Annotated in this window: 47 protein-coding genes and 13 pseudogenes; 27 read left to right on the top strand and 33 right to left on the bottom strand. The window is 59.7% G+C overall.

Features of this window, described 5'->3' with window-relative positions; genetic code table 11:
* The 4 genes from WS49_RS36450 to WS49_RS34290 all read right to left on the bottom strand — a co-directional run.
* A partial coding sequence (locus WS49_RS36450) for a tetratricopeptide repeat protein (RefSeq protein WP_306453916.1) occupies positions 1-126 on the bottom strand: 126 nt, incomplete at its 3' end.
* A 1249-nt stretch (positions 127-1375) separates the two neighbouring features.
* Positions 1376-2956, bottom strand: a complete 1581-nt coding sequence (tnpC, locus tag WS49_RS26255) for an IS66 family transposase (RefSeq protein ID WP_059534761.1) — start codon at positions 2954-2956, stop codon at positions 1376-1378.
* A gap of 13 nt (positions 2957-2969) precedes the next feature.
* Entirely contained in the window at positions 2970-3323 is a 354-nt protein-coding gene (gene tnpB, locus WS49_RS26250) for an IS66 family insertion sequence element accessory protein TnpB (RefSeq protein ID WP_059534759.1), read from the bottom strand.
* Positions 3299-3787, bottom strand: a complete 489-nt coding sequence (locus WS49_RS34290; protein WP_179949210.1) for a transposase — start codon at positions 3785-3787, stop codon at positions 3299-3301. Before WS49_RS34290 ends, tnpB begins: the two co-directional genes overlap by 25 nt.
* A gap of 86 nt (positions 3788-3873) precedes the next feature.
* Between WS49_RS34290 and WS49_RS26240 the strand changes: the two are divergent.
* Positions 3874-4815: pseudogene (locus WS49_RS26240) on the top strand (IS110 family transposase); the annotation flags it as partial.
* Positions 4816-5356: 541 nt separating this feature from the next.
* On the opposite strand, the gene WS49_RS26235 reads toward WS49_RS26240, so the two are convergent.
* Both WS49_RS26235 and WS49_RS26230 read right to left on the bottom strand, forming a co-directional pair.
* On the bottom strand, positions 5357-6367 hold the full coding sequence (locus tag WS49_RS26235; RefSeq protein WP_059534753.1) for an IS110 family transposase: 1011 nt from the start codon (positions 6365-6367) through the stop codon (positions 5357-5359).
* Positions 6368-6533: 166 nt separating this feature from the next.
* Positions 6534-7511 (bottom strand): hypothetical protein, encoded by a 978-nt coding sequence (locus WS49_RS26230; protein ID WP_257127709.1) that lies wholly within the window; start codon positions 7509-7511, stop codon positions 6534-6536.
* Positions 7512-7970: 459 nt separating this feature from the next.
* Between WS49_RS26230 and WS49_RS35355 the strand changes: the two genes are divergently transcribed.
* Positions 7971-9053 carry a hypothetical protein gene (locus WS49_RS35355; RefSeq protein ID WP_156437007.1) on the top strand — a complete coding sequence of 361 codons (1083 nt, stop codon included), beginning with the start codon at positions 7971-7973 and terminating at the stop codon, positions 9051-9053.
* Between the two features lie 206 nt (positions 9054-9259).
* Positions 9260-9486, top strand: a pseudogene (locus WS49_RS36250) (transposase); the annotation flags it as partial.
* A 131-nt stretch (positions 9487-9617) separates the two neighbouring features.
* On the opposite strand, the gene WS49_RS36575 reads toward WS49_RS36250, so the two are convergent.
* The 4 genes from WS49_RS36575 to WS49_RS34270 all read right to left on the bottom strand — a co-directional run bounded on the left by WS49_RS36575 (position 9618) and on the right by WS49_RS34270 (position 11506).
* Positions 9618-9908, bottom strand: a complete 291-nt coding sequence (locus WS49_RS36575; RefSeq protein WP_082721813.1) for a GNAT family N-acetyltransferase — start codon at positions 9906-9908, stop codon at positions 9618-9620.
* 151 nt (positions 9909-10059) lie between these two features.
* On the bottom strand, positions 10060-10533 hold the full coding sequence (locus tag WS49_RS26220) for a GNAT family N-acetyltransferase (protein WP_059534749.1): 474 nt from the start codon (positions 10531-10533) through the stop codon (positions 10060-10062).
* 30 nt (positions 10534-10563) lie between these two features.
* Positions 10564-10761, bottom strand: coding sequence for a GNAT family N-acetyltransferase (locus WS49_RS36570; RefSeq protein ID WP_179949110.1), 198 nt, complete (start codon positions 10759-10761; stop codon positions 10564-10566).
* Positions 10762-11017: 256 nt separating this feature from the next.
* On the bottom strand, positions 11018-11506 hold the full coding sequence (locus tag WS49_RS34270; protein ID WP_059596270.1) for a fimbrial protein: 489 nt from the start codon (positions 11504-11506) through the stop codon (positions 11018-11020).
* Between the two features lie 846 nt (positions 11507-12352).
* Between WS49_RS34270 and WS49_RS26210 the strand changes: the two are divergent.
* Positions 12353-12897 (top strand): annotated as a pseudogene (locus tag WS49_RS26210) (IS5 family transposase); the annotation flags it as partial.
* A gap of 388 nt (positions 12898-13285) precedes the next feature.
* On the top strand, positions 13286-13537 hold the full coding sequence (locus tag WS49_RS35350) for a hypothetical protein (RefSeq protein ID WP_156437005.1): 252 nt from the start codon (positions 13286-13288) through the stop codon (positions 13535-13537).
* Here WS49_RS35350 and WS49_RS26200 read toward each other — a convergent pair.
* Together WS49_RS26200 and WS49_RS26195 are read right to left on the bottom strand one after the other, a co-directional pair.
* Positions 13521-13840 (bottom strand): annotated as a pseudogene (locus tag WS49_RS26200) (DDE-type integrase/transposase/recombinase); the annotation flags it as partial. The gene WS49_RS35350 and the pseudogene WS49_RS26200 sit on opposite strands and share 17 nt — an antisense overlap.
* Before the next feature lie 173 nt (positions 13841-14013).
* A pseudogene (locus WS49_RS26195) lies at positions 14014-14510 on the bottom strand (GNAT family N-acetyltransferase).
* Here WS49_RS26195 and WS49_RS36245 point away from each other — a divergent pair.
* The gene (locus tag WS49_RS36245; protein ID WP_257127708.1) at positions 14509-14727 is read left to right on the top strand and encodes a hypothetical protein; all 219 of its coding nucleotides are present in this window, start codon (positions 14509-14511) and stop codon (positions 14725-14727) included. The pseudogene WS49_RS26195 and the gene WS49_RS36245 overlap by 2 nt on opposite strands.
* On the opposite strand, the pseudogene WS49_RS36240 reads toward WS49_RS36245, so the two are convergent.
* Positions 14638-14829 (bottom strand): annotated as a pseudogene (locus tag WS49_RS36240) (hypothetical protein); the annotation flags it as partial. The gene WS49_RS36245 and the pseudogene WS49_RS36240 sit on opposite strands and share 90 nt — an antisense overlap.
* 79 nt (positions 14830-14908) lie before the next feature.
* Between WS49_RS36240 and WS49_RS26190 the strand changes: the two are divergent.
* The 8 genes from WS49_RS26190 to speB are packed head-to-tail and all read left to right on the top strand — an operon-like array spanning position 14909 to position 21602.
* Positions 14909-15766: a transporter substrate-binding domain-containing protein gene (locus WS49_RS26190; RefSeq protein ID WP_059534743.1), complete on the top strand. Its 858-nt coding sequence runs from the start codon at positions 14909-14911 to the stop codon at positions 15764-15766.
* A 36-nt stretch (positions 15767-15802) separates the two neighbouring features.
* Positions 15803-16465, top strand: coding sequence for an amino acid ABC transporter permease (locus WS49_RS26185; protein WP_059534741.1), 663 nt, complete (start codon positions 15803-15805; stop codon positions 16463-16465).
* A gap of 22 nt (positions 16466-16487) precedes the next feature.
* Positions 16488-17141, top strand: coding sequence for an amino acid ABC transporter permease (locus WS49_RS26180; protein WP_059534739.1), 654 nt, complete (start codon positions 16488-16490; stop codon positions 17139-17141).
* Entirely contained in the window at positions 17138-18004 is an 867-nt protein-coding gene (locus WS49_RS26175) for an amino acid ABC transporter ATP-binding protein (RefSeq protein WP_082721810.1), read from the top strand. Before WS49_RS26180 ends, WS49_RS26175 begins: the two co-directional genes overlap by 4 nt.
* The gene (locus WS49_RS26170) at positions 18001-19260 is read left to right on the top strand and encodes a M20 family metallo-hydrolase (RefSeq protein WP_059534737.1); all 1260 of its coding nucleotides are present in this window, start codon (positions 18001-18003) and stop codon (positions 19258-19260) included. The genes WS49_RS26175 and WS49_RS26170 overlap by 4 nt, the downstream gene beginning before the upstream one ends.
* Before the next feature lie 13 nt (positions 19261-19273).
* The gene (locus tag WS49_RS26165; RefSeq protein ID WP_059534734.1) at positions 19274-19972 is read left to right on the top strand and encodes a DUF1989 domain-containing protein; all 699 of its coding nucleotides are present in this window, start codon (positions 19274-19276) and stop codon (positions 19970-19972) included.
* A 32-nt stretch (positions 19973-20004) separates the two neighbouring features.
* A complete protein-coding gene (locus WS49_RS26160) occupies positions 20005-20640 on the top strand; it encodes a cupin domain-containing protein (RefSeq protein ID WP_257127707.1) in 636 nt (211 codons plus the stop codon).
* An 11-nt stretch (positions 20641-20651) separates the two neighbouring features.
* On the top strand, positions 20652-21602 hold the full coding sequence (gene speB / locus WS49_RS26155) for an agmatinase (protein ID WP_156437003.1): 951 nt from the start codon (positions 20652-20654) through the stop codon (positions 21600-21602).
* Positions 21603-22219: 617 nt separating this feature from the next.
* On the opposite strand, the pseudogene WS49_RS34260 reads toward speB, so the two are convergent.
* From WS49_RS34260 to WS49_RS36230, 4 genes and pseudogenes are all read right to left on the bottom strand, one after another.
* Positions 22220-22477 (bottom strand): annotated as a pseudogene (locus tag WS49_RS34260) (PDDEXK nuclease domain-containing protein); the annotation flags it as partial.
* Positions 22462-22824: pseudogene (locus tag WS49_RS26150) on the bottom strand (ATP-binding protein); the annotation flags it as partial. The pseudogenes WS49_RS26150 and WS49_RS34260, both read right to left, overlap by 16 nt.
* Positions 22825-22836: 12 nt before the next feature.
* Positions 22837-23178 carry a hypothetical protein gene (locus tag WS49_RS36235; RefSeq protein ID WP_244139237.1) on the bottom strand — a complete coding sequence of 114 codons (342 nt, stop codon included), beginning with the start codon at positions 23176-23178 and terminating at the stop codon, positions 22837-22839.
* Positions 23179-23207: 29 nt separating this feature from the next.
* Complete coding sequence (locus WS49_RS36230; RefSeq protein WP_059534726.1) at positions 23208-23534, bottom strand: hypothetical protein; 327 nt, start codon at positions 23532-23534, stop codon at positions 23208-23210.
* 202 nt (positions 23535-23736) lie between these two features.
* Here WS49_RS36230 and WS49_RS26140 point away from each other — a divergent pair, with 202 nt between their 5' ends.
* From WS49_RS26140 to WS49_RS26130, 3 genes are read left to right on the top strand one after another with little or no spacing between them, the layout of a single operon-like run.
* Positions 23737-24135, top strand: a complete 399-nt coding sequence (locus WS49_RS26140; protein WP_059534724.1) for a GIY-YIG nuclease family protein — start codon at positions 23737-23739, stop codon at positions 24133-24135.
* 12 nt (positions 24136-24147) lie between these two features.
* Positions 24148-24372, top strand: a complete 225-nt coding sequence (locus WS49_RS26135) for a hypothetical protein (RefSeq protein WP_059534722.1) — start codon at positions 24148-24150, stop codon at positions 24370-24372.
* Positions 24373-24384: 12 nt separating this feature from the next.
* On the top strand, positions 24385-24588 hold the full coding sequence (locus WS49_RS26130; RefSeq protein ID WP_059534720.1) for a hypothetical protein: 204 nt from the start codon (positions 24385-24387) through the stop codon (positions 24586-24588).
* Positions 24589-24874: 286 nt separating this feature from the next.
* On the opposite strand, the pseudogene WS49_RS34250 reads toward WS49_RS26130, so the two are convergent.
* The 14 genes and pseudogenes from WS49_RS34250 to WS49_RS26070 all read right to left on the bottom strand — a co-directional run.
* A pseudogene (locus WS49_RS34250) lies at positions 24875-25435 on the bottom strand (transposase); the annotation flags it as partial.
* A 374-nt stretch (positions 25436-25809) separates the two neighbouring features.
* A complete protein-coding gene (gene hypE, locus WS49_RS26125) occupies positions 25810-26862 on the bottom strand; it encodes a hydrogenase expression/formation protein HypE (RefSeq protein WP_059534718.1) in 1053 nt (350 codons plus the stop codon).
* Positions 26859-28004 (bottom strand): hydrogenase formation protein HypD, encoded by a 1146-nt coding sequence (hypD, locus tag WS49_RS26120; RefSeq protein WP_059534795.1) that lies wholly within the window; start codon positions 28002-28004, stop codon positions 26859-26861. The genes hypE and hypD overlap by 4 nt, the downstream gene beginning before the upstream one ends.
* Complete coding sequence (locus WS49_RS26115; protein ID WP_059534793.1) at positions 28001-28243, bottom strand: HypC/HybG/HupF family hydrogenase formation chaperone; 243 nt, start codon at positions 28241-28243, stop codon at positions 28001-28003. The genes hypD and WS49_RS26115 overlap by 4 nt, the downstream gene beginning before the upstream one ends.
* Positions 28243-30576 (bottom strand): carbamoyltransferase HypF, encoded by a 2334-nt coding sequence (gene hypF, locus WS49_RS26110; protein WP_208456496.1) that lies wholly within the window; start codon positions 30574-30576, stop codon positions 28243-28245. The genes WS49_RS26115 and hypF overlap by 1 nt, the downstream gene beginning before the upstream one ends.
* Positions 30573-30860 carry a hydrogenase/urease maturation nickel metallochaperone HypA gene (locus WS49_RS26105; RefSeq protein WP_059534717.1) on the bottom strand — a complete coding sequence of 96 codons (288 nt, stop codon included), beginning with the start codon at positions 30858-30860 and terminating at the stop codon, positions 30573-30575. Before WS49_RS26105 ends, hypF begins: the two co-directional genes overlap by 4 nt.
* Positions 30853-31380: a hydrogenase maturation protease gene (locus WS49_RS26100; RefSeq protein WP_059534714.1), complete on the bottom strand. Its 528-nt coding sequence runs from the start codon at positions 31378-31380 to the stop codon at positions 30853-30855. Before WS49_RS26100 ends, WS49_RS26105 begins: the two co-directional genes overlap by 8 nt.
* Positions 31377-32672 carry a Ni/Fe hydrogenase subunit alpha gene (locus WS49_RS26095; protein ID WP_059534712.1) on the bottom strand — a complete coding sequence of 432 codons (1296 nt, stop codon included), beginning with the start codon at positions 32670-32672 and terminating at the stop codon, positions 31377-31379. Before WS49_RS26095 ends, WS49_RS26100 begins: the two co-directional genes overlap by 4 nt.
* Positions 32662-33438 carry an oxidoreductase gene (locus tag WS49_RS26090; protein WP_059534710.1) on the bottom strand — a complete coding sequence of 259 codons (777 nt, stop codon included), beginning with the start codon at positions 33436-33438 and terminating at the stop codon, positions 32662-32664. The genes WS49_RS26095 and WS49_RS26090 overlap by 11 nt, the downstream gene beginning before the upstream one ends.
* Position 33439: 1 nt before the next feature.
* Entirely contained in the window at positions 33440-34300 is an 861-nt protein-coding gene (locus tag WS49_RS26085) for an FAD/NAD(P)-binding protein (protein ID WP_208456498.1), read from the bottom strand.
* Entirely contained in the window at positions 34281-34739 is a 459-nt protein-coding gene (locus tag WS49_RS26080; RefSeq protein ID WP_059534706.1) for a cyclic nucleotide-binding domain-containing protein, read from the bottom strand. Before WS49_RS26080 ends, WS49_RS26085 begins: the two co-directional genes overlap by 20 nt.
* A complete protein-coding gene (locus WS49_RS26075; RefSeq protein ID WP_156436999.1) occupies positions 34726-35892 on the bottom strand; it encodes a 4Fe-4S dicluster domain-containing protein in 1167 nt (388 codons plus the stop codon). The genes WS49_RS26080 and WS49_RS26075 overlap by 14 nt, the downstream gene beginning before the upstream one ends.
* Before the next feature lie 639 nt (positions 35893-36531).
* Positions 36532-37353 (bottom strand): annotated as a pseudogene (gene tnpC / locus WS49_RS34245) (IS66 family transposase); the annotation flags it as partial.
* Between the two features lie 537 nt (positions 37354-37890).
* Positions 37891-38295 (bottom strand): hypothetical protein, encoded by a 405-nt coding sequence (locus WS49_RS26070; protein ID WP_373557206.1) that lies wholly within the window; start codon positions 38293-38295, stop codon positions 37891-37893.
* Between the two features lie 559 nt (positions 38296-38854).
* On the opposite strand from WS49_RS26070, the gene WS49_RS35340 reads away from it, so the two are divergent.
* The 9 genes and pseudogenes from WS49_RS35340 (at position 38855) to WS49_RS34225 (ending at position 45722) form a co-directional block, all read left to right on the top strand.
* Positions 38855-39103, top strand: a complete 249-nt coding sequence (locus tag WS49_RS35340; protein ID WP_156441457.1) for a hypothetical protein — start codon at positions 38855-38857, stop codon at positions 39101-39103.
* 111 nt (positions 39104-39214) lie between these two features.
* A complete protein-coding gene (locus WS49_RS26065; RefSeq protein WP_059534704.1) occupies positions 39215-40372 on the top strand; it encodes an IS5/IS1182 family transposase in 1158 nt (385 codons plus the stop codon).
* 325 nt (positions 40373-40697) lie between these two features.
* Positions 40698-41177 carry a hypothetical protein gene (locus tag WS49_RS35335; protein ID WP_156436996.1) on the top strand — a complete coding sequence of 160 codons (480 nt, stop codon included), beginning with the start codon at positions 40698-40700 and terminating at the stop codon, positions 41175-41177.
* A 61-nt stretch (positions 41178-41238) separates the two neighbouring features.
* Positions 41239-41661: an NUDIX hydrolase gene (locus WS49_RS26060; RefSeq protein WP_244139241.1), complete on the top strand. Its 423-nt coding sequence runs from the start codon at positions 41239-41241 to the stop codon at positions 41659-41661.
* 123 nt (positions 41662-41784) lie between these two features.
* Complete coding sequence (locus tag WS49_RS26055) at positions 41785-42516, top strand: hypothetical protein (protein WP_257127706.1); 732 nt, start codon at positions 41785-41787, stop codon at positions 42514-42516.
* 61 nt (positions 42517-42577) lie between these two features.
* Positions 42578-42745 (top strand): annotated as a pseudogene (locus WS49_RS26050) (UDP-N-acetylglucosamine 1-carboxyvinyltransferase); the annotation flags it as partial.
* A 367-nt stretch (positions 42746-43112) separates the two neighbouring features.
* On the top strand, positions 43113-43553 hold the full coding sequence (locus WS49_RS34235) for a DUF6088 family protein (protein WP_082721808.1): 441 nt from the start codon (positions 43113-43115) through the stop codon (positions 43551-43553).
* Positions 43501-44457, top strand: coding sequence for a nucleotidyl transferase AbiEii/AbiGii toxin family protein (locus WS49_RS26045; protein ID WP_059534700.1), 957 nt, complete (start codon positions 43501-43503; stop codon positions 44455-44457). The genes WS49_RS34235 and WS49_RS26045 overlap by 53 nt, the downstream gene beginning before the upstream one ends.
* A gap of 377 nt (positions 44458-44834) precedes the next feature.
* Positions 44835-45722: an aminoglycoside phosphotransferase family protein gene (locus WS49_RS34225; RefSeq protein WP_082721806.1), complete on the top strand. Its 888-nt coding sequence runs from the start codon at positions 44835-44837 to the stop codon at positions 45720-45722.
* A 588-nt stretch (positions 45723-46310) separates the two neighbouring features.
* Here the strand turns inward: WS49_RS34225 and WS49_RS34220 are convergent.
* A pseudogene (locus tag WS49_RS34220) lies at positions 46311-46592 on the bottom strand (IS66 family transposase zinc-finger binding domain-containing protein); the annotation flags it as partial.
* 191 nt (positions 46593-46783) lie between these two features.
* On the opposite strand from WS49_RS34220, the pseudogene WS49_RS26030 reads away from it, so the two are divergent.
* Positions 46784-47890 (top strand): annotated as a pseudogene (locus WS49_RS26030) (IS256 family transposase); the annotation flags it as partial.
* Here WS49_RS26030 and WS49_RS26025 read toward each other — a convergent pair.
* The gene (locus tag WS49_RS26025; protein WP_059689158.1) at positions 47869-49104 is read right to left on the bottom strand and encodes an IS110 family transposase; all 1236 of its coding nucleotides are present in this window, start codon (positions 49102-49104) and stop codon (positions 47869-47871) included. The pseudogene WS49_RS26030 and the gene WS49_RS26025 overlap by 22 nt on opposite strands.
* Positions 49105-49324 lie beyond the last annotated feature (220 nt).

Raw genomic sequence — 49324 nt, 5'->3', positions numbered from 1 at the left:
GGCCAGTCCCGTCGCATAGTCCACGTTGTAAAAATCGTAGATATACAGAAACCGGAAGAACACCTCCGCCTCGTCCAGACGCCCCCGCTGATAGAATCGATACGCATAGGCATAGATGCCATCCATCAAGTCCTGGGAGTACCCTGCATATCCTTGATGGTCACGCCAGCCTGAATTGCCTCAAGCATTGACGGCGTCATCTCTTCCAATTCAATTACATCGGAGTCACGCGTTTTTTGGGCCAGACCACATCCTCATACCGGTCAATGGTTAGCCAATCGATGCGGCGATGCAACACGATTCACTGTACGCTCCGCCCCACGGAACAACTTTCAAAAATCATGCGAAATACAATTGTTTGATTTGTCAACCCTCTGCGGCATCCGGACGCACACGCTCGTCTGCGCTGTCGTCCGGCGCCACGTCCGGCGCCACGTCCGGCAGGTTCGCACGCTCCACCTCCCGCAGCCACTTCAATACCTCGAATACTGGGGCCGACCTGAAAAATGGAAGTCAACGTTTCGTAAAATCGAGAAACGTTGGCTTGGATGAATCGAATTCCGAGAGCGGTCTATCTATCTATCTATCTATCTATCTATCTATCTATCTATCTGTCTGTCTGTCTGTCTGTCTGTCTGTCTGTCTGTCTGCCTGCCTGCCTGTCTGTCTGTCTGTCTGTCTGTCTGTCTGTCTGTCTGTCTGTCTGTCTGTCTGTCTGTCTGTCTGTCTGTCTGTCTGTCTGCCTGTCTGCCTGTCTGTCTGTCTGTCTGTCTGTCAAAGACATTCTCAAATGTCCGCGGACATAATGAAATGGCCAGCCCGATCCCCGCGACCGTTCTGCGATAGGAAGTTCGGTCCACGGTAGAGGAGAGCGCCATGAACAAGATCACGCTGATCGGTATCGATTTGGGCAAGCATGTGTTTCATCTGCATGGGCAAGACGTGAAAGGTCACGAGGTATTTCGGTAAGCGATCCATCATTGACGCCTCTCAGGGAGGTTGATGGGGAGGCGTCGTTCCGGAACGGTGCCGATTTTTAGGTACGCTTGCGGATGGGGTGCGAGTACGGATGAACGAGTACGAGGTTCGAGGCTGAGGGTAAAATCGCAACCGATGTCGCACGAGTTTGAGCGTTGATTTCTTCTTCCGACAGGGGTTTTGAAACACGACGTCCACCCCATACTGCCAGACATGCTGGACGAGGGTCATCAGGATGCTGCGTTTCCCAGGAGACCTCTAGAGAGTCACCTGATGGGAATTCCAGAACGAGCGAGTCTGCGGTAAGGGGTACCAACTGTCCTGACGCGTCCTGGACGTACGCTTTGATTTGCTTTGGATCGGACATGTTTACCTCCGTTGAATGTGAGATGGCTGGTTAATGCGAGGCCGTAGGCATCTTCCACGGCAGCAGCGCGTCGTAATCGTCGACGGTCTTTGCCAGCGGGAGACGCTGGAACAGCCAGGTGAGATAGTGATAGGGATCGATGCCGCTCGCCTTGCAGGTCTCGACGAGCGTATATAGATTGGCGCTTGCGTTTGCGCCGTCGACGGTGTCCGAGAACAGCCACCCGCGGCGCCCGACGCAGAACGGACGAATCGCGTTTTCGCAGGGATTGTTCGAGATGGGCCAGTCGCCGTTCTCGACGTAACGGATGAGCTTTGGCCACTGCGCGCGCAGGTAAGTCAATCCCTTACCAAGCAGGCTCTTCGGTACGATGCCAGATGACTGCTCGAGCATCAACGCGTGGATGGCGTCGAGTACGCGTACGCTGTATCGTCGTCGCAATCGCTGTCGTCGCTGCGCCGGCCACATTTCACTACGTGTCTCGGCAGCGAACAACTTTCCGATCAGCTTGATGAAGCGCGTCGCGAGCAGATTGGGCGTTCGAGCAGCCTTCGGGACGCTGTCCTCCGCTTTGACGAAGTACCGTCTCACGTGAACCCAGCATCCAAGATGCACGAACTGGTGACGTTGAGCGATGTCGTTGTAGGGCTCGTAGCTATCGGTCATCATGACCGCACCCGCGCGGATCCCGGTGAACAGCTTGTCGGCCAGCTTGGCACCGCGTCCCGGGGTATAGGTGAAGCAACGAATGGGAACGCCCGAACCGGTCATCTGCGCCCAGAGGTAACTCGTCGATTGCGGTCGACGGCCTTCTTCCTTCAGCACTTGGAGCGTCGCCTCGTCGCAGTAGATGAGCTCGGAATCGAGCAGCGCATCGCGCATCAGGTTGATCACGGGCTGCGTCGAGAGGCCGACGCGGACCATGCTGGCAGCAATCGTGTTCGACGAGATGTCGCCGCCGAAGCGACGCAGTAGGCCAGCCTGGCGATACAGCGGCATGCCGAACTGGTACTTGCCGGTAGCGATCCACGCGAGTGCCGATTCGCTCAACAGTCCGCGCGGGATGATGCGCGGCGGCGCCGGCGTGACCTTGATGCCGAGATCGCAGCACGGACACGCGTATTTGACGCGCTGGTGCTGGATCACACGAAGCTGCTCGGGGATCACATCGAGCTGCTCGCTGATCTCCACGCCGAACTCGACGAGCGCGTGCCCATCGTTTGCGCAGAAGCGTTCAGCTTCGGGCAGTTCGTGTCGCACGACGTCGCGCGGCAGGGTGGGATCGAGCGGTTTGCGGTGGCCGCGTTTCTTGCGCGTATGCGCAGTGACCGTCAATTCCGGAGTGTCTTCCTGCGCCGGCGTTGCGTTCGTGCCCAACGCTTCGGCTTCATTGAACAGACCGAGCTTTCCCGAGGTTCGTGCCTCGCTTTTGGCGCCGAACAATTCGTGTCGATAGGCGCGCAGCCGCTCCTCGGCGAGATCGCGTTCCGCCGTCACGAGACGCAGCGTGCCGCGAACTTCTTCATGCTCGTGCTGAAGCAAACCATACGCTTCGCGTATCGCGAGCAGCGCGGCAAGTTCGTCGGCGGTGATGGCGACCTGGATCGGCATGCCGATCCCGAGTTCAACTGACGCGACGATATTCGCGTCTCGGATGCCGCTGGATCGTGGTAATGTCATCACCGTCGAGCAACGCGTGCAGCAGGTCCGTCGTCATCGACACGACTTCGGTTTTCTTGTCTGGCCAAGTGAAGCGATCGGCCTCGAGGCGTTTCATCAGCAGCCAGAAGCCGTTCCCATCCCAGCCGAGGATCTTGATGCGATCACGACGCCGATTGCCGAACACGTAGAGCGAGGCATCCATCGGGTTCAGTCGCATCGACTGTTCGACGAGAATCGACAGGCTGTTCATGCCGTAGCGGAAGTCGACAGGATCGCGGTGCAGATACACCTTCAGGTCTTCGTCGAACCGGAACACGGAAGCCTCCCGAGCATGTGGATGACAGTGGTCAGTTCGTCGATGCTCGCCTCACCGAGATCGAACTCGACGCCATTCGACAGACGTACGTGCAGCGAGAGTGCCATCGAAGAAGCTGGAGGTAACGGCTTCGGTGAAAGCGCCATCCGTGGAGTGGTCACCGACACGACTGGCACGAATGCCGGCGGTGAGTTTGGAATATCGATTGAAACGCCATCGGCAACAACAGGTGTCCGGGCCATCCGCTCATGCTCGACCTGGGCTTGGATCTTTTGATGTCGTGCGACCCAACTGCGCAGCAGGTTGGGATTGAGGTCATGCTCCATAGCCGTCCGCGCAATCGAAACGCCGGGCTGCAGGCACAACTGCACTAATTCGTCTCGGGCAGCATCGTCGTATTCACGGCGGCCATCCCGTTTCCGACCGACCACCAGTCGGCTACGCAAGTCTCGTTTTTCTGTCATACCCTCTGATGCCAGCTGTCCACGTGGACACGTAGCATCAGAGTGCAGCGATTTCTAGACAAGGGCGTCGGTAATGAATCGCATACGTATTTCGCAAGAGGCTGACGCGCGCCCAGCTCCTGCCGTTCTTCGGAAATCTGAAGGCCGTGACGGTTGTCATGGAAGCCTGCGCGGGATCCCATTGGCTGGCACGTCAATTGATCGCCATGGGACATGCAGCCAAGCTCATTTCGCCTCAGATTGTCCGCCCCTTTGTGAAGAGCAACAAAAACGACTACATCGACGCCGAAGCGATCTGCGAGGCTGCGGCGCGACCCTCCATGCGCTTTGTCGCACCTCGCTCAGAGGCACAGCAAACACTTGCTGCGTTGCATCGGGTTCGAGAGGGACTCGTCGTTGAGCGCACGGCCACCATCAATCGAATTCACGGCATTCTTCTGGAATTCGGCATCACTCTGCCAACATCCAAAGCTGTATTGAATCGCATATCCGATGCCTTGGGCGCCAATGAGTTGCCATCTCGACTGGCCGAGCTGCTGCACCGATTGCACGAACACTACCGATATCTGGATCAGCAGGTCCATGACATCGACAAGGATCTGAAGTTGCAGTTACGCGAGGACGAAAATGCGGCCCGGCTACTGTCGATTCCCGGGATCGGTGTCGTCACGGCAAGTCTTCTCGCGTCCGAGATCGGGAACGTTAGTCAGTATGAAGGCGGGCGCAACTTTGCCGCGTCGATCGGCCTAGTTCCCAAGCAACACAGCACCGGAGGCCGCAACGTTTTGTATGGAATCAGCAAGCGAGGTGACAAGCATCTGCGTCACCTGTTGGTCCAATGTGCGCGAGCCGTCATCCAGCGAGTGGCGCTGCGAACCGATGGGCTTGGCGAGTGGATTCGATCGATGCTCACACGACGCCATTCGAACGTGGTGGCGTGCGCGGTCGCCAACAAGCTCGCTCGAATCGCTTGGGCTGTACTGACCAAGCACGCCGCGTACGATCCATCGCTCGGGTGTCGTGCTTGAAATTTTGTCCCACCAGGTTTTGCGACTGCGGTAACTCTGATGATCCAACGGCACAGCGACCGGACGAAGAACCTGACAAGTTGTACAGCTCCCAGCAGCTGCCGACATTTTGAGGATCGACCGGTGCGGTTTTCATCGTGGAACGAGGCGTAACCTCAGATTCCGGATAGATTTGCGCAAGCCAAAAACGTCAGAACCAGGGGTTGCAAAATTCGGGCTGGCCATAGATTACAACTTTGCTCTTACACACAATGTCAAAGCCAGATTCAAATGTCCGGTCCGGACATTACTTATATGGTCGCCTCCCATTTGCAAGGCAATTTTGATCGTGGCGAGGAGGGTGGTTGCGGACTTATATCCGGACTCGATCGCAGGACGTGCCTGCCGGCCCCGATGGATTTCGCCGCAAGGTTCCTAATCTAAATAGCGGACTCGAGGTCCGAGAAATGTCTCAGGCTTGCCCTTGCGCGGTCCAACCTGTCTTGCCATCTTTCAACATCACCTGTGCAACCGTGGATGGGATAAAGGAATTGAAGCTTGACTACTGCGACGGTGCTGCCTCATACGTTCGGCCATGCGCCAGCAGCGCCCAGATTGTTCGCGCCATCTTGTTTGCGAGTGCAACAGCAACGACGTTCGTTGGTCGTCGGGACAGCATCTGACGCAAACGCTCCGGCAAGTGCTTTGAGCTCGAGATGACCGATCGCGCGCCGTGGATCAGCAGCGTCCGCAGATAAACGTCACCGCGTTTGCTGATCCCACCGAGCTTGATCTTGCCTCCCGAGCCGTTCTGCCGCGGCACGAGACCGAGATAGGCGGCAAACTCCCGCCCCGAGCGAAACGTTCTTGCCTGTCCAATGACCGAAACCGCGGCAGTTGCCGTGAGTACGCCCACGCCCGGAATCTCCGAGATGCGCAGGCATGCATCGTCATTGCGCCGCCAATTGAGAATGCGTTGCTCGATCCGAGCAATCTGCTCATCGAGCGCACGGAGTCGCGAAAGCTGATCCTGCAGGCTGTCTAGCAACATGGCCGGCAACTCGTCGGCCAGTGACGCCAGCGCGGCTTTGGCGGCGTCGATCGATGCACGACGGCCTTGAGGCAACACGACGCCGAACTCGTAGAGCAATCCGCGAAGTTGGTTGACCTGCATGACGCGAATCCGGACCAGTTGCTGGCGTATCCGGTGCATCGCCAGCATGGCTTGCTGGTCTTCGGTCTTAACGGCCACGAACCGCATGCCGGGACGCTGGGCAGCTTCCCAGATCGCCGCGGCGTCAGCCTCATCATTCTTGTTAGACTTCACGAACGGCCGCACGAACTGAGCTGCGATGAGCCGCACGTCGTGGCCAAGCCGTGCCAGGACCCGGGCCCAATGATGAGCGCTGCCACTGGCCTCCATAACGACGCGACTCGCCGGCCGGTTGGCGAAGAACGGCGCGAGCTGGGCACGTTTGAGTACCTTGCTGTGAATCGCGCCGGTTTCAGGCTCGACATAATGAATCTGGAAAACGCGCTTGGCCAGATCGATGGCAATGGTCGTGGGTTCCATTTGGTTCTCCTTGGCGGCTGGGCTGCCGAACCAGCAATGTCGCATGCTCTGGACGCGAGATTGCGGCGCCGGACGGCCCGTTAAGGCGGGAGGCGACCATTCCATCTAAATGACCGTTACACCAAAAATATTGATAGATATACTTATGTCAAGTAACCGGGAATACTTATGAACCTGAGAGCGATCCCATGGAACCTTCCGGCATATTTGCACGCGGCGTCAAATTCTCTAACCGTTCTCGGCTGGCACTGCGAGCCAGTGCTGGATCCGGCGAGTAGTAGACGATGACTAAGCTCTTCTCGGCCCGGCTGCAGGTCACGTAGAACAAGCGGCGGGTGCGGTCCGAACCGGTCTCTCGGCCGGCAGCTTCATTTTCAAGGTCCGCCTTTGACTTCTCCTTGGTACCGAAGAATTTGACGTAGGCAAAAAGAAAACCTCGCGCCGCGTCGTCATTGATCACGACCAGTACGCGTGGGAACTCAAGCCCCTTGACGCCCTGATGCGTCCCGAATTGCGACTGTCCTCGCGCGTACAAGTCGTAGCGCTCGATCTGGCTCAGTGGTGCCTCAAGCGCTTTGCTCCATGCGCTCAGCTCAGGACTGGTGTCTTCGGCTTCCCCGTCCTCGGTGCGCTCGACCTGATCGCCCTGCCCTGAGCTGTCCTCGGCCGCTACGGCCTTGGCGTCACCGGAAACGAAGGGAGCCAGTGTGTCCAGGATGGAAAACAGACCCGTCTGCACAACAAACTCGAGCACAGCCGGAGCATTGATCTCAGGCGGTTCCGCGATCAGCGCCAGAAGCCCGTCGCACGCTGCCTTAGCCTTGCCGAGCTGCGCGACCTGATTCGATCCAGCCTCTTGAAGCGCTGCGCGATCCAGAAGGGGCGACGACGCCTTGATGATCGCAGTAGCCCCGATGCGGTCGTTGGCACGAAACTCCTTGACCAGCGGCAACACGTCCCTGACGAAGAATCCAAGACCTGCTCCGGCGCCTTGAAGCAGGCTCGTCCTGAGGTTGTCGATCGCCCAAAGCGGCTCGAAGAATTCCGCGAAACCGAATCGCCTGGCAGACATCAGGTTCTCAAGGGCGAGCGTCTTCACCGTGTCAGAGTTCTGCCAGGCCTGGTCACCAGCAATCGTCGCCATACGCTGACGTACTGCCGCTTCAATGGCGAAGGGGTCGGCGCCTGCCTAGGGCGCGATGAAGACCCGGACCACGCCCTTTTCAGCGTCGCTGCGGGGGACCTGTTCCTCGCCATCGACATCGACATCGTGGCGGATGCTGTTGATATCCGTGAGCCGATCGGAGGTGCGTAGTGCCAGCTTGTCGCGCCCCCAAATTTAAATTTTCAGGCTGCAATCCAGAGTTGACGCCCCCGATTTTTTCGAGACAGCTCACTGGCAAGACGACAGTTTTATGCAAGCGGGGTTAACGTCTTCGAGATACGCTTTTTCAGCGTTACGAAATCCACCGATCCAGACATTAATAATTATAGGACCCATGAAACACAAGAGTGTTATTTAAAAATCGCGTGATGCTTCAACGCGAATCAATAAAAACACGCATTTCCACCTCTTTTTTTAAAATTTTCCTGAATCAAAATCATGATTAATTCTGTCAAAATCTGGATTAACGCTACCATTCTGAGTCAACGATCGCATCGGCCTTCTATAATGCGTGAAGCAGGGTCTTCTACGGCAGTAGATAACATCGTCCTACGGGATCGCGTGGTTAACGTAACGAACTCCCAGAATAGAGATCAATTTCCGAAATCGGATTTTCAACAAGCGCCATCCAACTGGGCCGGCCCCCGCGAAAGCAGCGAGGCCAATGGACGAGTCAAGCCGTCGGCAGCGCTACACGGCCTCCCCACCGAACTCGTTCATCAGATTGCCGAATATCTGCCTCATGGTGATCGGCTTGCGCTGGCCGGGGCCAATAAAAGGTTACGCGATGCACTTGCGCCGATGCGAGACGCTTCCCTGAAGGTACGCGATGAAGAGGTGCCAAAGCAAATCGCGGCATTACTCGATAGTCACGACCCGAGAGTAGCGACCGCCTTGCTTAAGGAATTTTGGGCTGTGCCACCCAAACTGCGAGGCATGGTTCTAATGAGACTTATCTGTGTGATTAGCAGTTGTCCACAGTCCGAAAGAAAGATGCTGTTCGATGGCGCCCTCAAGGAACTTATGGATTTGCCCGCCGAACAACGCGATAAGAAGATGGAATGGACTAATGGTCCGATGATGGAAGCGCTAGCGATAAATGTCTCTAGCCTGTCGAGCGCCGACGAAAAGGTAGTGGTTGAAATTCGGAAGGCCATCGACAAAGCAACGTCGGATTTGACCAACGAACAATGCCGCAAGCTGAACCGGGAATACGATGACGTTATCTGGGCGGGCGTATCTGGCCGACGAGCGGCGGTCGATGGTTTTCTCAAAGCACTCGAGGATCTGCCCGCCGAACAACGCGGCAAGGTGCGGGCGAACCTCGCCGGAGTGATCCCTTGGCCAGGATGTGAGCAATCAGCGGCGTTGGATGACATGTTCAAGGCGCTCGAGACCCTCCCCCCCCAACAACGCAATTGGCCGGTGCAAACCATTTTGAACGATATCGATTGGGGCGCAATCCGCGTAAAGGGGGCGGCCGATCGCTATCGTGCGTTGCTGACAAACCCGCCTTATTGACACGAGTCATATCAGCTCCGACTCCAACCGAAAAGCGGCGTTCGATGACGCCCTCACGCTGCCGTCAGCCGAAGTAATCTATGGTCCACCCCATTTTTGCAACACTAATCTTCGATGTGATGGTGATTTGCCTAAATCTATTCGGCGTCGTTGACCGTAAGCGCGAAATCCTCCGCACCTAACCGGCACTGCTGAATCGATCCACGATGACAGCTGACACGATTGACCTCGATTTCCTGCCCCTGAAGGTGACCCATGTCTCCCCGAACGGCAAGCGATCATTTGATCCTGATGGGAAACGCCGCCTGGCGAGGCATGTTTACAACCCGGCGCTTCACTATCAGGTCTGGCGCTCAAGGCCGGGGTGAACGCGAACCAGCTACGCAAATGGGCCGAGATATACCGGAAGGCGGGCGTAACCGCCGCAGCGCCTTGCCGATCACCTTGTTCGAGGGGACGAGGTTGTTGAGGAAGCCGATTGAGCCTTCGAAGCCGGGGGCATAGGCGCGGCCGCAAACGCTCGGTCGAACCCGGCAGTTACTTGCTCTGGCACATCATGTCACCCTACACGCAAGACTCGCTTCCACGTTTAAGTTCCAGGCGAATCTGCCCTGCTTCGGCGGGACCTTCCACCTGCCAGCCAAGGCGCTCGTAGAACGTCTGAGCCCGTGTGCCAGGCGTGGTTGCCAACCAAACCATTTGCAGTTCCCTCGACCACAACCATGACACCATTTCGTCGTGCAGACGCCGTCCGTAACCTTGTCCCTCCGCGTCTGGATGCACGAAGAGCGCCCAGATACTTCCGTTGACGGCGTCGGCAATACCGAAGGCCCAAATTCTGTCGTCTACCTCGATGACCCAACCTCACCCGGTATCTTCGATTGAACGTCAAACGTCTTCTTCTGGAATCACGATTCCTGGCGCCAGCCGGTTTTCCCGCACTGCGAAGCGCACGTCAAACATCTGCGGAATGTCCTGTATTTTGGCCAGCCTGATCGATGCCAATTCATTCTCCTTGGGTGTACAGCCTATAGCGGATGAAACGGTTTCCGCAAAGTTCAGTTTCCCCATCATTGATGAACCCAAGACGCTGCATACTTTTCCGCTGACGTCTTGTGTCCGGCAGCAGTGCCGTGATGGAAGCCAGACCCATTTGGGAAAACGCCATGCTGATAATTTGTTGATAGATCACGTGTCCCATTCCCCAGTATTCCGGAAGGAGCACCAACGCCAGGTCGGCATCACCGGATTCATGTTGCAACCCTCCCCATCCGGCAAATTTTCCGTCGACGAAAAAAGCCAGAGGCCCGTATCCGTGGCGTGCCCACTGCGAGTCCTTTTCCAGAATCCATGCGAGACATTTCCTTTCGTCAAAGGTGTTCTCAGCAAGTGGCATGTGACGCAAGACCAGGGGATTGCTGTTCAGTGCGACGACCTCTTTCACGTCCGCCTCTGTGAGGCGTTTGCATTCAAGCTTCATCTGAACTCCTTGACAATTTGCAGGATGCGGCTACGAGTTGCCGGCTGCAATCTTTAGCACGAGCGGATCGCGCTCGCGGAGAAAACCGGAGCGTTCATAAAACGGGGAACTTCTGTCGCTCGGCGATACCGCAGGCAACTCCAGTCGTTGTTTCTGGGACCAACGCCGCGCCTCAGTCAGCAAATGACTGCCGATGCCCTTGTCGCGAAATTCGGGCAATGCGAGCAACGACTGGCGCGTAACTGGATGCTTCTCGCAGAATGCCAGCAGGACCTTTTTCGAAATGATTCGCTTGGGTCAAGTGCAGTCCCATTTTGGGACTGCGGCAAGTCTTGTTGATTGACGGGGTTGATGAGCGCGTTGACGCTAAGCTGCGAAGACCGCTAAAAAGGGGGCGGATAGCAAGATCGGCTAGTTCGATAGCGCCGAGCAAACATTTCTGACCCTGCCTCGTTTTCCATGCGTGATAGAACTACACGCCGACCTATTCGTAGGACATCGTGATGGTCGCCTGCGCATCCGCTTCGCCGCCAGTGACCTTCGCGCCAGTCTGGATGTAGGCCGCCTCGAATTTCAGATCGATGTGCTGATTGTCCTGGTCAGGCTGGTATTGGCCGACCGGCATGGCGTGTCCTAAATTCACGAAGGCCTTGTTGTCGTCGTCCTTCACCTGCACGCTCACACCCGATGCGCCATTTGCATTCGATAACGACAGCGCTCCAGGCTGAGATGGATCAATTTTCGAACCACCCGCCCCATTCATCAGGTACGACAATTTGTTAATCCCCGTCGGGCACGTCATCGATACCGTAAACGGCTTGAAATCGGATGTCGTGCCGGGCCCCGTGAACTTCGACAGCGAAATGTCGTTACCCATAGACACACCGATCTGCTTGGTTAGGATTTCGCAGGTGGGTTGGCGGATGAGGACGTGACCGATCGCATGGAAAGCAATACCATTAAGTTGACTCAACTCGACACCATTCTGTCCTAGATCGATGTCCCCAGGATTAATAGGACCATTAAGTCTAACTAGGGCAGCCCTAAATTGTACAGAGAATTTTTGGCCGTTAGGCCATCCGCTGGCAAAGTTCGTATTAAAATCACTTGCGGAGGGAGGCACCCATGGCTCCCAACCCTCCCCCGCTTTCTTAATCCGTACGCCCAACGCCAACCCAATTCCTTTTGTCCCTGGTAGTGGCATAACGGGCACGGGCTCCCCATCCGGACCATGTATTACCGAGATTTGTTTGGAATTATGGTACTTCAAACTTAGACCATAGAATCCGATCGCATGAAGAGATTTTTGAACTGGTGTCGTACTATACCATTGAGATATCACAGTATATGGCGCAAGTTGATTTGAGTACAGGGTGACGGATGATGGAAATGGAAGCGGCTCATCAACGGACTCGCCGCTCCACGCATTCGAGCAAAAAAAAACAATATTGATACGACGATACGAAAATATCTATGCATAACTTCACTCTTGATGGACGTTATCTTGTCGACCCGAAATTAATTATCTTAAATTAAGTTGCATGACGGATAGGTTTGCGCATGAAATTCGCAAGCGATGCGTCGCCGGGATTTTTGAAGGCAACGCAAATAGCTACTCCAGCGATGGCCTTCAGTTCAGACCAATTTTATAATGAAACATCGACCATTCGGCATCAGCCCCATCCGAATCCGAATCGTCGGCCGCTCATATTGGTATAGGAAATATCCTTGTGGAGGCACCGATTTATCCGGCTCGGTGGTCATCGCTGACGCAGCCGAGGACGTTGTAGAAGATAGTTCGCGGAACGAACCCACGACGATGAAACGGCAAATGAGCTTTGCGGAAGCGGAAGGCGCAGGCAAGAAGCGCGTGACCCGGCGTCAGCGTTTCCTCGACGAGATGGAGAAGCTCGTGCCGTGGTCGCGATTGCTGACGGCAATCGAGCCGTACTACCCGAAAGGAACTCGCGGCCGCCCGCCGATCGGTTTGGAGCGGATGCTTCGAATCTACTTTCTGCAGCAGTGGTACAGCCTGTCGGACGAAGGGCTCGAGGATGCGCTGTACGACAGCATCGCGATGCGGGCGTTACCGGGATTGATCTGGCCATCGAGAATGTGCCGGATGCGACCACGCTGCTGAAGTTCCGGCGCCTGCTTCTCGAACATGACCTGACGCGCAAGCTGTTCGACGAGATTGGCATCTCGCTGTGCGAACGCGGGCTGATGAGGAAGGAAGGCACGCTGGTCGATGCGACGATCATCGAAGCGCCGCCGTCGACCAAAAACGCCGAGAAGCGTCGCGATCCGGACATGCATCAAACGAAGAAAGGCAACGAGTGGCACTTCGGCATGAAGGCGCACGTGCGACCTGAAAGTCGCTTGAATTTCTGTCTAACTCAACGAGCTGTCCGTTGTGATTAAACCGGTTGTTCCGTCGCCGACCACCTCGCGGGATCGCCTATTAATCAGCGCTTCCCTAACTGTCCAGGTGTTCGCAAACGCGTACCCACTTCGGGGGCAGAGCCGATGGTGTAAGAAGATATTTTCCGATTTTAAGGTTAGCTATTTGAAATTAATTCTATAGTAAATCAACAATCATTCAACACCAGCCCCATCCCAAGTCGAATCGCCGTTTCCTGAAATTTGTATGGGAAATATCTGAGTTCAATCCGCAACGAAGCCGAGTCGCCGTCCATTGAGATCAGTCGATTCCTTTGAGTTTTGTAAATTTCCGATTTCTGACGATTGAGCAATGCGCCATCATGATTTCGCGGACGAATGCCCTCCCTGCCCGCAGACGGTGCAGCATGTCGAGACCGCCTTGATCGACAGCCGCGAGGCAACGGGCGGCGCCACCGCGCTCGATCAATGGGGCACGCTGCTGCCGCGGCCGGAAGCGGGCGGCGCCAATCTCCATCTCCGTGCTGGAAAGCGCCGGGGTGTGGCCCTATCCGAGCATGGTCAACTTGGCGGCTGCAAGGAGCGCTCGGCGGGAAGGCCGTGAGAAAAGCCTGGGTGCGCGCCCGATCGCTGAAGCCTCGCACGCGCTGCGCGCGCGCTCGTGTGGGCTAATGGCTGTTCTCAGCACGGTTGTTCACCCGGGCCGAAGCGTTAACACGAGGCTGACATTGGCCAGCTCCGGCATGTTGGCCTTCGCGGTAGCGTAGCTGCGCAGTTGGTCGGCGACGATCTTTCGCGGTGTCGGGCAGGAGCGCGGTACCCGCTGGAAGAAGCGCTTGGTAGCCGCCTTGTCGCGGCGCTTCTGCACCAAGACGTCCAGCTCGACGCCATGCTCGTCGACCGCCCGCTACAGCAAGTAGGTGGCGCTGCTGCGCGAACGCCAGAAGCTCGATCACCGGCAGGTTGCTGAGCAACTGGCAATGCTGCGCAACGGACAGCTCGCGCAATGCTAAGCGCAGTGAGCGCTTGGGGAGTAATTTTTCGTCATCGCTGGACATCGACGCGTCCCCACAAGCAGCGTCATTGTGCCGCCGCGAGATCAGCCAGCGTGATCAGTGACAGCATCGGATCGAGCGGCGACGCCTCAAACCCGACCCGTTCGTAAAACGCTTTGGCCGAATCGGACAGCGCGTGGACGATCATGCCGCGAATCCAGATCGCAGCGGCCGCGTGCAGCACGCGCAATTCGGCATCACGCACCAGCGCACGACCAATGCCTCCGCCCTGTTGTGTCCGATCGACTGCGAGCCGACCCAACACCACAACAGGGATTGGATCCGGCATATTGCGCCGGAATCGATCGGGCGTAGCTTCGACCGCGACGGCACCAGATGCGAGTGCGTAATACGCACGCACCTGCCCATCTTGCTTGGGTTGCGACGAAGGTACGCGACGCACCGCTGCGCTGATTGGCGAGCGCGCGACGTTTGAGCCACGTGTCCCAAGCTCCTGACGCCGGACTCGAAGGCGTCCAGGGCGTGCTCGGCTGTGAGCGGCTGCGGAGCCATCCACGTCATGCGGCAGAATCCCACGGCGCGGGCGTCTGCATGGTTCGACGCAATGCGACATTCGGCTGGGCTGGTGCGTCCAGGCGTGCGGGGCAGCAACCAAGACAACCTGATCCAGCAGCGTCTGCTCGGCGGCCGAACGCGCAGCGTCGAGAATGGAATCGGTGCGGGTTTTGCCGAGCGCTGCTGCGGCGCGATCGATCAGGCTCCCCGAGCCGGTGCCTGAAGCACTCCGCAAGTGCACACGTCCCTCGGTTTCCCAGACACGGTGCTCCGCAAGCCAGTCTCCGCTGCGCAAAACCAGCCTTTCCGTACTGGCACGCTTCATGCATGTTGAATTACATTCAATGTACTTGAGCGAGATTCACTAACGTTTCTTTCACGACATCGCACTGCAAGGGGGCATCATGCATAGGTCTTTCCGCACTCTGATACTGTCGTTGGCTGGCGCGCTAGCGTTGTGCGCATCCGTTCCAGGCTGGTCGCAAGACAACGATCTGCTGTCCCGAATCAAGGCGAACAAGGAAATCACAATCGCCACCGAGGCGCGCTACGCGCCATTCGAATACATCGATAACGGCAAGATCGTTGGCTATGACGCCGACCTCATGCAGTACGTGTTGAAGTCACTACCCGATGTGAAGGTCAAGCAGCTCGACCTGCCATTCCAGGGCCTGCTGCCGGGCCTTGACGCAAAGCGCTTCGATATGGTCGTGACCGCTGTCACAGTCAACAAGGACCGCGCAAGCCATTTCGCATTCACACTGCCCATAGCGGACGCCACCACCGGCGTCCTGCTGCGCACCAACGAAACATCGATCAAATCTCCTAACGATCTGAACGGAAAGATCGTCGGCTCTCAAACCGGTTCTGCCCAACTGCAGGCACTGATTGCGCTCGACAAGAAACTCAAGGACGCAGGCGGTCCCGGTATCAAGCAGATCAAGCAGTACGTCGCCTTCGACGAGGCCTATGGCGACCTGGCAGTGGGACGCCTCGACGCCGTGGCACAGTCGGTCGCCAACCTCGGCCCGCTGATGAAAGCGCGCCCGGGCGTGTTCATGGTCATGTCGCAAACGATCGGCCCGAAGAGCTACTTTGCCTGGGTGGCGCGCAAAGATGCGGATAGCGCCGCGCTCGCCAAACTGTTCAGCGAGGGCATCGCACGCGCGAACAAGGACGGCACGATGAAGAAGCTTCAGCAGAAATGGTTCGGCACGACGATGGATGTACCTTCCGACGCGCTGCCCGAACCGACGATGTAACAGCAGCGTGGCTTGTTTTCCGGTCATCGAAACGACATGAACACTCCTGACCTGCTCGCCCGCTGCCTCAGCTATCTGCCCCAATTGATGGACGGCGCACTGACCACGCTGTGCCTGTCCGCTGCGGCGATCGTCTGTGGTTTCTTCGCCGGTATTTTCATCTACACGATGTCGGCAAGTGACAGCACGCTGATGTCCGGCGCGGCGCGGGTCTATGTCAGTCTGTTCCGCGGCACGCCGGTGCTCGCGCAACTGCTGGTGTTCTACTACGTGCCCTCGGCGATCGGGCTGACGTTGCCCGGCGTGGTTGCGGCTGCGATCGGGCTGTCTCTGAACACGGCTGCGTACCAGTCGCAGATTCTGGGCGCCGGCTTCCGGTCAATTCCGCGCGGCCAGATCGAAGCGGCGCGCACCTTCAATCTCACGCAGCGACAGACGCTATGGCATATCGAGGTGCCCCAGGTGCTGGCGGCGACGCTGCCGGCGCTGGTGTCGGAGACGATCGACATCGTCAAGGCTTCGGCGGTCATCTCGGTGATCGCTGTCACCGACCTGATGCGCGTCGGCCAGCAGCTCGCCTCAGCCAGTTATCGGCCGCTGGAGGTCTATACGCTCGCGGCGTGCTTCTACCTGGCGATTACGTCACTGCTATCGCTCGTCGCGCACGGCTACGAGCGGCGTGTCGCAAAGCGCGCCTGATGCCAGGAAACGGTGCCATCCCATGAATGCATTCCTCTCCCTCGTGCCGCGCTTTACCGCCGCCATGCTCGTGACGCTCGAAGTCAGCCTGCTCGCAGCGCTGCCGGGCATGGTGGGCGGCTTCCTGTTGAACGTGCTGCGGATGCGTTTTCCGCAGACGCTGGCCTACCCTTATCAAGCGTATGTGTGGCTCGTGCGCGGAACACCATATCTATCGCAACTGGTGATCGTCTATTTCGGCCTGCCGATGCTAGGCCTGACGATGAGCGCCGTGCAGGCCACCATTCTCTCGCTGTCGCTGTATTCGGCCGCGTACTTTGCCGAAATTTTCCGCGCTGGATGGGCCAGCATTCCGCGCGGCCAGATCGAGGCGGCACGTGCATTCGGCATTGACCGGTGGGCGGCGTTTCGTGCAATCGAGCTGCCGCAGGCCGTCGCCTTCGCGCTGCCGCTGCTCGCCAATCAGGTCATTCTCGTGATCAAGGAAAGCGCAGTCGCATCGATCATCACGGTGCCTGAACTGACCATGACCGCAAGCGACATCGTTGCCTCCACCTATGCATATATCGGGCCGTACGCCATGCTGATCGTCAGCTACTGGCTCCTGACCCAGGCCGTCGCGCTACTTGCCGGACGGGCCGCGACCTTGATTAGCTTTTTGCAGAAGACCTCATGAGCGCTCTCCCCATTCTTCAACTCCGCGCGGTCGGCAAGTCGTATGGCGCCACCCGCGTGCTCAAAGGCATCGATCTCGACGTGATGCGCGGAGAAATCGTGACGTTGATCGGTCCATCCGGCTCCGGAAAAACCACTGCTTTGCGCTGCATCAACTTCCTCGAGGCGTACGACGAGGGCGAGGTGTGGATCAAGGGGCAACTTCTCGGCTATCGCTCAGCCGGCCGCACGGAGCGCGATCGCGACAGCGACGCCAGCCTCGCCGAGGTGCGCCGGCCCGTCGCGATGGTGTTTCAGCAGTTCAACCTGTGGCCGCATATGACCGTGCTCGCCAACGTGGCTGCGCCACTCGTCCTGTCAAAGAAAATCCGCAAGGACGAAGCGCGGCGCAAAGCGCTGGCAGCGCTCCAGCGCGTCGGCCTCGAGCACCGGGCGGACGCTTACCCGTCGCGGCTGAGCGGCGGCCAGCAACAGCGCGTTGGCATCGCGCGTGCCCTTGCGATTGAGCCCGAAGTGATGCTGCTCGACGAACCGACCTCCGCACTCGACCCCGAGCTGGTCGAAGAAGTGCTGAGCGTGATCCGTTCCCTCGCGCAGGACGGCATGACAATGGTGATGGTCACGCACGAAATGAGCTTCGCCGCGAAAATATCTGACAAGGTGGTGTTCATGGAAGCGGGGCGCATCGTCGAAGCCGGACCGCCTGCACAGCTTTTCGGCAACACCCGCACACCGCGCTTGCAGCAGTTCCTGAAGCCTTGGTTCGACCGGAGCCTGCCGATTGCAGGCAACGCTGCCGGGGCCTGCGCTACGCTCGGCATGGACGCGCCGGAAAACGGCGCGTCCCGGGGGGCCGCCGCATGACGCCGCATCGCCCCGATCATGCTGCTCAGGCTGCGAGCGCACACGTCGATCCCTCACGCCTGCTCGGTTCGATCGACGCCCTGGCTGCATTCGGTGCACGCACCGACGGCGGTGTAGATCGCCCGGCACTGTCGGCGTGCGATATCGAGGCGCGCCGCCATTTGATCGAACGCGCACACGCGCTCGGCTGCACCGTCACGACTGACGACTGCGCGAATCTCTTCATTCGCCGCGCCGGCACAGAAGATATCGCGCCGGTCATGACCGGCAGCCATATCGACACGCAACCTACCGGCGGCAAACTCGACGGCTGCTATGGAGTGCTGGCCGGCATCGAATGCATCGCGGCGCTGAACGATGCCGGCATCCGGACCCGGCGTCCACTCGACGTGGCGATCTGGACCAACGAGGAAGGCACCCGTTTTCAGCCCGGCGCGATGGGTTCGAGTGCATTTGTCGACCCGGCGCTCCTCGAACGCTATCGCGACGCGAGAGATGCGTCTGGCACCACGCTCGCCTCTGCACTGGACGCGCATCGAAAGACCTTCCCGACGCTCGGCAAGCACGACGCGCAGCAGCCCACGCGCGCGTTCATCGAACTGCATATCGAGCAGGGGCCGCAACTCGAACTGGCAAGCGTTCCGCTGGGTGTTGTCTGCGGCATTCAGGGCGTGCGCTGGCATGCAATCACCTGTGAGGGTGTCGCGGCGCACGCCGGCACCACGCCGATGCATGCACGCCATGACGCGATGACACTGGCGATCGCCGTGCGCGCTGAAATCGAAGCATTCTCAACCGCGCTCGGTCAGGAACATACGCGCGTGACGTTCGGGCGCTGGTCGGTGGCGCCGAATTCGATCAATACGATTGCATCGGCTGTCACCTTCACCGTCGATTTTCGCCATCCCGATACCGATGTGCTCACGGCCTTCGATGAGCAGCTCGCGCAATGCGCAGAACTGCATCGCGTCGCGGTCGAGCCGCTGTTCTCGCATGCGCCGGTCTGCTTCGACGACGCATTGGTTGCACGCCTTGCCGACGCATGCGCCGCACTCGCCGCTCCAACGCTCACGCTGACATCGGGCGCTTTCCACGACGCCATGTATCTGGCACGCCACTGCCCGACCGCCATGCTGTTCGTGCCAAGCCGCGGCGGGATCAGTCACAACCCGCTCGAATCAACCGACGACGATCACCTCGTGCTGGGCACGCGCGCTCTCGCGCATTGCCTTGCCACTCTCTGCAACGAACCTTGATGAAGGAGTCTCAATGAGCACGACTCATACCGAAGAACTGCATATGCACGACAACGGCACCGAACAGGGCCTGAATGCGACGCTGCACGAACCGATTTCGGCAGACGGCACACCGGAACTGGGCAAGACGTATACCGTTCCTGCCCGTTGCGGCCGCGCGGTGCGCCTGAAGGCGGGTCAGACCATCCGCATTGCGAACCCGCACGGCACCCAGGTCTGCGATACATGGATTTTCAACGCGGCGCATCTCAACGAATTCCTGTCGTTCGAACATACACGCGCCTATCTGGACAAGGTCGTTCCGCAGCCTGGCGACCCACTCGTCACAAACCATCGGCGGCCCATCGCGGAACTCGCCGTCGACACGTCGCCGGGCGTACACGATACGCTGATCGCCGCATGTGATCTTTACCGCTACAAGAATCTCGGCGTCGAGGGCTATCATGACAACTGCGCCGACAACATGCGCCTCGCGCTGAAGGCAATCGGCCTGCGCGCGCGGGAAGTGCCACAACCGTTCAACCTGTGGATGAACATTCCGATCAAGCCCGACTATACGATCGACTGGCTGCCGCCCGTATCGAAGGCCGGCGACCATGTTGACATCAAGGCCGTACTGGACTGTGTGGTCGTGATGTCCGCGTGCCCACAGGATATTATTCCGATCAACGCGCTCAATCCAGTCAACGTCGAGTTCACGGTGATAGCGTAATCCGCTCTTTCAACCTTTCCGATATTGCAACGGTGGCAACCAGAAAAACCTCATCCCAAACTGGCCGCGCCTCGGCCAGCAAAGGCTCAGCACCGTCGCAAGCCACGCCGGGCGATTCACTCGGTGTGCGTCTGAAGCATGCGCGCATGGTGCGGAAACTCACGCTCAAGGCTCTCGCCGAGCAGGCCGGCTGTTCGGAAAGCCTGCTGTCAAAAGTCGAAGGCGGTCATGCGACACCGTCGCTTGCCACGCTTCACCGACTGGCGCAGGCGCTGTCGACCAACATCGCAGCCCTCGTGTCCGGGCCAGACATCAACACGTCGCCGGTGCAGCGCGCGAACGCGCGGCCGTCCGTCAGCTTTCCGACTGCCCGCAACCGCGGTTCGATCGTGCTGGAGCGCGTGGTGGTGCCAGGCCCCGGCCAGTTACTGCAAGGCGACATCCACGTGATCGAACCGCACACAAGCAGCGACGAGCAGATTTCCCACGCCGGTGAAGAGCTAGGTTATGTGATCGAAGGCGAATTGGAACTGACTCTCGGCGACGAGCGCTACGTGCTGCAAACGGGCGATTCGTTCTATTTTCCAAGCAGCGTACCGCACAGCTACCGCAACCCGGCCAGGACCGTGACCCGCGTGCTGTGGATCAATACGCCGCCTACCTTCTAGGAACCGTCAACGTGCCAGGTACCGACCTCACGGCGATGCAATTGCCGCGTTTTAGCGGCATCCCAACCTTCATGCGCGTGCCGCCATGCACGGATCTCGATCAACTGGACATTGTCCTCGCCGGTGTGCCCTTCGACGGTGGCGTCACCGCGCGGCCCGGCGCGCGCTACGGTCCGCGGGAGATCCGTAACATGTCGACGATGACACGCACCACTCACCACGTGACGCGCTTCGACCCGTTCACGGCATGTCGGGTCGGCGATATCGGCGACGTGCCGTTCACGGATCTTTATCACCTCGAGCGCGCGCATGAAGACATCCGCCGTTTCTTCGAACCGATCTTCGCTGCCGGCAAGATCCCGCTGACAGCAGGCGGCGACCATTCGATCACGTACCCGATCTTTCAGGCAATGGCGCCGAAGGAACCCATCTCGCTCGTGCACATCGACGCGCATACGGACACGTGGGACTGTTTCAAGGGTTCGAAATTCACGCACGGCGCACCATTTCGCCGCGCAGTGGAGGCCGGACTACTGAATCCGGAACGCACGATCCAGATCGGTATCAGGGGTGCGCAAAATTCCGACGAAGGCTGGCGCTACTCGATCGAGAGCGGCATGCGCGTCGTGTTCATCGAAGAGTTCGACGCGCGCGGTCCCGCGGCGATCGCGGAGGAAGCACGGCGCGTGGTCGGCGACGCACCGGTCTACCTGTCGCTCGACGTGGATGGACTGGATCCGGTATTCACGCCCGGCACCGGAACACCGGAGATCGGCGGCTTGACGACCCGCGAGACACTTGCGCTGCTACGGGGTCTCGAAGGACTGAACTGGGTAGGTGGCGATGTCGTCGAGGTCTCGCCTCCATACGATCCCAGTGGCAATACCGCACTGATCGCGGCGACATTGATGTATGAAATGCTCTGTCTTTTTGCGAGACGCTGCGACTCCACCGGCGCCTGAGGGTGACGGTTGACGGGGCTACCGCAATGCAATGCGAAGACCCTGTTCGGCAGGCCAGCGTCCGCTGTCTGTGGCGGAACCGCCATTCGGGTGACCAACGCTCATGTCTCAGTCCAGGTCGATCGGCAAACCAAAGTCTGGTGTGCTAACACGCTGCATGTGCTCCAGCGCGTCGAGGTAGCGATGGACTGGCATTACAGCACGTCGCTCATCATGGACAAGAAGCGACGCTTCGAGTGAAGTACGCTCGGAATCCGTCAAGGTCCACTGATCACCGCGCTCTGCCCGCGCAATGCACTGCGATACGGCTCCTCTCTTCCATCCGCACGTAAATTGAATGCGAGGGCCCGCACATTGGACAGCGTGACGATCGAATCAACGTCGCCACGTCCGCCACATAGCGCCGCAAGTGCGAGATGGTGCTTGAGCGAAAGACGACGGACCTAATCCGTAGGAAGTGGCAGCAATTGCGCCTTCGTCAGCGGCCGACGGCGCAAAGTAGAGTGTTTTCGCATTGCTTTATCGCCAGTCCCGGCATCTCAGAAATGACCGGACGATCGATTCAGTGTCCTCGCCGACATCGCGCATCGGCGTATCTCCGTGCTTCGGGCGCAAAGTCACGTACTGCGGCCACGGCGCTCCAATTCGATCCTGGTGCGTTCCAATTCTCGGGCAAACGTCGCCTCATCCGGCAGGACTGTCTGATACTCGGCCGCGAGTACCTTGTTCGGCAGGTTGTCCAATGCGTAATGTGCCTCAGCTGCGCCTTTTCCCGCTCACAGAATCAAGCCGACTGGGGGGTTCTCTCCTGGCTTCATCCAGTGTTCATGCGCGTAGTTGAGGTAGAGGTGCATCTGCCCTGCGTCCGCATAGCTAACAGCACATCGCGGCCTTGGCGGGCGGCGCAGTGGCCCAGCGCCTGCGCCAAGTGGCTTCTGCCGGTGCCGGTCGGCCTGGCGATCAGGATCGCAACCTTCTCATCGAGATACCGGCCCGTCGCGAGATCATGAACGTGTGAGCGGTTCAACGTAGACAGCCGGTCGAAGTCGAACGTCTCGAGTGTCTTGCCCATCGCGAAGCCGGCGCGCAGCAGCATGCCAAGGCACTCGGTATAGGCGAGCTGCGCGTCGATCGCCTGACGGTTGCGCTGCTCAAGCGAGTCGAGGATGCCGGACAGGCGGAGTTGCTTGAGGATGGAATTCAGTTCGGGACTCGGATTCATGGTGTCAGTGGATCAGCAGGGATTGGAGATCACGGCCGAAGCGGCCGCCGTTCTGGTAAGCGCCGGTCGGGGCACGGGTTCGCTGGCCCTTTTCGAGGATGCCCTTGATGGTGCTGTACTTCGCGCGGCTGAACGCGAGCGCGCGCTCGCAGGTGCTTCCAGCCGCTGATCGCCGACTTTCTGTCGCAGCCGGATGATTCCCTGCGCACCGCGCAGGTTGACGAGTACCTTGCCGGAACAGGCCAGCACTGCGATGCTGGCCACACCCAGCCATATCGGGACGAGTAGCGCCTCGATCGCAAAGAAGATCCGCAACCGTGCAACGACGATAACGGCGGCGAACGCGGTGGCCATCCCGACAACGATGCCCAGTGGCGCAGCGCTCAACGGTCGAGCAAGTTGCGCGAGGATCCAAAGGGCGAGGCGCACAGCGTTACGGTTGCCGCGGTTCGCGCCTGGTCGAGCGTGCCGTGAAGATAGCTGAGCGCGACGGGCGTCAATGCCTGCGGCAGCGCGTCATCGGCGAGCGGCAGGTCGGAATGTGCAAGCAGCAGCACCCGACGACCCTCACGGGCATGGCGGGATACGGAATCGCGCAGGTTGTCGGCCGTCGCGGCGCCGGAGAGCAAAATATCCGGTGCATCGAGCACCCAGGTGCCATGTTCGCCGAACGATGCGCCCGCCCACTTTCTCGCGGAGGAGAGCGACACGGTATGGGTCGCTTGCCATCCCGGCCTCAAAGCGGAAGGGCTTCCCGCCCACCCTTTACGCGGCAGGACTCGCTGCAGTTGGAGGAAACGCTGGAGAACAAGTCTTACCGGGTTAAACTACGATGAGTTTATGAACTGCAATCGCCCGGAGTTTCGCAGCCTCGATCGACGCGATGCCTAGTCACGATCGACTTGCCGCTGAATGCTCCTGAAGGAAGAGGATGCCCATATGTCTGCCGCGTGGACCTATCTGCTTGTATGCTCCGAAGGCCTGACCTACTTGGGTTCAACCTCTAACCTGAAGCGCAGGCTGCATGCGCACAATTCTGATAACAATTCAGGATGGACCAAGGGCCGCAAATGGCGCCTTTTGGCCGCAAAGCGCTTCGAGACCCGCCAAGAGGCGTTTGCGTATGAAGCCCTTCTGAAGGTTGACGTTCGTCGACGGAATGCTTGGAAAAGAAAGAGCACCGCGCGGGCGAAGATCGTATTCGCGCGACACGGGATCGAATTCGACTTTGCGAAGTGGGCGCCGAAAAAGCGCCAACGGGTCCTACCGGCGCCCCGACCAGACTACTGGTCGCAGCAGAACGGAAGATAAGGCGCCGCCGGATTGGATAGCAAGCAGGAGGTCCACGTCCTCGACGATGGTGAATACGTCGTTCGTTGCCGGGAACGCACCATATTCGCCGCAACCGCCAATGGCTATGGCACCGTGTTCCCCACCGCGCGGATGACGGTGAAGGACGGCTGGGCAACGTTCACCCGCGACGGCGTCGAAGTGTGGGACTGCAGCGCTCGCTACGCCACTGCGCACTTTGACGTTCAATCCGTTTAGGAGAATTCTCCAATGACTCAGCTTGTTCAGATTGCCCCGGGGGTCGTGTTCTCGTCCGATGTGCTTGGGGCCGCGTGGCTGCGCAAGCATCTTCCGGACTACGGAAACGCAGAGCGAAGCGGTGATGCGCTCCCCAGTGGACGGCGGGACAGGATCGCAACGGAAAAGGACTACGCCGTTCCCGAAGGCCTGTCGAACCAAATGTCGTTGGTGTAGATCGCCGAGGAATGCTCTGGTCTGAGCCGAAAAAAACAGCTTAACTTCACCGGCCAAGCGACAGGGTTGCCTGACGTGTCTACTCGAGCTCGGCAGGCTCGCGTTGCTCCGCCCGTTTCTTGATCGCTTCGATCTCACCGAAGAAATCTCGTTGACAGGGAGGCGCTGCCGGTGGGCGGCGAGCAACCCGTGGCCGCGTATGCCCTGCTCGCTTCAATGTGCGCACGATCGCTTTCAATTGGGTCCAAAGGTGGTCTGCCTCTTCGACTGAAAGTACGTTCGCTGCAAACCGGGTACGCAAACGGCGAAAACCACGCAGCCATGCGTGAGTGCGTTCGACCACCCAGCGCACTTTGCCGAGGCCGCTACCGAGAGGCTCACCACGTCGGGAAATCGAAGTCGGGTGCCTGCCGCGTGCAGTGGCCGGCGATACTTGTCGTAATCGTAAGCGCGATTGGCATAGATCCGGCCTGGCTTGCGAAGCGGCCTGCCACGCACACCGCGAATCGGCGGACTCGCTTCCACCAGCGTCAGCAGTTGCGTGATGTCGTTGCGGTTGGCGCCGGTCAGGATGACCGCGATCGTCGTACCGTTAGCGTCGGTGGCGTGTGGTGTTTGGAGCCGGGTTGCGCAAGCGGCGCCAGCAACTGATGCCTGATCCACAGCCCATCTCGGCAGGCAGTTCGTTCCAGCGTATGCCGGTCTTGCGCACGAACAGGATTCCCGTGAGCGCAACCCGATCTGGAACAGGCCTGCGCCCAGGATACCGGAAGCGCCTCGGCTTTGCTGGTGGCAGTAGTGGTTCGATCAATGCCCTCGGTTCGTCGTCGATGATTGGTTTGCCCATCTCCTCGATCCGTCGGTCACAACGCTCGAAGTTAACAGGTTCGGGTCGAAGTGACAGCCCTTTTCGCTCTTCTTGAAACATCTTCTAAGGGCAATCCGTCTCTTCCTTTCCAAATGAGACTCGATAGATCATGCCAGACATTCGCTCCTGTAACTGTAACGCCAAGGACTTAGAATCGGCTCAATTGCCGTTGAATCGGCTCGAGCGCCGGTGTTGGCAGCCCACCCGCCCGGCCCCATCCGCGTGATCATCGACACCACACGACTGTCAATGGACAATCCAAGCGCCATTTGCTCGCGCATACCCTGGCGCGCAAGCCGATGGCGCTTCGTCAAACCGGGTACGCAGACCCGCGCGAACGGCGTGCAGGACGGTCAGCATATTCGCGGAAGCTGTTCTCCGCTGTGCATGTCCAGAATGCGCGCTCCACCTATCGTGCGCAGACGCACTTCAGACTGTCGAGCGCGATCGGCACGCCCGATGATGACAGCGTCGCGACTGAAGAACCTGAGGCACGCCAGCGCTAATTCCGCATGCGCGGTCGGTACGAGTGCAATGAATCGGCCCTCGTTTGCCACATAGAGAGGATCCAGGCCCAGAATTTCACAGGCGCCCCGGACCGCGTCACTGACGGGGATCGCAGACTCGTCGAGCTCGATCAGGAAATTCGCAGCTTCCGCAATCTCGATCAGCGCGGTTGCCAGTCCGCCTCGTGTCAGATCGCGCATGCAATGAATCTCGATCCCCGCAGCGATCAGTGAGCGTACGGCGTCCGCAAGCGGCGCGCAATCGCTCGTGATCTCCGTCTCGAACTCAAGGCCCTCTCGCACTGCGAGGACCGCGATGCCATGCCGTCCTATATCGCCGCTCACGATCACCGCGTCCCCAGGCTGGACATTGCGCGGCGCAATCGGGGCGAGGGAGCGAATTACACCCACGCCCGACGTATTGATGTAAAGTCCGTCACCCTTGCCGCGCTCGACGACCTTCGTGTCGCCCGTCACGATTCGCACCCCTGCCCTCGCCGCTGCATTACGCATCGATTCGACGATTCTGCGCAGCTCGTCCACGCCAAAACCTTCTTCGATGACGAATCCCGCGCTCAGATAGCATGGCTCGGCACCGCACATCGCCAGATCATTGACCGTGCCGTTGACAGCCAGGGAGCCGATATTGCCGCCTGGGAAGAACAGCGGACGCACGACGTACGAATCGGTCGTGAACGCCAGGAACCCGACGTCGCGCCCGAACTCAAGCCTCGCGCCGTCGTGCGTGAGATCAAGCGGATCCGATGCGAACGCCGGGCGAAACACGTCGTCGATGAGGCGATGCATGAGCCGCCCGCCGCCACCATGTCCGATCTCGACGATGTCACGGGCACCGACGGGTGCCGGGCAGGCTGGGGTGAAACCGGGGGGCTCGTTCATGTCGATTTCCTCACGTCGCGATGCATATCTCCGATCGTGCCTGCGGAGGGCGTCGGCTCTGCGCGCCGGTAGCGATAATAGGCGGCACAAACCCCTTCCGACGACACCATGGTTGCGCCAAGCGGATGTTCCGGCGTACAACGCGTGCCGAACGCGGGACACTCTCCCGGCTTCTTGCGGCCGCGCAGGAGCTCGGCCGACATGCATTCCCCGTCGTGCTCGGGCTGTGACACGCCGTCGCCAAATCGATCGAGTGCGTCGTAGCGACGATACGCAGGCGCAAGTCCAAGTCCGCTCTCGGGGATGCTGCTCATGCCGCGCCAGTATTGCGACTGTGGTACAAACACCGTCGAGATGGCGTCGCGGGCGACGCGATTGCCGTCGCGCCGCACCGCGCGGCTGTACTGATTCTCGACCTCAGTTCTGCCGGCCTCCAGCTGGCGAATGCACAGGTAAAGACCCTGTAGCAGATCGACGGGCTCGAAGCCGGTCACGACGATAGGAACGTGATGACGTCGGGCAATGGACTCGTATTCCGTATATCCCATGACAGTACAAACGTGTCCGGCCGCGAGAAATCCCTGCACGCCGCTCGTCGAGTCGCCGAGTATCGCTTCGATCGCCGGCGGCACAAGCACGTGCGACGCCAGCAGGAAAAAATTCCCGATGTCTTCACGCTCGGCTTGCAGGACAGCCATCGCGGTAGCAGGCGCAGTAGTTTCGAATCCGATCGCGAAGAACACGACGTCGCGATCAGGCTCCTTTCGCGCGACGGTCAGGGCATCCAGTGGCGAATAGACGATCCTGACGTCCGCGCCGAGCGCACGGGAACTCTGCAGGCTGCCACGCCCGCCCGGCACGCGCACCATGTCGCCGAACGAGCACAATGTGACGCCGGGCCGGCTCGCGATGGCGATGGCGGCATCGATGACACCTGACGGCGTTACGCAGACGGGGCATCCCGGTCCATGCAGCAGCGATATGCCATCGGGAAGCATGCGGTCGATTCCGTAGCGTATGATCGAGTGTGTCTGGCCGCCACAGATCTCCATGATGGTCCATGGACGTGTGGTCATTCGCGCGATGGCCTCCGCCCAGCAGTGTGCCGCGGGGGGGCTGCGCCATTCGTCGATGTGCTTCACGGGCATGGCTCCTCGGGATCGAGAGCGCCGAGCGCGTCAAGCATCCTCGATGCCTCGATTTCATCGATCACGGCGATCGCGAAACCTGCGTGAACCAGCACATAGTCTCTGGGGCGAGCGTCCGGAACGTAGGCAAGGTTCACCTGCTTGACGATGCCGCCGAACGCAACACGTCCGTGACGCGTCAGCGCGTCGTCATCGTCGATACCGAGAAGTTCTCCTGGAACAGCAAGACACATCAGCATTTCTCCTCGATCAGGCGCCGCGCGGCGAATGCCGCCTGTCCGACGGCCAACCCGCCGTCATTAGGCGGCACGCGGCAATGACACCTTGCGTCGAATCCTTCGGCCCGAAGCTGCGAAAGGGTAGTGCCCGCGAGCACTGCATTCTGAAAGCATCCGCCGGTCAGCAACACGCAACGAATACCGATCCGGCGCGCGACAGCGACGACAAGGCATGCGAAGGCATCGTGGAATGCGCGCGCGAGCGCCTCCGCGGGAACACATTCGCCGGTGGCCTCCGTGAGCGACGCAAACATCGGACGCCAGTCTGCAATCCATGCCCCCCCCTCCTCGCGCAGCACAGGCGCGTCGAGCGGGTGCGCACGCGCTGCGCGCATCGCTGCCCCTTCCAGGGCGATGGCGGCCTCTCCTTCAAAGCTCGATTGCGCGCATAACCCCACGATGGCTGCGGCGGCATCAAACAATCGCCCGGCGCTCGACGTCCAGGGCGAATGGACGCCTTGTCCGAGCATAGCCGCGAACAACTGACGCTCGCGGGCCGCAAAAGCCGCAACCGGGCGCAGACTTGTCATCGACAACGCCGCGCCGCCATATATTGCATGCAACGCGCCAAGTGCAGAACGGTTCGGCTCTCGTGCAGCGGCGTCACCGCCGAGCAATCGGAACGGTTGCAAGTGTGCGACGCGCCGGTAGCGCCGGTGGTCGATCGCAAGAAATTCGCCGCCCCAGACCGTCCCGTCGCCGTCAACGCCGCTGCCGTCCCACGCTACGCCGAGCACCGGCTCGTCAAGACCGTTATCGACCATTCCGGCGAGCACGTGCGCCACGTGATGGGGAACGTGCAGTACCCGAGTCGGATCACGCTCGGCGAACCGCGTGCTGTGGTAGTCGGGATGCATGTCGCAAGCCGCGGTCCCCGGCGCGACGCCGTACAGCGCCGTCATGGCGTCGACCGATCGCGCGAAGGCCTCGCGCACGGCGCTTGCATCGAGGTCGCCGATATAAGGGCCGAGCACGACCCGGCCCGCCGACGAGACAGCGACGGCACTCTTTCCGTGTCCGCCAAGCGCGATGCAACCGGCCGCATCGCTCCCTTCCGGATCGCTCAGTGCAAGGTCAAGCGGCGCATAGCCCCGTGCATGCCGCAACACGACCGACTCGCCTGCGATTACCCGGACGACCGAATCATCAATCGGGTGCGCGATCGGCCGGTCATGCACGAGAAAGCAGTCCGCCAGGCCGCCAAGGCGCTCGAGAGCTTCGTGCTCGCTGGCGACGATCGGTTCGCGGCCGCGATTACCGCTCGTCGCAACGATCGGAAAGCCCAGTTCGCCCATCAAAAGATGATGCAAAGGCGTGTAAGGCAGCATGACACCGAGCCACGCGTTGCCGGGTGCAACGTTTGGCGCGACCAGCCCGGCGTGCGCATGCGAGCGCAGCAGCACGATCGGAGCAGCAGCGCAAGACAGTAACCGTTGCTCCACGGCGTCTGTGTCGGCGAGTGCCATGACTGCCACGCCCGACGGTGCCATGATCGCTAACGGCTTCGTCGGTCGGTTCTTTCGCATGCGCAGACGGCGCACCGCCGGTTCGTCGCGCGCATCGACGAGCAACTGGAAGCCCCCCAGGCCCTTCATCGCGACGATTTCACCTCTGCGCAGCGCATTTGCCGCTTCGCGCAGCGCCTGTTGCCCGGTCGCCCTCCCCCGTCCGTCGGCATCCCACAGCATCAGCCCCGGCCCGCAGCGCGGGCAGGCATTGGTCTCAGCATGAAAGCGCCGCGAGCCAGAGTCGTCGTACTCGGCGCGGCACGCGGCGCACATCGCGAATTGCCGCATCGTAGTGCGCGCCCGATCGTACGGAACCCCTTCAATGATGGAAAAGCGCGGGCCGCAATGCATGCAGGTCGTGAACGGGTAGCGATAACGCCGGTTGTCCGGATCGGCCATCTCAGCAAGGCAATCCGCGCAGACGGCAAGGTCGGGCAGTATCACCGGCAAGTGTCCGGCCTCACGCGTGCTGGGTGCGATCTGGAAGACGTTTCCACCTTGCAATGCAATCTCGCAGATCTGCCGCTCGCGGATGTGCATGGGCCCAGCAGCCTCCGTATCGAGGCGCTCGACAAAGCGCGCGAGCGCGACACGCGAGCCTTCGACCTCGAGCAGCACGCCATCGCCGGTATTGCGCACAAAGCCCGCGAGCCCTTCGCTTGCCGCAAGCCGATACACGAACGGCCGGAATCCGACGCCCTGCACCTCACCGGTCACCGTGACGCGCAACCGCTGGAGAGCACCGCCCTCGCTGGCCGAGCGCAAGATGCCCTTCATCATGGCCCGTCCTGCTCGTCAGGTGGTACGCGCAGACTAATTCGCTTCAGAATCACGTGCTGCGCGTTCGTGTCGTCGATATCGTCGGACGATTCGATATGGAGCGCCGCACCCTCAACGGGCGTTCCGCGCACTTCCTCTTCGAAATGCTCGCGAAAATGCTCCAGGGAAAATGGCACCAGCGCACCCATCCAGACGTGAACGTCGCTCACTCCGTTGGCGCCTGCCTCGTGGACCGCATGGGCGATTCTGCGCACGAGTTCGCGAACCAGTCCTGTTTCATGCATCGTCTGAACCCTCCTTCACGCGCCGCCTGAGCCTGCCCACCTCCGTGACGACCCGATCCGCGACCTCGCCCACAGCGGCGGCCACTTCAGGCGTCATCGCCGCGCCGGGGTCGAACGACACACCCTCGATCGCATAGATCACGATGTCCCGCGACGCGGTACCAAGCGCTTCAGCAAGCGCGATCGCCTCCGCGAGGCCAAGCCCGTGACTGGACGCGAACGACGCGCCCTGCTCGATCGTCTGCTTTGTCAGATCGATCCGGCTGACCCGGCCGGGCGAACCCGTTGGAGCGGCAGCGTCGATGCAGACCAATGCGTCGATATCGGTCATGTCCTCACCGATATCCATCACGTCGCCGCCTCGCGCCAGCAGCGAGACGTCGGCCGGCAAGCGGCCGGCGAGCCGCTTCGCGACGAGACAACCGACGCCATCGTCGCCGCGGTCCGGATTGCCTACCCCGATAACGCGCACGCTGCGGATTGCAGGTCGCCGAACCTGCCGTTCGGTCGTGCCTGTCATGTTCGTCTCACATTCAAGTTGAGGAAATGCGCGGAACACGAGATGCACGGATCGTGATTCCGGATCCCGCGCTCGCAATGCTCGCGGATGACGTCGTCGGTCGCATCGACGAGCGGCGCCGCAAGCGCGGCGAGATCCGCTTCGATGCTCGGCTGGTTTTGCGACGTCGGTGGGACGATGCGCGCTTCGCGAATCGTCCCTTCAGCGTCGAACGCGTACCGGTGCCAGCAGATGCCGCGTGGCGCCTCAGTGCACCCGAAACCGACTCCTGCGACCGGCTCGACAGGCAGCGCGGCTGGCTCGGGCGGATCGTATGCCGCGATCAGCCTGAGTGCCTCCTCGCACGCATAAACGATTTCGAGTGCCCGCACGACGATGCTCCGGAATGGATTCCGGCACATCGGGCCGAGCCCGGCGTCGCGCGCGAACTCGCGCACTGAAACGGGCAGACGGTCGAAGTTCAGCGCATAGCGCGCGAGCGGCCCAACCAGATACGCACCGCGTCGCTTGACATGCGCGTGCAGTGCCGTCGAATGGGCAACATGCCGTTCCTCGAATTCGGTTTCGAACGCGCTGGCGTCGATGTCGATATCGCGACTCGACATCAGACGGCCTTCATTGAGCGGGTATTCGTCGGGATGGCGCATCGCGACAAACTCGTAGTCGCGCTCAAAATCGGGGAACGGGAACGCCGCGACCCACCGAACGAGGTCGACGGCCGTTTCGCGCGCCTCCTCGAGGATCGCCGCAAGCGGCGCGAGGTCGGAACGCCCGGGCGCACGATGAAAACCGCCAACCCTGACGTTGACGGGATGAATCTCGCGGCCGCCCAGCACGCGCAGCATCGCATTGCCGGCCTTTTTCAACGCGAGGCCGCGCCGGACCGCGTCGCCGTGCACGCGGGCCATCGCGATCGCGTCCGGGAACCCGAGAAAGTCCGGCGCGTGCAGCATGACGACGTGCAATGCGTGGCTCTCGATCCACTCGCCGCAATAGATCAGCCGTCGCAGCGCGCGCAATTGCCCGCCGACCTCGACGCCGAACGCGCGCTCGATCGCGTGAACCGCGCTCATCTGGTACGCAATCGGGCAGATTCCGCAAATTCGCGTGACGATATCGGGCACTTCGGCGTAGCCGCGCCCTCTGAGTAGCGCCTCGAACAGACGGGGCGGCTCGAAGATGCGTAACCGAGCCGACGTGACACGATCGCCGCGAATGCGCAGGTCGAGCGCACCTTCCCCTTCAACGCGCGCGAGATAATCGACGTGAATCGTCCGCGTCTTATTCGGCATGGCGCTCGCTCTCGCTCGTGAAGGGCTCCACTGCTGCATAGAATGTCCGAAACGCCCGGCGGATGTCGCGCGGCGCGGCGCCGCGCGCCTGCCATTCGTTCGCCAGCGCCGTCGTGTTGGGTGTCTCCATCGGACCGTAGCAGCCATAGCAGCCCCGCCGGAACGACGGACAAAGCGCGCCGCAGCCGGCGTGCGTGACGGGGCCGAGGCAAGGGGTGCCCTGCACCAGAACGCAGACGGCGCCGTGCGCCTTGCATTCGATGCAGACGCTGTGGGTGGGAATCGCGGGCTTGCGGCCAGCGATGAACGCGGCAATCACGTCGAGAAGCTGTCCCTTGTCGATCGGGCAGCCTTGCAGTTCGTAATCGACCGGAACGTGTTCGGAAATCGGCGTGGATGTCGCCAGCGTCTCGATGTACTGCGGCGACGCATAGACCATGGAAACGAACGCATTCACGTCGGCGAAATTGCGCAGGGCCTGAATCCCGCCCGCCGTGGCGCACGCGCCGATCGTGACGAGATACCTCGATTGCCGCCGCACCTGCCGAATGCGTTGCGCGTCGTGCGCGGTCGTGATCGAACCTTCGACGAGCGAAAGATCGTAGGGGCCGCGGGCAACGGCGCTCGAGGCCTCGGGGAAACTTGCGATGTCGACGGTATCCGCCAGGCCCAGCAGCTCGTCTTCGCAGTCGAGCAGCGACAGCTGACAACCGTCGCATGACGCGAATTTCCAGACGGCAAGCCTCGGATGATGTCGTTCATGCATGTCAGATCTCCCGAACCGCGAAGATGCGGGCAATCGCGTCGTATCGCATGACGGGCCCATCCTTGCAAACGAACGTCGAGCCGAACTGGCAGTGACCGCAGTGGCCGACCGCGCACTTCATGTTGCGCTCCATCGACAGGTAAATGCGATCGTCGGGCACGCCTCTTTCCTTCAGCGCGGCGACTGCAAAGCGCATCATCACCTCCGGTCCGCAGACCAAGGCCGTTGCCTCGCGCGGATCGAACGCCGTGCGGGCAATCAACGCAGGCACGACGCCGACGTTGCCGTGCCAGTCGGCATCCGCATGGTCCACGGTCACGTCGACGTCGATGTCCAGATACCGGCCCCATCGTTCGAGCTCGCGACGATAGAGGATTTCGTCAGGATGGCGGCAGCCGAACAGAATCGCGACCCGGCCAAACCGGCTGCGGCGGGCTATGATTTCGTAAATCGCCGGCCGCAGCGGAGCGAGTCCGAGTCCGCCCGCAACGATCACGACGTCCGTGCCGGCGGCAGCGGCAATCGGCCAGCCGACGCCGAACGGGCCGCGCACGCCGAGCGTCGCGCCCGGCGAGAGCCGCGCGAGCGCCCGGCTGACCGCGCCGACCTCTCGGATCGTATGCACGAACGCCGCATCGTCGGCCGGATCGCCACTCGTGCTGATCGGAACTTCGCCTACACCAAACACGTACAGCATGTTGAACTGGCCGGAGCCGATCAGCGCTCGCGCGCCCGACAACGGCACGATCTCGAGCGTGGCGGTGTCCCGAAGCTCCCGATGCCGGCGCGCGACACGGCAAATACGTGGCACGAGCGGATCGTAGGACGGCGCGCCGGCCGTATCAGTGCTTTCCATAGACATCGAGAATCTGCATCCGGGTGGCATGTAAGCGCTTCGCGAGGATCGGCAAGAAGCGCTTCATCATCTGATAGCCGAAATCGTGGTCGCGCTTGCACTTTTCGCGCAAGCATGCGGCGTCGATGCCGATCAACCGGGTCAACTCCAATGCCCGCGCATCGAACATCCACCGATAGGGAGAAATGAGCCATGAGGCCCCGACGATCTCGCCTGCGCCGATGGTTTCGACCACGACGGGCTTTCGTCCGGGAGAGGAAATCTCCAGCGCAATGCGACCGTGGCGAATTAGGTAGAATTCGTCCGCAGGCTCACCCTCGCGCAAGACATATTGGTCCACCTCGCATCGGCGGTTGGACACGCAGCCTTGAACGATTTCAAGATGCCGCGCGTCGAATCCGGCAAAGAACGGATGCTCTGCAAGAATGTGCTCAAGCCCTTCCATCCGTTTGCTCCTGCGCGTTTCCAGATGTGCCCCGGATTGCCGCAACCTCTTCCGTGATGTCGATACCGACCGGACACCAGGTGATGCAACGTCCGCAACCGACACAACCCGATGTGCCGAACTGGTCGATCCAGCTCGCAAGCTTGTGCGTCAGCCATTGACGGTACCGGGCGGCCGCTGTGTTGCGCACACTGCCCCCATGCAGATGGGAGAAATCCAGCGTGAAACACGAGTCCCATTTGCGCACGCGCTCGGCCTTCGACCCCGCGAGGTCGCCATGATCCTCCACGGTCGTGCAGAAGCAGGTCGGGCAGACCATCGTGCAATTGCCGCAGCTCAGGCATCGCCCTGCGACGTCAGTCCAGCGCGGATGATTCGGGTTGTTCTGGAGAAGCGACCGGATCCCGTCGGTTTGCATCGTACGTCCCATCTGGCCGGACGTGTGCTCGACCACTGCCCTCGCCGCGTCGCACTCTGCGTCGGTTGCCGGGCGATGCGGGATGCGCTCGACGAGCGCCGCTCCGGCATCGCTGCCGACTTCGACGACAATGGCCCCACCCTCGCCGGGCGGCAGTTCCGTCAGTGCCAGGTCGAAACCCGAATTGACCGCCGGTCCGGTTTGCATAGACGTGCAAAAGCACGTCCCGCCCGCTTGGCCGCAGTTGACCGCGACGATGAACACATCGCGCCGTCGCTGTGCGTAGCGCCGATCGATGTAGCGGCCTTCACAAAAAACGCGATCCTGAATGGCGATGGCGTGCAACTCGCACGCTCTTACGCCGATGAGCGCGAGCTTGCGCGATTCGTGTGCGCCGGGCACGATGGCGACGCCGATATCGGTATCGACGGCCGCAAACAGACGCTCGATCGGCGGATGAAGAAAGCGCTTCCACGAATGCGGCCCGACCGCAAATCCGAACAGTGCTTCGTCATCGCGCCGCTCGATGCGATAGTGTCCTGCATCCTGTCGGTCGGTCCAGCCAACGGGAAGATCGCCGACGGAAGCCACGTCGTCATAGATGATCGCCCCATCCCGAACAGTCGGCCCGATTACCCGGTAGCCGATTCCGGCGAGCACGTCGATCAGCGTCTGAATCCCTGCCCGATCGACCGCCACCGGGTGCACTTGCGTAGACGAATGCGCTTTCATCATGACACGCCGAGAATGACGCCGAGGAGGCTGAATGGCTGATGGTGGCGGCCCGCTCCGGCTATCAGCCGGACAGGGTCTTCGTCCTCAACTGGACGAATTCCTATGAAGTGTCGAACACCTCGCTGGTATGGAGGTTAAGTCGAATGTGCCTGAGCTTCTTGACATGCATCAACCCTCAATGTGCACCGGGTCGGGGGCGTTGACATCGCAATTTCTATGCTGCCTCACCCGTACCAACAGCCCCGAAATCGATTTCGTCACAGGACGCTAGAATCGCATCGCCCGTGGGGGCGCACCATTAGCCAAAAGTTCGCACAGTAGAGCCGGATCGACCCGCCGAAGCTCAAATCGATCGCGTGCCGACGCGGTAGTCGCGAAGCACGGCGCGCGTGCGCTTCAAAGCCACCAGCGCGATGGCCCGGCCGTTGACACCAGCGGCACGAAACGCGCGAGCCGGAACGGTACCAGTCCCACTGGGACTGTCAACTTGGCGGCTGCAAGGAGCGCTCGGTGGGAACGTAAATGATTCTCTCGTACTGCAGACGGATTCTGGGAGTCACTGGTGAATTTTCGCCAGATCGCAAAGCGTTCGGAAGCTGTTTGCGGTAAAGCGATGCGCGCAGCCGCCAAGTTGCAGTGCCCCACACCCCGCAGAGCTTCCTCCGTTACCGCATTGGGACGGACGGCATGTAGATCATGGATCTCTCGGCGAGCGTGGGCCATGCAGGCATGCTTCCTGAATGGTGCCGCCGCGATACAGCGCGGCGTAGCCCGCAAACGCGTCGGCTTGCAGCACGCCGGCGAAGTCTGCAAGATTCCGCGCTATGGATGCTCGCCCCGTCGATCGGGCGTGCAGGCGAACCAGACCGCCGCCGGATCTTCGGAGGCACTCGCCGATCATCACTCACATAGACCCACAGACGTCCTGTCTTCGTGCGGCCATTGCCAAGCGCCAGCACTGGCAGCGGCGTGTCGTCCGCATGAACCTTCCCGCCAGCCAGCGCGTAGCGGCGCACGGCGTCGACCTGCGGTGCGAACAGCATCGTGATGCTGTCCGTCCAATACCCCCATTGCGCCCGGATCGATCTCGACGCCCTCACGCGAGTACATAGCTGCCTGGCGGTACAGCGGAATGTGGTACGCGAACTTCGACACGGCGATGTGTGCGAGCAGTGCCGGACCCGGGCTGCGACGATCAATCGGCCGACCCGGTGCCGCAGTCGGCACGATGCGATCGCGGCACGCGCAGGCCAGCGTCGGACGGCTGTGACGAATCACGCGGAAGTGCGCCCTCACGTGTTCGAGCTGTTCCGCGACGTCTTCGCCTAGCGGCTTGAGTTGCCCGCCGCAATCAGGGCAGTCTTCGTCGGCCGGCAGATGGATGCGCTCTTCACGCTCAAGGTGATCCGGCAACAGCTTGCGGCCCGCGCCTTCGCGACTCGGCCGCTTCACTGCAGGAGCCGTGGCCATATCGGCCGAACTGCATCTCCCAAAGCGCAGCCACGGTCATGGTCGGCCACGCGCCCCGGCAAACAGACCAGCAAAATTGGTACACCATGCTCCCCGTACCGGGCGGATATCTCATCCTAAACTGCTACTGCCCGCTGAATCAGCCCATTCCGACTCCGATTGCGGCCCCGTCCGATAGCCGACACTCCCGTCGCCGGGCAATATTGCGCTGTAGGCAGTTGCTTGTCTGTCTACAACTCATGGGGCTTGGAACCTGCCGCCCGGAACATCGGGCGGCACTACCGTCCCACCAACTGCGGGCCCTCGCTCGTGCACCTCCAAGATGCCAGACAGGGAAGCCAGTGGAGCGCGTCCACGGAGAGCACACCCTCTCATAGCGAATCAGCACGTTGCCCCCTCAAACTGGTCCGAAAGCGGCAAGACGCTCGCCATAGACGCCCTCTACGTCCAGCAGAGGTGTCGCCTCTTTTTGTCCCATTCGGGTGAGCGAGATGTTCGGATCGCAATCGCCCGCTCATCAATTTCTCGCTACGCTGCACAGTCCGTATTTCGCGCGAGACTGCAATCGATGGACGACTGGCGTATCTCGGCATGCGGCATCGGCTGCTCAACCTCTCGCTCGGTCTGGATGCTGACGAACCACTTGCCGCCCGACAGGCTTACCGTGCCATCGCGCAGCACGCCCGGCACTTGGCGCGACAACCGCATCCAGCCCAGCTTGGGCAGAAAAATCCGACCATTGGCCAGATCGAGCTTGAATTGCTTCGGATCTGGATAACGAAAGCTGTCGCGCTGGCCGCGCTTGGCAAGCTTCGGGAACGCTGCACGCTTTGCAAAGAAATTCCTGTATGCCCGCCCCAGGTTCTTCAAAGCATGTTGCAGCGGATGAACCGGGGCATCTTTGAGCCAAGGCGTTCCGAACCACTGCGTCACCCAGTCAGCCGCTTCGACATCGCCACGTAGCCAATAAACTTATCGCCACTTCGTAATTCTGTTTCTGCAAGCCGCTCGGACCCACGGCGGACATGCAGGGCTCGTGTTCTTGCGCGCGTGTATGTGAAGAGCCATACCAACTGACTGACCAGTCGAGAGCTGTGGCCTGATCGGCATTCATGTCACGGGTGTGGGCAACAATCGCATCATGGTGGCGATTGGAAACTCCACTTTCATTTACGCAACACCTTGCCGGTTTTGACCGGCGCACAGACGCGTTCATTTCAATTCTGAACGTGAAAACGAGGCAGGGTCAGAACTACCGCCAACGCATGGACGCACGCAATCCTCCGTGTCATCCACGCGTGGCAGGACTGCACGCCGTCCTACTCGCATGACATCGTGATGGTCGCCTGCGCATTCGCCTCCCCGCCTGTGACGTTCGCGGCAGCCTGGATGTAGGCCGCCTCGAAACGCAGATCGATGTGCTGATTGTCCTGGTTGGGCCTGTAACAGGCTATGTTATCCCGACGAATGTGGACTGCTTTATCTGCTGGCCATGATCGAATTTGACCAGCAATGCTTCATGAATTTCGAGAAAGTTAAATTTTCGCGGGAGGCAGGTATGGGCCCTATTGCGCAGGCTGCGCCAGTGAGTGCTGCCGCGACAATTCGAGGTGGCACTGCGCTTGACGATATTTTATCGATTCGACGACAGATCCTTGAAGTCTCCGGCCAACAGAGCTCAACGCCGATGCGGATCGAAGATCGACGAAATGCGGCAGCTCAACTCAATAGTCGCCCCTGAATAATCCGGCAAGCCTTGCTCGGCGCGGCGTTGAGCTCGATATATGACTGTGAGAATTGCAGGAAGCCGGCATATGGGCGCGCGAATCCCGCTAATTTCGATGGGGTGTGGATGGGTCCCAAGACGCCCGTACCGGAAGGAAATTTGTTCCGGCATCCGCTACGCGAACAGATCAACTTGACGCACCCGTTGGTGCGCTTGGTCGAGTTAATCGACTGGAATCGGTTAAGCGTGTCGATGAGCGAAAGCTTCGTGTCGCGCCGTGGGTGGTCGGCGAGTTCGCCGCGCCTGATTGCTGGCTTGCTCTATTTGCAGCACGGATTCGACCTGTCCAATGAAGAGGTCGTCTGGCAATGGGTCGAGAAGGAGATCGCGCATCCGACCGATTCGCGGTTGCTTGAGCAGTGTCGCACGCATCTGGCGAAGGCTGCAGCCCGGCGCGGCCTGGAGTTGTGGCAGAACTACAACCGCGGGGCACCCCGCGTGGCGAGTCAGATCTGCCGCTACGCACATGCAAAGCAATACGAGTTCATGAAAAAGTCGCTGCAGACCTTGCGTTCGCGGGTGGGGCACGCGATGCGCGACGTCAAATGGCAACTCGATTCCGTCGCTGAGCAAAGCCGCACGGCGTTGGAAAACCTGATTGACCGCACGAAACGGATTCTGACGCAAAAGCAGAAGGACAAAAACAAGCTTTACGCGCTGCATGCGCCCCAAGTCGAGTACCCGGCGGAGGGCAAGGCACGCAAGCCTTACAAGTTCGGCGTGAAGGAGACGATCACAACGACGCACGAGGAAGACTTGGTGGTGGGGGCTCGCTCGATGCCGGGTAATCCCTACGACAGACATATGCTGGCCGAAGCACTGGAACAGGCGGCAATCCTGAGCGATATACAACCGGAAATAGCCAACATCGATCGTGGTTACAAAGGCGTCGCCATCGACGGAGTGACGATCTATCACCCAGGATTGCGACGCGGCATCACCTGCGGTCCACGCGCGATGATTCGGCGACGCAGCGCGAATGAGCCAGCCGTCAGAGACATGAAGGCCGACGGCAAGCTGGGTAGCAACTGGCTCCAGGGCGCGCTGGGCAATGCAATTCATGCGGCGTTATACGGCGCCGGCCACAACCTGCGGATGATCCTCACGAAGCTGCGGCTTCTTTATGCCTGGATTCTCGCCGTCCTGCTCAATCGTGGAGATGCTTCACCAGCGCGGCATGACGCCAACGCAGTGCAAAACGCATTATTTAGCATACTTACCTAATGCCAAGCAAATGAAATGACATCTGGGGCGGTACCGAAACACAAAGTCAGGGTAATTTCCTTGAAGCATGGAAATCATTCAAATGAGGGGCACAATGAAATATATTAAAAGACTTACATACGAGCTCGATGTCAATGACTGTATTGTTGTAAAAAATGCGCCAAATTAAATGCCAACCGATGAAATCAATGATTTCTGGCGAAAAAATCTCCTTGGTCACTATTTGCATGATGTAAATTTAAATTGGTCGAAAAATTGGCGATCGCTGATAGATATTGAGTCAGTTTACACAATACTCGCTCGCTTGTTTTCCTCGAGGCTCCGATTGGATCATATCTTCTGTGCCGACGAAAATTTCATTAGCGCTGGCGGGAAGATGCATCACCAAGCGGACATGTTTGAAGATGGGGTGTTTTATTTTGTGAAGAGTGGCAAGATATTTAACGGTTTGACGGGCGTCCTGTACGCACTCTCCGACATGAACTCCGGCGCCAGCCATCTCTGCTGCATTCCCGCATCGCATCGAGCGAATTTTTCAGTTCCCGATGAATATCGAAATCCTAATTCCAATCCGCTGATCAAGCATATATTCCTGACCACGGGCGATGCGCTAATTTTTTCGAGGCGCTGGTACATGGTACCTACCATGTCGAAAGCAGCGAGCCGCGCCGGGCGATATTCGTGCGCTACACTAACTCATATTCCTATTATCGAAGACCTGCCGAACATGCCGATCTATCGTTGCTGCTACCGACACCAAATCACTCGAGGTCGCTGGTGCAACGTATCGATCGAGATAAATTGACCAAGCGGCAAAGGCGCTTGGTAATGGAGCCAGCATATGCGCGAGGAAAATCGCCTTTGTGATGGTGTATGAACAGGATTCTACGAATTTTTTGAACAGGGTTGACTCATATATGGTTCCGGTCAGCGTCAAGGCGATCATCCGCAGGAAGCAGTCGGTCCTGTTTTTACGAAACCCACGCGGAGAGTGGGAGCTTCCCGGGGGGCGGCCGGAAATGGGCGAGTCGCTTGAACAGGCGCTGACGCGTGAAGTTCAGGAGGAGTGCATGCTCACCGTATCGCGCGCGCATTACGTCGGTAGCGGCTCGTTCGAAGTGATTCCCGGAAAATTCGTTCTGGTTGCATGTTTTGAATGCGAATTCGCTGATTGCGACGTTTCGCTCAGCGACGAGCATGATGACTCCGCCTGGATCGACTTCGAGAAACCCCGTCCGATGAATCTCCCATTGTTTTACTGGAAGCTTTGCTGGAACGAACTGTCTTGATGACAATCGGAGGCACATCTTGCACGACATGTTTCAGATTCTTTCCATGCAATCGGATTCGGCGTCATGCACACCGTCAGAAGATGTTGTCGGCTATGTACTGTCCGAATCGCGCTTCAAGGCATGGGTGATCGATGGGGCTCCCATCTGACGCAACGTCCGTTCACGACGTTCGATCAATGCTCCGATGCGCATTGGTTTGCGGTTGCACTTTCCGACTTTCTGGCGAACGACTTGCGTCAAGGTGGCTTTGATACTGGCCTGCTGCGGCTGGCGCTCGCGGAGCTCCGGCGCCAATATATGTCGCTCGCGCCGAATACGCCGCTTTGGGCCTATCCCGTCGCGGCCTGCACGATTGCCGATGTGCATCACATGCGGGATCACATTGTGGTGGACGTCTACCAGTACGCGGATTGTTTCGCGATATTGGCACCGCATGAGCGAAGAGGAGCGATTTCCGGTGATCGCTCATGGTCGTCACTCGAGCCGCAGGCCATGTGGCAACCGTGTTCGGGATTTTCTGGCGAGAAGTTGCAGGCGTTGCGCCAGAGGCGAATCGAGCAGCAGCACAATCAGGGCACGACGGCGCTGACGCTCAATCCTTGCAGCGCGGCCGACGCCACTCACCGGCGCCATACCGTCGTCACACCGTGCCACATGCTGATTGGCACCGATGGCTTATCGCGTGCGTGGGAGCATTACGGGCTGATGAGCCACGGTGATGTGATCGATTTTGTCGCCACCGAGGGACTGGGAACGCTGTTCGCTCGATTAAGAGGATATGAACGGCAACATACACCGGACGGCATGAAACCACGTGACGACGCGGCCTCGTTGCATGTGCTTTGTCTCTGACGGTGGCAATCCAGTCAGGCTTACCCGCCTGAACGAGATTATCGAATGGAAAGGTGTTGTCATGGCGGATCTGTTGATTCACGGTGGGGTGCCGCTTCGCGGGGTTGTACAACCCTCGGCAAACAAGAACGCGGTGCTCCCGATTCTTTGCGCAACTCTCCTGACCGAGCAACCGGTGCTGTTGCAGCACGTTCCCGACATCACCGACGTCCAGAAGATGATTCGGATATCCAGCCGCGCACAGGTTCATCGGCGGGATGCAACAGTAACCACAGCATGACCTGATCGTTGCAGCGATTCCGACGCGGCGACGAGCCCGGCAGGCTATCTGCATACCCTTCTATGGGAACTACGTCGACGAATTCGCGCGAGATCGCACTGGCAAGCGCCACACGATGAACCGTGTGCTGCACCGAAATGAGTCCGCAACGTGCCGACCGCGTTCGCCACGCCTGCACGAGCGTCACCGACCCGTTGTTAAATCCCGGATCGTCGTGGCGGCTGAAGCTCGCCGTGATATACTCAATGAGTGTTGTTTGACGTATTTTATGCATTTAAATCAATGCCTTACAGTTTATTGTGCGCGGGAGATTGTCATGATCCTGGAAGATAAACTCAGGAATGTGGTCAGCCGGCGAAAGGCCGATGTCTTTCTGCGGGCTGACTTCGCAAAAATGGGGAGTGATGCTCAACTTAGCAGAGCATTGCGGAAGTTGATCGACGAGGGAACGGTCGTAAAAATTGGGGTCGGAGTATATGCAAAAGCCAAACGCAGCAAGCTGAGCGGCAAACCTATTCCGGTTATGCCAGTCGAGTTCCTGGCCTCGCAAGCTCTCGAAAAACTGGGCGTGAAGATTTACCCGAGTCGATTGACGGCAGAATACAACACTGGGAGGACGACACAGATCCCCGCTGGCGTAGTGATCAATACGGGTAACCGGCGCATTTCGCGGAAGCTTGGTTTTGGTAGCAGAACCGTCAAATATGAAAACAATTACAGACAATCAACGGGACTTGATCGACGAGCTACTCGCTGAGCAAACGCTTGGCGACATTTCAGCCGCAATCCTCGAAAAAGACATCCATGTAACAGACGCTTTGCGTTCTCTGACCACCATCGAACACGAGCACGTGCGGCTCGTGTTCTGTGGTGGTACGAGTCTCTCAAAGGCGCATGACCTCATCGAACGAATGTCGGAGGACATCGATCTCAAGATCATCCTTGCACCTGAGCACGGTCTCAGTCAAAACCAGTTGAAGAATCATTTTTCCTCGCTCAAGGGTAAGGTGGCGACGGTCTTAGAGGGGTTAGGATTCGAAGAGATCAAAGATATGGCGATCGCAAGGAATTCAAACCGCTATTTTGGGAGCAGTTGGCGATACGCATCGGTCTATCCGACGCACCATAGTCTCCGCACTCATCTGAGCGTGGAGTTCACGGTGCGCACACCCTACTTTGACATCTCGGATGAGCCGCTCGACTATCTGGTCTATCGATTGGTGGGCCAGGACAACGCGCCGTTCACAATGTGCTGTGTCTCAGTAGAGGAAACACTTGCCGAGAAAGTCATTTCGTTCATGAGGCGGTTCGCAGAGCATCGAGCGAGGGTTCGCGACGATTGGGATGAGGCACTCGTTCGACACATCTACGATACTTGGCGTATCGTGTCCGTCGACAAAGATGCTGTTGAGCGCGCTACAACGCATTTCGCAGATTTGGTCGAGTTTGACCGTGCCGAATTTGCAAAACATGCGGCGTTCGAAGCAGATCCGGCAAAGTGCATGAAGGACGCGCTCGCTGAAATCGAGCACGATAGGCAAACTCAGAGCGAGTATGCCAACAAGCTCATCCCACTGATTTATGGGGCCGATCGCCCTGTCTTTAAAGACGCGTTCGCAGTGTTCAAGGCGACTGCCGAGCGACTCTTGGCCACGCTGTAGTCCAATGCTCTCGTGGCCTTACGTAAGCGCTGCTTGACTGACGTGTTGACAGGGTAAGATAAGGCTATTTTCGAGAGATTTGGTAGCGGTGATGGCTCTGCGCGACGGCAAATGCTTGGCAAGCTGTAAGGAGCGGAACGCTCTATCTGCCGCAATGAATGGACACAGTGCCGTGTTTCCACAGGTGCGGTGCACGATAACAAAGGGGCTTGCGATCTTCGATCGGGATGGGAAGGAAGTCTGGCGCTGCAACGCCTCTTACGCTGAAACGCACTTCAGGTTTGAACGTAAGCGGTCCGCGAACGACGTCCTTCAGAGTATTGGTTAGGATGAGTGGTAACCTTCAGCGCTTGCTGTTACCACGACTCCGAGGCAGGATGCAGAATACAAATCGCGTACAAATCGACAACCAGCTGGTTCATCGATTGATCCAGGAGCAGTTTCCCGAATGGGAGGGCCTGCCGGTAGAAATGATCGAGCCTGGAGGCTGGGACAATCGGACCTTCCGTTTGGGCAATGATATGGTGGTCAGGATGCCGAGTGGCCCTGCATACGTTGCACAAGTCGAGAAGGAACATTGGTGGCTTCCTAAGTTGGCGCCACATTTGCCTCTCCAGATTCCAACACCCCTAGTTAAGGGAATGCCCGGCAGTACCTATCCATGGCCATGGTCTGTTTATAAATGGATCGAGGGTGTGCCGGCCAAGGCAGAATTGATCGAAGACATGAATCAATTCGCCAGCTCCCTTGCAGAGTTTCTCCACGCACTGCACCAAATCGATGTTGAGGGCGGGCCGCTGGCCGGGCCGCACAATTTTCATCGAGGCGGACGGTTAGCAGTTTACGATCAGGAAATTCGAGCAGCCCTTACTGAACTTGAGGGCAATATCGACACAAGAGCAGTCGAGCAATTGTGGAACGTTGCCTTGCAGTCTGAGTGGCGAGCCACTCCGGCATGGGTTCACGGAGACGTCGCGTTCAGCAATCTGCTTGTCACCGATGGGCGGCTGAGTGCAGTCATTGACTTTGGTAGCTCGGCAGTGGGCGACCCCGCGTGCGACCTTGTAATCGCCTGGACTCAATTTTCCGGAACAAGCCGTGCAGTGTTCCAGAACAAGCTATCTTTTGACGAAGACACGTGGAATCGTGCACGTGGTTGGGCTTTATGGAAAGCGTGTATTGTCGCGGCACAGCACGATGGCAATCAACGCGAGACGGAAAGGTCTTGGACTGTCATCAACGAAGTACTAAACGACTCTCGTTAGTTGACGGGCGTCTTCCATGGCGACAGCGTGTCGTAATCGTCCACGGTCTTCGTCAGTGCGAGACGCTGGAACAGCCAAATGCAGCGATTCCTAGATAAGGGCGTCGGTATTGGGACTGCATACCTGCGGCCGTATCACGTGGGCTCCGCCCGTTTGCCATGATTGCCCCCTCGAGCTACTACTCGGTCGGCAGGGTCACGACCGGCGTGTACGCGTGGCGCGACGCGCTCATCGCAGATGACAGCCGGCTTTCCATGTACATCGAGGACCCTGTCGAATACCGAACAGTCCGATTTAAAATCAGCCAATTCCGATTCCACCGGCACGAGCTGTTTGCCATGATTGGTCGGTAGTTTGGTTTTCCTGTTCACACTCCCCCCCCACGAGGTCTCTCGTGGTGGCGTCTTGTTCATCACGGGTCCTCAACCTCCTCTAGAATTGGCGTTCCGGGAGCGGTACGAGGGTAACTCCCTCGGAGGGCCCACCTCCACCTTTGATCGAAGCGTCGCGGCAAAGCGCACGACTTGGTGGCGCGGCAGTTTGTCGGGCAAGTCGAATCGTATGCGGTCCATCAATGACGCCTCTCTCCGCGAACTTCGAGACCAGCACATGAGCCAGCAAGCCCGGACCGGCCAGGCCGCGCTCGATGGGGCGGCTCGGCGCAGCAACTTGTGTAATGTGGTCGCAGCACGTGCATGTCAGTTTCGGGCGCAGATGGCGGATCACGCGGAAGCTGGCCGGTACATATTCCAGCTGCTCGGAGATGTCCTCGCCGAGTTGCTTCACGGGGCCGCCGCACGCCGCGCAGGTTTCACCCGATTCCGGCCAGTACGTCAGGATCTCGCTTGGCAGATGCTCGGGGAGCAGTTTGCTTCTTCAAATGTGTTGACAGACCTAGTAAGGGGCGGAAGATGTCCGTCCGTGGACCGTGAACGGAAATCATGGGCGACCGGTGAAAAGTCAAGACATACTGTTGTTACTCAAACTCGTGTCCCTCGAGCGACAAGCGGGCCTGTCAGTAATTTCGTGTTCAAGGCATATGATGCTCCGAAGGAGGATGTATGCCTCGCAAACCGAAAGCCAAGCCGGTAGACCTGCCGGCCATTCCCGCCGAGTTGCTTGAGCAATTCGGCAACGGCCCGATGACCGCAGACGCGATCAATGCCGCGACGCTGGCCCTCAAGAAGGCGCTGATCGAGCGGGCGCTGGGCGGCGAGATGAGTCACCATCTCGGCTACCCGCCAGGCGCTGCCAAGCCGAGCGCCGTGACCAACCAGCGCAATGGCACGGGCGCCAAGACAGTCCTGACCGAGGACGGCCCGATCCGTATCGAGGTGCCTCGCGACCGCGACGGCAGCTTTGAACCGCTGCTGATTCCCAAACACGATAGACGCTTCACGGGCTTCGACGACAAGATCGTCGCCATGTACGCCCGGGGCATGACCGTGCGCGAGATTCAGGGATTTTTGCAGGAGCAATACGGCACCGAGGTTTCGCCCGATTTCATCAGCTCGGTCACCGACGAGGTCATGGCCGAAGTGACCGCCTGGCAAGCACGGCCGCTCGAACCGATGTATCCGGTGGTGTTCTTTGATGCGCTGCGGGTCAAGATTCGCGAAGACGCCGTGGTCCGCAACAAGGCGATCTACCTTGCACTGGGCATTCTGCCCGACGGCACGCGCGATATTCTAGGTTTGTGGATCGAAGGCACCGAAGGCGCCAAGTTCTGGATGAAGGTGTTCAACGACCTCAAAACGCGTGGCGTCCACGACATCCTGATCGCCGTGACCGATGGCCTCAAAGGCATGCCCGAGGCGCTGGCCGCCGTGTTTCCGGCGACCACGCTGCAAACCTGCATCGTTCATCTGATCCGCAACAGTCTCGATTACGCCAGTTGGAAAGACCGTCGAGGATTAGCCGCCGTGATTCGCCCGATCTACACCGCGCCGAGCGCCGAAGCGGCTCGGGCAGAACTCGATGCCTTTGCCGACGGGCCATGGGGCCAGAGATTCCCGACGGTCAGCGCGGCGTGGCGCAACGCCTGGGATCGTGTGATTCCATTCTTCGCGTTTCCGCCGGCGGTTCGCAAGGTTATCTACACTACGGATGAAATACACAAGCCCCCACGCCGTACTTCGCTCGTTCGCTATGTCCGCGCTTCCGGCCACCGTATCGGCGCGCTGTCTGATTTGGGGCGCGACTGCTTCCACCGGTTAAACAGTCTTTGATAGGTTCGCTCAGACTGCTCAGCCACGGCTCGTTCCTGCTGACGGACACTCTTCAGACTGTAGGCGGCAGCCGGACCTTTGCGCGAGCCATGCTGCGCCGGCATTCCAGCCTGCAGTTCCAGCGCACGTAACTTGTGTGCGGTCAACGCGGGACGGTCCCACGCGAACGGCTCGTCGCGTGTCAGCACATACCATACGATCACTGCGAGTTTGCGAGCGGTCGCGACGACAGCAATTTGCTGGCCGCGGCGATCGCGCACGCGTAGGAAGAAGGCGCGCAGCGGCCCAGGCGCCTGCGTGGCGCCCCAGGCAGCCTCGACCAGCATCGCCCGTGCGTAAGAGCGCCCGCGCTTGGTGATGTGGCCGTGCCTGGCCGGTGTCGGGCCGGACTGATAGACCGACGGATTGAGCCCGAAGTAGCTCACCAGCTTCTCCGGATTCGGAAACCGCTCGATGTTGCCAATGGCAGATAGCAGCCCGATCGCCACCGTGGTGTTGACGCCGGTGATCGTCAGCATCACGCGCAATCGCGCGTCGTCGATGGTCGCTTGCGCGAGTGCTTGCTCCACCTCGCGCAGATCCTCACCGAGGCGGTCCAGTTCGCGCAGCCGCTGCTCAACACCGAGTCGCTCGTCCAACGGAAGCGGTTGAACGCCGAGCCAGGCACGCCCCTTCTTGCCAAACAGATCGGTGGCGGGGCATCGCTCGATCAGATGCGCGGCCAGAACCGCATGAATCTCGTTCTTCAGCCGCGTGCGCTGCCGCACCAGCTGTGAACGACGCGATATCTGTCGGCGCAACGCCAGCGTGTGCTCGTCCGGCATCCATACTTCCGGCAGAAAGCCGCTTGCATACAGCTGTGCCAGTACGGCTGCATCGATCTTGTCCGTCTTGACGCGAGCCTCCGCGATCAGCCGAACTTGCAGCGGATTGGCAATCGCCACGCGCGCGACGTGCCGACGAAGCACGTTGACGATGGCGGCAGTGTTGCCGGTTGCTTCGAGCACCACATGATCGGTGGCGCGCAGCTTCTCGGCAAAACGCTCCAGTTCGTCGCGTCGCAACCCGGTGCGGCCGCCTGCATGCAGCGTGCCATCCTCCAGGTACGCGATCTCGGCCACTGAGCGCGAGACGTCAAACCCCACGATTCGCATAACCGTCTCCCGTATCAGATCACTGTTGGGAGCCGGTGGGACAGCACGACAACTACGGATTCGCGCTCACAGCGCAACCGGGCGGGTCGCAGGGGCGGCCAACTACTAACACGAGCTCGCGGCTCATCGTGTAACAACGGCCTGCCCACCCGAAGTGCTCCCCAGTGCCCCTGTCCCGGATGGTCACACCATACGCTCAAACCACTCGGCGCGGAAACGC

The organism is Burkholderia sp. RF7-non_BP4 (assembly GCF_001521935.1).
Taxonomy (GTDB): domain Bacteria; phylum Pseudomonadota; class Gammaproteobacteria; order Burkholderiales; family Burkholderiaceae; genus Burkholderia; species Burkholderia diffusa.
The sequence above is the reverse complement of the archived record's forward strand: the minus strand, read 5'-3'. Positions and strand labels throughout refer to the sequence as shown.

What these genes read in the sequence shown, in the direction of transcription:
- tnpC (WP_059534761.1), bottom strand. Translation starts at nt 2,956, where the DNA reads ATGCCGATCCAGGTCGCCATCACCGCCGACGAACTTGCCGCGCTGCTC.
- WS49_RS34290 (WP_179949210.1), bottom strand. Translation starts at nt 3,787, where the DNA reads ATGACAGAAAAACGAGACTTGCGTAGCCGACTGGTGGTCGGTCGGAAA.
- WS49_RS26235 (WP_059534753.1), bottom strand. Translation starts at nt 6,367, where the DNA reads ATGGAACCCACGACCATTGCCATCGATCTGGCCAAGCGCGTTTTCCAG.
- WS49_RS26230 (WP_257127709.1), bottom strand. Translation starts at nt 7,511, where the DNA reads ATGGCGACGATTGCTGGTGACCAGGCCTGGCAGAACTCTGACACGGTG.
- WS49_RS35355 (WP_156437007.1), top strand. Translation starts at nt 7,971, where the DNA reads ATGATTAATTCTGTCAAAATCTGGATTAACGCTACCATTCTGAGTCAA.
- WS49_RS26220 (WP_059534749.1), bottom strand. Translation starts at nt 10,533, where the DNA reads ATGAAGCTTGAATGCAAACGCCTCACAGAGGCGGACGTGAAAGAGGTC.
- WS49_RS35350 (WP_156437005.1), top strand. Translation starts at nt 13,286, where the DNA reads ATGCGCCATCATGATTTCGCGGACGAATGCCCTCCCTGCCCGCAGACG.
- WS49_RS36245 (WP_257127708.1), top strand. Translation starts at nt 14,509, where the DNA reads ATGCGGCAGAATCCCACGGCGCGGGCGTCTGCATGGTTCGACGCAATG.
- WS49_RS26190 (WP_059534743.1), top strand. Translation starts at nt 14,909, where the DNA reads ATGCATAGGTCTTTCCGCACTCTGATACTGTCGTTGGCTGGCGCGCTA.
- WS49_RS26185 (WP_059534741.1), top strand. Translation starts at nt 15,803, where the DNA reads ATGAACACTCCTGACCTGCTCGCCCGCTGCCTCAGCTATCTGCCCCAA.
- WS49_RS26180 (WP_059534739.1), top strand. Translation starts at nt 16,488, where the DNA reads ATGAATGCATTCCTCTCCCTCGTGCCGCGCTTTACCGCCGCCATGCTC.
- WS49_RS26175 (WP_082721810.1), top strand. Translation starts at nt 17,138, where the DNA reads ATGAGCGCTCTCCCCATTCTTCAACTCCGCGCGGTCGGCAAGTCGTAT.
- WS49_RS26170 (WP_059534737.1), top strand. Translation starts at nt 18,001, where the DNA reads ATGACGCCGCATCGCCCCGATCATGCTGCTCAGGCTGCGAGCGCACAC.
- WS49_RS26165 (WP_059534734.1), top strand. Translation starts at nt 19,274, where the DNA reads ATGAGCACGACTCATACCGAAGAACTGCATATGCACGACAACGGCACC.
- WS49_RS36235 (WP_244139237.1), bottom strand. Translation starts at nt 23,178, where the DNA reads ATGGCCACCGCGTTCGCCGCCGTTATCGTCGTTGCACGGTTGCGGATC.
- WS49_RS26140 (WP_059534724.1), top strand. Translation starts at nt 23,737, where the DNA reads ATGCTCCTGAAGGAAGAGGATGCCCATATGTCTGCCGCGTGGACCTAT.
- WS49_RS26130 (WP_059534720.1), top strand. Translation starts at nt 24,385, where the DNA reads ATGACTCAGCTTGTTCAGATTGCCCCGGGGGTCGTGTTCTCGTCCGAT.
- hypE (WP_059534718.1), bottom strand. Translation starts at nt 26,862, where the DNA reads ATGAACGAGCCCCCCGGTTTCACCCCAGCCTGCCCGGCACCCGTCGGT.
- WS49_RS26115 (WP_059534793.1), bottom strand. Translation starts at nt 28,243, where the DNA reads ATGTGTCTTGCTGTTCCAGGAGAACTTCTCGGTATCGACGATGACGAC.
- hypF (WP_208456496.1), bottom strand. Translation starts at nt 30,576, where the DNA reads ATGATGAAGGGCATCTTGCGCTCGGCCAGCGAGGGCGGTGCTCTCCAG.
- WS49_RS26105 (WP_059534717.1), bottom strand. Translation starts at nt 30,860, where the DNA reads ATGCATGAAACAGGACTGGTTCGCGAACTCGTGCGCAGAATCGCCCAT.
- WS49_RS26100 (WP_059534714.1), bottom strand. Translation starts at nt 31,380, where the DNA reads ATGACAGGCACGACCGAACGGCAGGTTCGGCGACCTGCAATCCGCAGC.
- WS49_RS26095 (WP_059534712.1), bottom strand. Translation starts at nt 32,672, where the DNA reads ATGCCGAATAAGACGCGGACGATTCACGTCGATTATCTCGCGCGCGTT.
- WS49_RS26090 (WP_059534710.1), bottom strand. Translation starts at nt 33,438, where the DNA reads ATGCATGAACGACATCATCCGAGGCTTGCCGTCTGGAAATTCGCGTCA.
- WS49_RS26085 (WP_208456498.1), bottom strand. Translation starts at nt 34,300, where the DNA reads ATGTCTATGGAAAGCACTGATACGGCCGGCGCGCCGTCCTACGATCCG.
- WS49_RS26080 (WP_059534706.1), bottom strand. Translation starts at nt 34,739, where the DNA reads ATGGAAGGGCTTGAGCACATTCTTGCAGAGCATCCGTTCTTTGCCGGA.
- WS49_RS26075 (WP_156436999.1), bottom strand. Translation starts at nt 35,892, where the DNA reads ATGATGAAAGCGCATTCGTCTACGCAAGTGCACCCGGTGGCGGTCGAT.
- WS49_RS35340 (WP_156441457.1), top strand. Translation starts at nt 38,855, where the DNA reads ATGATCGAATTTGACCAGCAATGCTTCATGAATTTCGAGAAAGTTAAA.
- WS49_RS26065 (WP_059534704.1), top strand. Translation starts at nt 39,215, where the DNA reads ATGGGTCCCAAGACGCCCGTACCGGAAGGAAATTTGTTCCGGCATCCG.
- WS49_RS26060 (WP_244139241.1), top strand. Translation starts at nt 41,239, where the DNA reads ATGGTGTATGAACAGGATTCTACGAATTTTTTGAACAGGGTTGACTCA.
- WS49_RS26055 (WP_257127706.1), top strand. Translation starts at nt 41,785, where the DNA reads ATGGGTGATCGATGGGGCTCCCATCTGACGCAACGTCCGTTCACGACG.
- WS49_RS34235 (WP_082721808.1), top strand. Translation starts at nt 43,113, where the DNA reads ATGATCCTGGAAGATAAACTCAGGAATGTGGTCAGCCGGCGAAAGGCC.
- WS49_RS26045 (WP_059534700.1), top strand. Translation starts at nt 43,501, where the DNA reads ATGAAAACAATTACAGACAATCAACGGGACTTGATCGACGAGCTACTC.
- WS49_RS34225 (WP_082721806.1), top strand. Translation starts at nt 44,835, where the DNA reads ATGCAGAATACAAATCGCGTACAAATCGACAACCAGCTGGTTCATCGA.
- WS49_RS26025 (WP_059689158.1), bottom strand. Translation starts at nt 49,104, where the DNA reads ATGCGAATCGTGGGGTTTGACGTCTCGCGCTCAGTGGCCGAGATCGCG.